General features: G+C 74.6%; 44 protein-coding genes (1 of these 44 running past the window's edge). 19 read left to right on the top strand and 25 right to left on the bottom strand.

Annotation, left to right across the window (positions count from 1 at the left end):
- Both AB0Q96_RS36255 and AB0Q96_RS36250 read left to right on the top strand, forming a co-directional pair.
- Positions 1-232, top strand: partial view of a GNAT family protein gene (locus AB0Q96_RS36255; protein ID WP_365333103.1) — the 3' portion only. The gene continues 359 nt to the left of window position 1, outside the view; 232 of the gene's 591 nt are visible here — the last part of the coding sequence; its start codon lies off the left edge, out of view; its stop codon occupies positions 230-232.
- Between the two features lie 806 nt (positions 233-1038).
- A complete protein-coding gene (locus tag AB0Q96_RS36250; protein WP_365333101.1) occupies positions 1039-2439 on the top strand; it encodes an MFS transporter in 1401 nt (466 codons plus the stop codon).
- 135 nt (positions 2440-2574) lie between these two features.
- On the opposite strand, the gene AB0Q96_RS36245 is transcribed toward AB0Q96_RS36250, so the two are convergent.
- Positions 2575-4323 (bottom strand): VanW family protein, encoded by a 1749-nt coding sequence (locus AB0Q96_RS36245; RefSeq protein ID WP_365333099.1) that lies wholly within the window; start codon positions 4321-4323, stop codon positions 2575-2577.
- Positions 4324-4469: 146 nt separating this feature from the next.
- Here AB0Q96_RS36245 and AB0Q96_RS36240 point away from each other — a divergent pair, with 146 nt between their 5' ends.
- The 4 genes from AB0Q96_RS36240 to AB0Q96_RS36225 all read left to right on the top strand — a co-directional run bounded on the left by AB0Q96_RS36240 (position 4470) and on the right by AB0Q96_RS36225 (position 11230).
- A complete protein-coding gene (locus AB0Q96_RS36240; protein WP_365333097.1) occupies positions 4470-5261 on the top strand; it encodes an IclR family transcriptional regulator C-terminal domain-containing protein in 792 nt (263 codons plus the stop codon).
- Positions 5262-5486: 225 nt separating this feature from the next.
- Positions 5487-5807 (top strand): putative quinol monooxygenase, encoded by a 321-nt coding sequence (locus tag AB0Q96_RS36235; RefSeq protein ID WP_365333095.1) that lies wholly within the window; start codon positions 5487-5489, stop codon positions 5805-5807.
- 105 nt (positions 5808-5912) lie between these two features.
- Positions 5913-10460 (top strand): aminotransferase class I/II-fold pyridoxal phosphate-dependent enzyme, encoded by a 4548-nt coding sequence (locus AB0Q96_RS36230; protein WP_365333093.1) that lies wholly within the window; start codon positions 5913-5915, stop codon positions 10458-10460.
- Positions 10460-11230: a class I SAM-dependent methyltransferase gene (locus AB0Q96_RS36225; RefSeq protein WP_365333091.1), complete on the top strand. Its 771-nt coding sequence runs from the start codon at positions 10460-10462 to the stop codon at positions 11228-11230. The genes AB0Q96_RS36230 and AB0Q96_RS36225 overlap by 1 nt, the downstream gene beginning before the upstream one ends.
- Positions 11231-11282: 52 nt before the next feature.
- Here AB0Q96_RS36225 and AB0Q96_RS36220 read toward each other — a convergent pair whose 3' ends face one another.
- The 9 genes from AB0Q96_RS36220 to AB0Q96_RS36180 all read right to left on the bottom strand — a co-directional run bounded on the left by AB0Q96_RS36220 (position 11283) and on the right by AB0Q96_RS36180 (position 24151).
- A complete protein-coding gene (locus AB0Q96_RS36220) occupies positions 11283-12587 on the bottom strand; it encodes a beta-galactosidase (RefSeq protein WP_365333089.1) in 1305 nt (434 codons plus the stop codon).
- On the bottom strand, positions 12584-13687 hold the full coding sequence (locus AB0Q96_RS36215; protein WP_365333087.1) for a glycosyltransferase family 4 protein: 1104 nt from the start codon (positions 13685-13687) through the stop codon (positions 12584-12586). Before AB0Q96_RS36215 ends, AB0Q96_RS36220 begins: the two co-directional genes overlap by 4 nt.
- Entirely contained in the window at positions 13684-15252 is a 1569-nt protein-coding gene (locus AB0Q96_RS36210) for a phospholipid carrier-dependent glycosyltransferase (protein ID WP_365333085.1), read from the bottom strand. The genes AB0Q96_RS36215 and AB0Q96_RS36210 overlap by 4 nt, the downstream gene beginning before the upstream one ends.
- Positions 15249-16073, bottom strand: a complete 825-nt coding sequence (locus tag AB0Q96_RS36205) for a PIG-L family deacetylase (protein WP_365333083.1) — start codon at positions 16071-16073, stop codon at positions 15249-15251. Before AB0Q96_RS36205 ends, AB0Q96_RS36210 begins: the two co-directional genes overlap by 4 nt.
- Entirely contained in the window at positions 16055-17938 is a 1884-nt protein-coding gene (locus AB0Q96_RS36200; protein WP_365333081.1) for a glycosyltransferase, read from the bottom strand. The genes AB0Q96_RS36205 and AB0Q96_RS36200 overlap by 19 nt, the downstream gene beginning before the upstream one ends.
- The gene (locus tag AB0Q96_RS36195; RefSeq protein WP_365333079.1) at positions 17935-20349 is read right to left on the bottom strand and encodes a lipopolysaccharide biosynthesis protein; all 2415 of its coding nucleotides are present in this window, start codon (positions 20347-20349) and stop codon (positions 17935-17937) included. Before AB0Q96_RS36195 ends, AB0Q96_RS36200 begins: the two co-directional genes overlap by 4 nt.
- Positions 20346-21914 (bottom strand): glycosyltransferase family 4 protein, encoded by a 1569-nt coding sequence (locus AB0Q96_RS36190; RefSeq protein ID WP_365333077.1) that lies wholly within the window; start codon positions 21912-21914, stop codon positions 20346-20348. Before AB0Q96_RS36190 ends, AB0Q96_RS36195 begins: the two co-directional genes overlap by 4 nt.
- 5 nt (positions 21915-21919) lie before the next feature.
- Positions 21920-22696 carry a glycosyltransferase gene (locus AB0Q96_RS36185; RefSeq protein WP_365333075.1) on the bottom strand — a complete coding sequence of 259 codons (777 nt, stop codon included), beginning with the start codon at positions 22694-22696 and terminating at the stop codon, positions 21920-21922.
- Between the two features lie 672 nt (positions 22697-23368).
- Positions 23369-24151: a glycosyltransferase family 2 protein gene (locus tag AB0Q96_RS36180; RefSeq protein WP_365333073.1), complete on the bottom strand. Its 783-nt coding sequence runs from the start codon at positions 24149-24151 to the stop codon at positions 23369-23371.
- A 289-nt stretch (positions 24152-24440) separates the two neighbouring features.
- On the opposite strand from AB0Q96_RS36180, the gene AB0Q96_RS36175 reads away from it, so the two are divergent.
- The 6 genes from AB0Q96_RS36175 to AB0Q96_RS36150 all read left to right on the top strand — a co-directional run bounded on the left by AB0Q96_RS36175 (position 24441) and on the right by AB0Q96_RS36150 (position 32137).
- Positions 24441-26267 (top strand): glycoside hydrolase family 15 protein, encoded by a 1827-nt coding sequence (locus AB0Q96_RS36175; protein WP_365333071.1) that lies wholly within the window; start codon positions 24441-24443, stop codon positions 26265-26267.
- Between the two features lie 46 nt (positions 26268-26313).
- Complete coding sequence (locus AB0Q96_RS36170) at positions 26314-26601, top strand: hypothetical protein (RefSeq protein ID WP_365333069.1); 288 nt, start codon at positions 26314-26316, stop codon at positions 26599-26601.
- Positions 26602-26678: 77 nt separating this feature from the next.
- Positions 26679-27716 (top strand): phosphoesterase, encoded by a 1038-nt coding sequence (locus AB0Q96_RS36165; RefSeq protein WP_365333067.1) that lies wholly within the window; start codon positions 26679-26681, stop codon positions 27714-27716.
- 45 nt (positions 27717-27761) lie between these two features.
- Positions 27762-29987, top strand: a complete 2226-nt coding sequence (locus tag AB0Q96_RS36160; protein WP_365333065.1) for an NADP-dependent isocitrate dehydrogenase — start codon at positions 27762-27764, stop codon at positions 29985-29987.
- Between the two features lie 107 nt (positions 29988-30094).
- Positions 30095-30385 (top strand): hypothetical protein, encoded by a 291-nt coding sequence (locus AB0Q96_RS36155; RefSeq protein WP_351670719.1) that lies wholly within the window; start codon positions 30095-30097, stop codon positions 30383-30385.
- Positions 30386-30511: 126 nt separating this feature from the next.
- A complete protein-coding gene (locus AB0Q96_RS36150; RefSeq protein WP_365333063.1) occupies positions 30512-32137 on the top strand; it encodes a sigma-70 family RNA polymerase sigma factor in 1626 nt (541 codons plus the stop codon).
- Between the two features lie 19 nt (positions 32138-32156).
- Here AB0Q96_RS36150 and AB0Q96_RS36145 read toward each other — a convergent pair whose 3' ends face one another.
- The 4 genes from AB0Q96_RS36145 to AB0Q96_RS36130 form a co-directional block, all read right to left on the bottom strand.
- The gene (locus tag AB0Q96_RS36145; RefSeq protein ID WP_365333061.1) at positions 32157-32972 is read right to left on the bottom strand and encodes a CAP domain-containing protein; all 816 of its coding nucleotides are present in this window, start codon (positions 32970-32972) and stop codon (positions 32157-32159) included.
- A gap of 105 nt (positions 32973-33077) precedes the next feature.
- Complete coding sequence (locus tag AB0Q96_RS36140) at positions 33078-33965, bottom strand: universal stress protein (protein ID WP_365333059.1); 888 nt, start codon at positions 33963-33965, stop codon at positions 33078-33080.
- 163 nt (positions 33966-34128) lie between these two features.
- Positions 34129-35553 (bottom strand): acyl-CoA dehydrogenase, encoded by a 1425-nt coding sequence (locus AB0Q96_RS36135; RefSeq protein WP_365333057.1) that lies wholly within the window; start codon positions 35551-35553, stop codon positions 34129-34131.
- Between the two features lie 156 nt (positions 35554-35709).
- Positions 35710-36168 carry an Rrf2 family transcriptional regulator gene (locus tag AB0Q96_RS36130; RefSeq protein WP_361179181.1) on the bottom strand — a complete coding sequence of 153 codons (459 nt, stop codon included), beginning with the start codon at positions 36166-36168 and terminating at the stop codon, positions 35710-35712.
- Positions 36169-36556: 388 nt separating this feature from the next.
- On the opposite strand from AB0Q96_RS36130, the gene AB0Q96_RS36125 reads away from it, so the two are divergent.
- A complete protein-coding gene (locus AB0Q96_RS36125) occupies positions 36557-37447 on the top strand; it encodes a glutathione S-transferase C-terminal domain-containing protein (RefSeq protein WP_365333054.1) in 891 nt (296 codons plus the stop codon).
- Between the two features lie 21 nt (positions 37448-37468).
- Here AB0Q96_RS36125 and AB0Q96_RS36120 read toward each other — a convergent pair whose 3' ends face one another.
- Positions 37469-38506 carry an NAD-dependent epimerase/dehydratase family protein gene (locus AB0Q96_RS36120; protein ID WP_365333051.1) on the bottom strand — a complete coding sequence of 346 codons (1038 nt, stop codon included), beginning with the start codon at positions 38504-38506 and terminating at the stop codon, positions 37469-37471.
- Positions 38507-38699: 193 nt separating this feature from the next.
- On the opposite strand from AB0Q96_RS36120, the gene AB0Q96_RS36115 reads away from it, so the two are divergent.
- Together AB0Q96_RS36115 and AB0Q96_RS36110 are read left to right on the top strand one after the other, a co-directional pair.
- A complete protein-coding gene (locus AB0Q96_RS36115; RefSeq protein ID WP_365333049.1) occupies positions 38700-38954 on the top strand; it encodes a DUF5133 domain-containing protein in 255 nt (84 codons plus the stop codon).
- A gap of 91 nt (positions 38955-39045) precedes the next feature.
- Positions 39046-39378: a DUF3040 domain-containing protein gene (locus AB0Q96_RS36110; RefSeq protein WP_365333047.1), complete on the top strand. Its 333-nt coding sequence runs from the start codon at positions 39046-39048 to the stop codon at positions 39376-39378.
- A gap of 16 nt (positions 39379-39394) precedes the next feature.
- On the opposite strand, the gene AB0Q96_RS36105 is transcribed toward AB0Q96_RS36110, so the two are convergent.
- Positions 39395-40726: a serine hydrolase gene (locus AB0Q96_RS36105; protein WP_365333045.1), complete on the bottom strand. Its 1332-nt coding sequence runs from the start codon at positions 40724-40726 to the stop codon at positions 39395-39397.
- Between the two features lie 220 nt (positions 40727-40946).
- Here AB0Q96_RS36105 and AB0Q96_RS36100 point away from each other — a divergent pair, with 220 nt between their 5' ends.
- Complete coding sequence (locus AB0Q96_RS36100; RefSeq protein ID WP_365333132.1) at positions 40947-42887, top strand: NAD-binding protein; 1941 nt, start codon at positions 40947-40949, stop codon at positions 42885-42887.
- 25 nt (positions 42888-42912) lie between these two features.
- Here AB0Q96_RS36100 and AB0Q96_RS36095 read toward each other — a convergent pair whose 3' ends face one another.
- From AB0Q96_RS36095 to AB0Q96_RS36075, 5 genes are all read right to left on the bottom strand, one after another.
- On the bottom strand, positions 42913-43158 hold the full coding sequence (locus tag AB0Q96_RS36095) for a hypothetical protein (RefSeq protein ID WP_361179164.1): 246 nt from the start codon (positions 43156-43158) through the stop codon (positions 42913-42915).
- 62 nt (positions 43159-43220) lie between these two features.
- A complete protein-coding gene (locus AB0Q96_RS36090; protein ID WP_365333043.1) occupies positions 43221-43700 on the bottom strand; it encodes an NUDIX domain-containing protein in 480 nt (159 codons plus the stop codon).
- Positions 43701-43747: 47 nt separating this feature from the next.
- Entirely contained in the window at positions 43748-44950 is a 1203-nt protein-coding gene (locus AB0Q96_RS36085; RefSeq protein ID WP_365333041.1) for an FAD-dependent oxidoreductase, read from the bottom strand.
- Positions 44947-46368: an FAD-dependent oxidoreductase gene (locus AB0Q96_RS36080; RefSeq protein WP_365333039.1), complete on the bottom strand. Its 1422-nt coding sequence runs from the start codon at positions 46366-46368 to the stop codon at positions 44947-44949. The genes AB0Q96_RS36085 and AB0Q96_RS36080 overlap by 4 nt, the downstream gene beginning before the upstream one ends.
- Positions 46365-47831, bottom strand: a complete 1467-nt coding sequence (locus AB0Q96_RS36075) for an FGGY family carbohydrate kinase (RefSeq protein WP_365333037.1) — start codon at positions 47829-47831, stop codon at positions 46365-46367. The genes AB0Q96_RS36080 and AB0Q96_RS36075 overlap by 4 nt, the downstream gene beginning before the upstream one ends.
- Before the next feature lie 307 nt (positions 47832-48138).
- Here AB0Q96_RS36075 and AB0Q96_RS36070 point away from each other — a divergent pair, with 307 nt between their 5' ends.
- Positions 48139-49134: a hypothetical protein gene (locus AB0Q96_RS36070; RefSeq protein WP_365333035.1), complete on the top strand. Its 996-nt coding sequence runs from the start codon at positions 48139-48141 to the stop codon at positions 49132-49134.
- Between the two features lie 61 nt (positions 49135-49195).
- Positions 49196-50728, top strand: a complete 1533-nt coding sequence (locus AB0Q96_RS36065; RefSeq protein ID WP_365333033.1) for an amino acid permease — start codon at positions 49196-49198, stop codon at positions 50726-50728.
- Between the two features lie 154 nt (positions 50729-50882).
- Here the strand turns inward: AB0Q96_RS36065 and AB0Q96_RS36060 are convergent, their stop codons facing one another.
- On the bottom strand, positions 50883-51650 hold the full coding sequence (locus AB0Q96_RS36060; RefSeq protein ID WP_365333031.1) for a GntR family transcriptional regulator: 768 nt from the start codon (positions 51648-51650) through the stop codon (positions 50883-50885).
- A 202-nt stretch (positions 51651-51852) separates the two neighbouring features.
- Between AB0Q96_RS36060 and AB0Q96_RS36055 the strand changes: the two genes are divergently transcribed.
- Positions 51853-53190, top strand: coding sequence for a DUF2252 domain-containing protein (locus tag AB0Q96_RS36055; protein ID WP_365333029.1), 1338 nt, complete (start codon positions 51853-51855; stop codon positions 53188-53190).
- Positions 53191-53315: 125 nt separating this feature from the next.
- Here the strand turns inward: AB0Q96_RS36055 and AB0Q96_RS36050 are convergent, their stop codons facing one another.
- From AB0Q96_RS36050 to AB0Q96_RS36040, 3 genes are all read right to left on the bottom strand, one after another.
- A complete protein-coding gene (locus AB0Q96_RS36050; RefSeq protein ID WP_365333027.1) occupies positions 53316-54719 on the bottom strand; it encodes an FAD-dependent monooxygenase in 1404 nt (467 codons plus the stop codon).
- 103 nt (positions 54720-54822) lie between these two features.
- Complete coding sequence (locus tag AB0Q96_RS36045) at positions 54823-55377, bottom strand: PadR family transcriptional regulator (protein ID WP_365333025.1); 555 nt, start codon at positions 55375-55377, stop codon at positions 54823-54825.
- Positions 55378-55409: 32 nt separating this feature from the next.
- A complete protein-coding gene (locus AB0Q96_RS36040; RefSeq protein ID WP_365333023.1) occupies positions 55410-57446 on the bottom strand; it encodes an NADPH-dependent 2,4-dienoyl-CoA reductase in 2037 nt (678 codons plus the stop codon).
- Positions 57447-57671: the final 225 nt, after the last annotated feature.

Raw genomic sequence — 57671 nt, 5'->3', positions numbered from 1 at the left:
CTGGGCTCTGCGGGTCCGTGGAATGCACCGGGTGGAATGGCGGGTGACTCCGGCGAATGAGCGGAGCATCGCCGTCGCGAAGCGCCTCGGCATGCGGTACGAGGGCACGCTGCGTGAGGTGTTCGCCTTCAACGGCGCGCGACAGGATCTGGAGATCTGGGCACTGCTCGCCGGCGACGCCCCGGGGTCCGGCAGCGGGTCGGCCCGGCACGGGGACCTGGCCGAACGGTGACGTGACATCGCGGACTCGTCGACCTCCCCGAGCGCGGTCACGACGGCTCGCGCGAGGCGGCTGTCGTCCCCCGGCGTGGAAGGCGCGAAGCCACCGGGGCCCTTCGACGGGGTCACGGCGCCAGGCGGCGACCTGTTCGGTGAAGCCGAGGACCGCGCGGTCCCGGCGCAGGTCGGCGGCGGCCTGGTCGGCCGCGGCGGCGAGGCGCGCGTAGCGGCGGCGCACGGCGCGGTCGGCGGCGGGGAACGGGAAGGCGACGTCACCGTCCTCGTTGAGCGGCCCGTTCTCCATCACGACGAGGATGCGCATCGGTGCGGTTCCTGTGACCGGGCGGTGCGGCGTGTCGGGCGTGAACTGTACGGCGGTTCCCGGGCCGAGAGCCCTGGAGTTCGACGCGCTCGTCACGGCCGCGTGAGACTTCGAGTCGAGGCGCGCCTGACTGGCTTCGGACCCCATCCGATCCCTGCCTGAATGTCCCGGTTCAACGCTCCGTAGTCAGCGCCGAACCAGCACGGGACAGGTTCCCAGGGGTGCTGACGTGGGCTTTCGGGTCAGCACCGAACCAGCACGGGATCCAGAACCCCACCCCCAAACAGGGGCGCAGCACGCAAACCTGACAGGCATCTCCGGGCCCCGTCGAGCGCCGTCCGGCGGAGCTCGACGCGGCCCGGCGGAGCGGGCATGGTGGCTGCGCGCACCTCGGGCGGTGGAACTGTGGTGTCCCACCACATACGCCCCTGACCTGCCCATTCCTACGGTGTGGCGACACGACAACGTCCCCGTCACCCCGCTCGGAAGTGGTGCACATGGCCGCCGCAACACACGCCCCCACGCCCCCCGGTTCCCTCAAGCGCATCGTCGCCGCGTCCCTCATCGGGACCACCATCGAGTGGTACGACTTCTTCCTTTACGGGTCGGCCGCGGCGTTGGTGTTCAACAAGTTGTTCTTCCCGGAGTCCGATCCGCTGGTCGGGACCCTGTTGTCCTTCCTCACCTATGCCGTCGGGTTCGCGGCACGGCCCTTGGGCGCGCTCGTGTTCGGGCATTACGGGGACCGGCTCGGGCGGAAGAAGCTGCTCGTGCTGAGTCTGCTGCTGATGGGTGGGGCGACGTTCGCGATCGGGCTGTTGCCGACGCATGCCACCGTCGGGTCGGCCGCGCCGGTGCTGCTCACCGTGCTGCGGCTGGTGCAGGGGTTCGCGCTCGGTGGCGAGTGGGGCGGGGCCGTGCTGCTCGTGTCCGAGCACGGGGACGCGCGGCGGCGTGGGTTCTGGGCCTCGTGGCCGCAGACCGGGGCGCCGGCCGGGCAGTTGCTCGCCACCGGCGTGCTCTCCGCGCTGACCGCGCTCCTGTCCGACTCCGCGTTCCTGGCGTGGGGCTGGCGGATCCCGTTCCTGCTCTCCGGCGTGCTCGTCATCGTCGGGCTCTGGATCCGCTTGTCGGTCGACGAGTCGCCCGTCTTCAAGGCCGCCCTCGCCGCCGCCGAGCAGCGCAAGGCGGACGCCGCGGGCCAGGCCGAGAAGATGCCGCTCGTCGCCGTCCTCAGGCACCACTGGCGTGACGTGCTCATCGCCATGGGCGCCCGTATGGCGGAGAACATCAGCTACTACGTCATCACCGCCTTCATCCTCGTCTACGCCACCACCCAGGTCGGGCTCTCCAAGCAGACCGCCCTCAACGCCGTCCTCATCGGATCCGCCGTCCACTTCGCCGTCATCCCGCTCTGGGGCGCCCTGTCCGACCGTGTCGGCCGACGGCCCGTGTACCTGGTCGGTGCCGTGGGCGTCGGGCTGTGGATGTTCCCCTTCTTCGCCCTGATCGACCAGGGGTCCTTCGGCAGCCTCCTGCTCGCCGTGACCGTGGGTCTCGTCCTGCACGGCGCCATGTACGCCCCCCAGGCCGCCTTCTTCTCCGAGATGTTCGCGACCCGCATGCGCTACTCCGGGGCCTCCATCGGCGCCCAGTTCTCCTCCGTCGCCGCCGGTGCCCCCGCCCCGCTCATCGCCACCGCGCTGCTCGCCGACTACGACAGCTCCACCCCGATCGCCCTCTACGTCATCGCCGCCGCCCTGCTCACGATCGTCGCCATCGGCTGCGCCCGTGAGACCCGGCACCGGGACCTCGCCGAGATCGCCGGTGACGGCGATGGCGGGGAGGGGGCGGGGGTCTCCTCTGTAGGGTCCGTCCGTGGTGGTGCCGAGGTCTGAGGCTTCGGCGGGTGGGGCGTCGGTGGGTCTTCGGGGCCCGGGGCCCCCGGCCGGTGTCCTTGAACGGCCGATGGGCCCCTCTCCACGGAGAGGGGCCCCTCGGCCGTTCGGCTCGTGCCGGAGTTCAGGCTCGCGTCACTCCTTGCCCACGCACGTCACCTTGTCCCGCGGCGTGTAGTGCGTCGAGAACGTCTCGCGCTTCACCTCGGTCCCGCCGTTCTTGAAGACCCGGTCGACCTTGATGTCGAAGCCCTCCAGCGGTTCCTGGACCTCGCACTTCGGGCTCGGGTCCTTGCGCTCGGCCGGCGGCTTGATGTTGGTGCGCGGGCCCGCGACCGCCTCCACCGAGTCGTACTTCTTCGTGCCGAGGAAGCTGACCGTCACCGACGAGTCCGTCGAACTCGCCTTGATGTAGATCGGGTTGCCCGAGTCGTTGCGGAACTTCAGGTCCAGCGTCCCCCACGCGACCGTCGCCTCGCGGCCGGCCGGGTAGCGCTCGATGTAGAAGGAGTGCGCGCCGTGCTCGACCGGCTGCACACCGGCGAAGAACAGGGCGTTGTACATCGTGGTGGCCACCGCGGAGACGCCGCCGCCCGGCGCCTTCTGGTACTGGCCGTCCATGATCATCGTGCCGTCCACGAAGCCGTTGGCCTTCGTGCGCTCGCCGACCGTGCGGTTGAAGCTCCACACCTCGCCCGGCTTCACCACCGAGCCGTTGATCAGCTCGACGGCCCTGCCGATGTTGGTCGTCCGGTACGGAGCGCTCGGGAAGTTCACCGTGAACGTCGACATCTGCTCCTTGATGCCCAGCGCGGCCAGCGACTTCGACGACAGCTCGGGCTCGGTCACCTTCGTCGGCACCGCCGCCGTGCGTGCCGTCGTGCCCGCCTTCGTGAGCAGCGGTTCCACCGTCTGCCCGAAGGCCGCCGGCGACACCTCGCGGCCGGGCCGGCCCTCCTGCTCGACGACCACCTTGCCGTCCCGTACGCCGAGTTGGGCCTCGACCGGCGCACCGGTGAAGGCGTCCAGCGGGCGCGCGACATCGGGGTCGCGCAGCAGGGACGCGGTGTCGAGGGACGAGTTCAGGCGCCCGTCGGCCGACGTCACCTTCAGGTGGTCGCCGAGCGTCGCCGCGGAGATCGCGAGCCGCTTGTCGCCCGACGTCAGCGTCACCGGGCCGGACATGGCGGGGGAGGCGAACTCCTTCATGAAGCGGGAGACCTCCGCCGCCCGCACCTTCGGCTGCGTCACGGAGACCGGCAGCGTCACCGGGGCCGAGCCGCCGGCCGCGGGGTAGGCGCCGCGCAGGGCGTCCACCGCCGCCGTCGTGTCCAGCGCGCGTCCGTCACGCGGCTGGGTGGCGACCGCCTTGCCGTCCTTGAACGCCACGGCGCCCTCGCGGACCGTCCGGTCGTGCTCCTTGGCCGCGGCGTCGACGGCCGCGCGTGCCTTGGCGCCGTCGAAGGCGACGACCGGCTCGATGTCCCGTTCGGCCGAGGAGAAGAGGCGGCCGACCACGGTGACGGGGTCGCGCGAGGGGTCCGCCGCCTTGTCGGCGGTGGCCGCCACGTCGACGGTGAGTCCGGCGGCCTCCGGGTCGACGGTCGCGTCCGTGTCGCCGATACGGACCTTCAGCGGGTCCTTCCAGGCGGCGGGGGCGGCGGACGTCAGCCGGGCGGCGGCCTCGGCGCGGCTCAGCCCGCCTATGTCCACCCCGTCGACACGGGTGCCCGCGGATATGTCGTCCCCGGCGGCGACGAGGCCCGCCACGTACAGTCCGCCGGCGACGGCCGCGACCACGCCGGTCGCGAGCGCCGCCTTACGTATATGACCGCGGCGCCCACTGGGGGCCGCGGTGGCGTGGTCGGTCGTGGAGCGGCGCACACACCCTCCCGGTGCGTAAGGAGTCAGGGGTATCAGTACACCGTACGCTGAATCGGGCTTATCGGACTATGAGGATCATCTCACCCGGATCTGGTGGGCCGGTTGACTCGTTGAGTCGCCCTCCCGCCAGGCCCTAGGCTGGATCCGTGCCCTCGTCCCCGTCCGCTTCCTCGTCCCCGCCCGGACCCCAGTCCGTCGACCGTGCCCTCGCGCTGCTCGACGCCGTCGCCGACGCCGACCGGCCCGTCAGCGCCAAGGCGCTCGCCCGTACCCTCGGCTGCGCCCTGTCGACCGTCTATCACCTGGCCGGTCCGCTGATCACCCGGGGCCATCTCGTCCGCACCCCCGAGGGGTACGCGCCCGGGCCGCGCGTCCCGGCGCTCCACCGTGCCTACCAGCGCCATCACGGGCTCGGCGGCGGTGAGGCCGGTATCGGCGAGCTGCTCGGGCTGCTGCGGCGGACCTCCGGGGCCGAGGCGTACTTCACGGCCTACCGGGACGGGCGGATCACCGTCGTCGACACCACCGCCCCGGTCACCGACACCGCGCATCCCTTCGTGCCGGGCGCCGAGGCCCGCGCCCACGCCACCGCCCACGGCAAGGCCCTGCTCGCCGAGCTGCCCGCCGCGCAGCGCCGGCGGTATCTGGCCGTCCACGGCATGGCCCGGTTCACCGAGCGCACCATCACCAGCCCCGAGCGCTTCGAGGCGGAACTCGCCCGGGTGCGCGAGCGCGGCTTCGCCGTCTCCGTGGGGGAGGCGGACCCCGCGTACACCTGTCTCGCCACCGTGCTGCCGGCCGCCCGTCGGGACGGGGTCGTGCACGCCGTCTCGGTCTCCCTGCCCACCGACGGGTTCCGGCAGCGACACGGTGCCGTGCGCGCGGCCCTCGCCCGGGCCGTCCCGCTCTTCACCGCGGCCCTGCCCGGCGCCCCGTAGCCCCAGCCCCGTGTGACGGACTCCCCGTAGCCCCCGCACCATGTAACAACCTCCCCATAGCCCCACCCCGTGTGATGGCCTTCGCGTAGCCTCCGCCCCGTGTGACGGTCTCCGCGTAGCCTCCGCCCCATGTGACGGCCTCCCCGCACCCCCCCGATTCCGACCCTGCCGGAATCCCGGCCGCCCCGGCTGGCCGCGCGCCCGGTGGCGGCGCACCGTGGAGGCATGATCTTCATCGCCGTACGGTTCACCGCCCGCCCCGAGCACGCCGACACCTGGCTCGACCTGGTCGCCGACTTCACCCGCGCCACCCGCGAGGAGCCGGGCAACCTGTTCTTCGACTGGTCGCGCAGCGTCGACAACCCGCACCAGTACGTCCTCCTGGAGGCCTTCGCCGACGCCGAGGCGGGAGCCGCCCACGTCGCGTCCGCCCACTTCAAGGCCGGTCTGGAGACGATGGCCGGAGCCATCGCCTCCACCCCCGAGATCATCAACGTCGAGGTGCCGCAGCAGGGCTGGGGCGCCATGGCCGAGCTCGCCCGCTGACGCTCCCCGGTCTCCCGGGCGCCGCGAGATGCACGGCCCCGCCGTACCCGGGAGACTGGACGTACTCGGGGTCCCAAGGGCCACCTGGCAAGGGGGCGGTCGTCGATGCCGCTGCAGCAGCCGACCGGCGCACTGCGCCGGTGGACCCTCGTGTACGTGCTGTTCGTGGCCGCTCTGACCGTCGCCTACCTCCAGGTGCCGTCCCGGCACACCGTGCTCTGGGCGCTCATCGGCCTCAGCGGTGTCGCGGCCATCCTCACCGGCGTCCGGCTGCACCGGCCGGCCCGCCGCTGGCCCTGGCTCGTGCTCGCCGCCGCCAACTTCACCTTCGTCGCCGGCGACACCGCGTACAACGCGCTGGAAGCCTTCTTCCACCAGAGCCGGCCCTTCCCCTCGGTCGCGGACGCCTTCTACCTCGTCACCTATCCGCTGTTCGCCGTCGGTCTGTACGGCTTCATCCGCCACCGGGCCGCCGGACGGGACCTCGCGGTGGCGCTCGACGCGCTCATCCTCACCTCCGGGCTCGCCCTGCTCTCCTGGGTCAACCTGATCACCCCGCTCGCCACGTCCCCCGACATGACCTGGGTCGAGCGCGCGATCTCCATCGCCTACCCCCTCGGCGACGTCCTGATGCTCGCCATGCTCGCCCGCCTCCTCGTCCCCGGCGGGCTGCGCTCCCGCGCCGTCCAGCTCCTCACCCTCGGCACCTGCGGCATCCTCTTCTCCGACGTCGTGTACGGCATGCAGCAGATGGAGGGCACCTGGCAGGTCGGCACCCCCTGGGACCTCGGCTGGGTGGTCTTCTTCACCGCCTGGGGCCTCGCCGCCCTCCACCCCTCGATGACCGGCCTGACCGAGCCCGCGCCCGCACCGGCCCCCGGGATCGCCGAACGGCGGCTCCTCCTGCTGGCCGCCGCGTCCCTCATCGCGCCCGCCCTGCTGCTCTTCCAGTCCCTGCGCCGGGACCCCGACCGCGATGTCGGCGTCATCGCGATCTTCTCCGCGATCATGTTCCTGCTCGTGCTGGCCCGGCTCTGGGGCATGATGGCCGACCACCGCAAGGCCGAGGCCCGCGAACGCAGCCTGCGCGTCGCCGCGGCCTCCCTGGTCGCCGCCCTGAGCCCCCGCGAGGTCGCCGCGGCCGTCGAGACCGCGACCGCCACCCTCTTCGGCGCCGGCACCCCGCACCACACGATCCTCCTCGCCCGCGACCGGCGCGGCCGGCTCACCGCCGTGCCCACCGCCGGCCACCCCTGGAACATCCAGATCGCCGAGATCACCGGACCCGAACGCCGGGGGATCCCCTGGACCGAACTCCTCGGCGACGGGCGCCGCCTGCTCCCCGTCGACCGCCTCGACCCGGCCCTCGCCGCCGCGGCCGAGCCCGAGAGCCACGTCCTGGTCTGCCCGCTCGCCCTCCAGGCCCCCGCCGCCGGCGAACCGCTCCTCGGCGCGGTCCTCTTCGCCGGCACGGACAAGAAACTGTCCGAGATCGCCGGCCCCGCCCAGTCCCTCGCCTCCCAGGCGGCACTCGCCCTGGAGCGTTTCGGACTCAGCGAGGAGGTCAGCCGCCGCACCAGCGAGGCATACTTCCGCACCCTCGTGCACAACACCTCGGACGTCATCCTCATCGTCGACGACGACGACACCGTCCGGTACGCCAGCCCCTCCGCCGAGTCGATGTTCGGCCACTCCCTGCTGCCCGGCACCCCCCTCACCGAACTCCTCGCCCCCGGCGACGCGCAGAGCGCCCTGCGGATCCTCGCCGACGTCCGCGCCCGCGGCGACATCGACGCCCGCGACGACTGGAAGCTGCTCCACGGCGGCGCCGCCGACCTGGAGGTCGAGGTCCGCTGCAGCAACCTGCGCAACGAGGTCACCGTCCACGGCCTGGTCCTGACCCTCCGGGACGTCACCGAACAGCGCAAACTGGAGCGCGAACTCACCCACCGCGCCTTCCACGACTCGCTCACCGGCCTGCCCAACCGGGTGCTGCTCCTGGAACGCATCGAGCGGGCCCTGCTGCGCGGCCGTCGCGAAGCCACCCTGACCTGCATGCTCTTCGTCGACCTCGACGACTTCAAGGTCGTCAACGACACCATGGGCCACTCCGTCGGCGACGAACTCCTCGTCGCCGTCGCCCGCCGCCTCACCTCCGTGCTCCGGCTCACCGACACCGCCGCCCGGCTCGGCGGCGACGAGTTCGGCGTCCTCATCGAGGGCGCCCGCGAACCCGGCGACGCCGAGGCCCTCGCCGCCGAGATCGTGCACACCCTCAGCCAGCCCTTCCGCCTCACCGACGGCGCCGTCTCCGTCTCCACCAGCGTCGGCGTCGCCACCGTCCTCGACAGCGCCCACGCCGAGGAACTCCTCGGCCACGCCGACCTCGCCCTGTACGCGGCCAAGGCCGCCGGCAAGAAGCGCTGGCGCCGCTTCCGGCCCGAGCTGCACTCCCGGCTGGTCGCCCGTCACGAACTCCAGGCCGGCATGGACACCGCCATCGCCGACCACGCCTTCGCCCTGCGCTACCAGCCCATCGTCCAGGTCGACGACGGCGCCCTGGCCGGCTTCGAGGCCCTGATCCGCTGGCCGCACGCCCGCCGCGGGATGGTCCCGCCGGACCAGTTCATCACCCTCGCCGAGGAGAGCGGGCACATCATGCCGCTCGGCGCCTGGGTCCTCGACCACGCGGCCCGGGACATCTCCCGCTGGCAGCGCACCCGGCCCCGCACCCCGCCGCTCCGCGTCAACGTCAACGTCTCCGCCCGCCAGTTCCGCGACCCCGGGCTGCTCGACATCGTGCGGCGCACCCTGCGCTCCACCGGGCTCGCCGCCGACTCCCTCGTCCTGGAACTCACCGAGAGCGTCCTGATGCGCAGGGACGAGCAGATCGGCGCGACCATGCGGTCCCTGAAGGACCTCGGGGTCTCCATCGCCATCGACGACTTCGGCACCGGCTTCTCCTCGCTCAGCTATCTGCGCGAGTTCCCCATCGACGTCCTCAAGGTCGACAAGTCGTTCATCGACGACATCACCACCGACCGGCAACAGGTCGCCCTCGTCGAGGGCATCGTCCGCATCGCCGACGTCCTCGGACTCCAGGTCGTCGCCGAGGGCATCGAGAACGAGGAACAGCGGGCCCTCCTCGCCGACATGGGCTGCCGCTTCGGACAGGGCTTCCTCTTCGCCCGGCCGATGACCGCCCACCAGGCCGAGACCTTCCTGCACCGCGCCCCCGAACCGGCCGCGCACGCCGCCCGGGCCCGGGCCGCCGCCCCGCCCCCACCGCCCGAAGCCGCCGACACGACCCACACGACCCACACGCCTACACCCACTGCCTCCCCGTCCGTCGCCCGGACCCGCTCCTCCTTCTCCTCTTCCTCTTCCTCCCGCCCCGACGCCCGCTGGCACGACCTGGAACGGCTCAAGCGCACCAGCCCCATGTGCGACGCCGTCATCGACGAGATCGACGGGCGCAGGCTCCGCGTCGGCGACCACTGGCTGATCGACTTCGCGTCCTGCAACTACCTCGGCTTCGACCTCGACCCCGAGATCATGGCCGCCATCGACCCCCAGGTCCGCACCTGGGGCACCCACCCCAGCTGGTCCCGGCTCATCGGCAGCCCCCGCCTCTACCCCCGGATCGAGGAACGGCTCACCGACCTCCTCGGAGCCCCGGACACCCTGCTGCTGCCCACCATCACCCTCATCCACCAGTCGGTCATCCCGCTGCTCGCCGCCGGCGGCCGGATCTACGTCGAGGCCCAGGCGCACCGCACGATCTACGACGCCTGCGTCATCGCCCGCGGCCAGGGCGCCGAGGTGCACCGCTTCCACGCCGACCGGCCCTGGGAGCTCGACGCGATGCTGCGCGCGGCGCACGGCGGCGGCCCCCGGCTGGTGTGCATGGACGGCGTCAACAGCATGACCGGCAACTATCCCGACCTGCCGGGACTCGCCCGCGTCTGCCGGGCGCACGGCGCCCTGCTGTACGTCGACGACGCCCACGGCTTCGGCGTCATCGGCGAACGCGGCCCGGGCGAGACCAGCCCCTACGGGTCGCGCGGCAACGGCATCGTCCGGCACCTCGGCGAGAGTTACGACGGCATCGTCCTGGTCGGCGGCTTCTCCAAGGCGTACTCCTCGCTCCTCGCCTTCCTCGCCGTGCCCCGGCGCCTCAAGGAGCACCTCAAGGTGGCCGCCGCCCCGTACCTGTACTCCGGCCCCTCGCCGACCGCCTCGCTCGCCACCGCCCTCGCCGGACTCCACGTCAACGACGAACGCGGCGACGCGCTCCGCGCCGACCTGCACCGCAGGACCGCCCGCGTCCTCCACCACGTACGCGGTCTGGGCATCGACACCCCCAACACCGACGGACTGCCCATCGTCGAGATCCCCCTCGCCCGAGCGGACGACCTCGCGGCCGTCGCCGCCTTCCTGTGGGAGCGCGGCATCTACGTCACCCTGGCCAGCTACCCGCTGGTGCCGCGCGACCGGGTCGGCTTCCGGGTCCAGATCACCGCCGCCAACACCGACGAGGAGATCGACCAGCTGGACGACGCGCTCACCGCCCTCGCCCGGCACTTCCCGCTCCAGCACAGCGCGCCCGGCCCGCCTCGCGCGGTGCCGGCCGGACGGTCCACGGAGCCGTGATGTCCGAGGCCCGCCGCCCCGCCCTCCGACCGGCCACGCCCCGCCGCAACCGCGACGCGGACTGGGACGCCTGGCCCGTCGACGCCTACCTGGCCGAGAACTACCGCCGGCTGCACCCCTGCGACATCGGCGTCATCCACCACCACTCCACCTTCTACCGCGGGTTCGCCCCCCGGGGCACGGCCCGCTCCCTGGAACTCGGCGCGGGCCCCAACCTCTACCCGCTGATGCTCGCCGCCGGGGCCGTCCGCCGCGTCGACGCCCTCGAACCCTCCGCCGCCTGCCGCGCCTACCTCCGCGAGCAGCTCACCCACGGCCCCGACGCCTCCTGGGTGACCTTCTACGACCTGTGCCGGACCCTGAACCCCACGCTCCCCGCCACCCTGCCCGAGGCGCTCGCCCGGGTCCGGGTCGTCGCCGGCGACGCGGGCGACCTCGCCGACGGCGTCTACGACAGCGCCTCCATGAACTTCGTCGCCGAGAGCGTCACCGAGGACTTCGCCGAGTTCACCGTCCTCTGCGAGGCGTTCGTCCGCGCGGTCCGCCCCGGCGGACGGCTCGTCGCCGCCTTCATGGAATGCATGCCCAGCTACCGCGTCGGGGACGGGCCGGTGTGGCCCGCCTGCCCGGTCGACGAGACCGCGCTGCGCACCGTGTTCGCCCCGCGCACCACCGCGCTGCGCATCGCCCGGCTGGCCAAGGACCGCACCCTGCCCGAGTACGGGGACACCGGCGTCCTCCTCCTCACCGCCGAGCGGCCCGCGTCCTGAGCCCGCCCCTGAGCCCGCCCCTGAGCCCGCCCCCTGAGCCCGGCCCGGTCCCTCACCTCCCCTCCGTGCGCGCCCGGACCATCGCCGTGTACGCCTCCAGCGAGGAACCCGGCGTCCCGTCGTACAGGTTGTGGTCGAAGGCCCACATCAGCCCTTCGAGACGGCACGAGTCGAACTGGCGGAAGGCCGCCGCCATGACACCGGGCCCGTACGGGGCCACCTGCTGGCCCGCGCTCTCCCCGTCCAGGTGGGCGAAGCCCTCGGAGCGGGCCACCGCCGCCACCCAGCGCGGCGAGGACCAGGAGCGGACCGCGTCGTCGGCGGCGGGCGCACCGCCCGCGACGGCGGCGGCGACCGTCCTCGGGTCGCCCGGGGCGCAGCCGTTGTCGACGGGGACGCCGGTGCCGTCCACCAGGGCGGTGGTGACGAGGTGCACGTCGGCCCGGTGGTCGAGCAGCCCCAGGGTGACGAAGAAGCCGACGCCCCGGCCGATCAGCCGCGCCGAGCGGGTCCCGTCCAGGTACCCGGAGACGGCGGCCCTGTAGTCGGACGGATGGAAACCCGCGCCCGGTACGAGCACCTTCAGCGGCCCGTGGTGACCGAGCCCGCCGTACAGGCCGATCTCCCAGTTCACCGCGTCGGCGAGGGACGCGAGGTACCAGTCGTACCAGCGCCGCACCTGGCGCTCGGTGAACGGCGCCCCCTGGTACGTGCGCTCCCCGGGCCGCCAGCCGGGGTACGGGCTCGCCGCCTGGGCGTGCCGGTCGTAGGCCCAGAACTCGGCGTCGGCGTGCCCCTCGGACACGGGCGCCGGATAGCCGAACTCTCCGTTCTCGTCGACGCCGAGCCGGATCGCCCACACCTCGTCGAGCCCGATCCGGTCCTTCACCTGCCGGACGTACGAGGCGACCTCGGCCCGGACGGGGGCGCTGAACACGATGTTCGGCGTGGTCGACGACGTCTCCCCGTACTGGTTGCGCCACACCGACTCGGGGTAGGCGTCGACCAGCCAGTCCGGCGGATGGTTGAGCCCGAGCCCCGCCTCCACCCGCAGCCCCGCGTCCCGGAAGGCCCGCAGCCGCTCCTTCACCTGCCGCGCGTACCCCGCGTCGTACACGCCCTTCTCGGGCTCGAACCGGCTCCAGTCGATCTGGAGATGGGCGACCCGCAGCCCGTGCGCGTACTCGGTGGCCGCCCGCTCCGGATCGGTCTGGAGCGTGCCGAAGGCGTACGGGGAGGCCGCCGGTTCCGGCGTGCTCCGGTGCAGGGCGCCGAGGGCCGCGGCGACCAGCGCGAGCGCCGCGAGGAGCGCGAGGAGACCGAGCGACAGGTGCCCGGCCGGCCGGGGGAGCCTCATGTCAGCAGCTCCCGGTAGAGCGCGGCGTACTGCGCGGCGAACCGCTCGGGCCCGAAGTGCTCCTCCACCGCGGCCCGCCCGCGCTCCGCCAGCACGTCCCAGGAGCGCGGCTGGTCGAGCAGCCACACCAGCTGCTGCCCGGTGCGGCGCGCGTCGCCCGCCGGGGCCCGCAGCACCGCGTTGCCGAAGTCCGCGAACTGCGGCAGGTCGCTGAGGATCACCGGCCGGCCGGTGGCCAGCGCCTGGAGCACGGTCAGCGGGATGTCCGCCTTGCCGCCGATCACCGGCGGCGGGAACAGCAGCACGTGCGCGGAGGCGATCAGCTCCCGCATGTCGTCGACGTAGCCGCGGACCTCCACGTCCACCAGCCCCTCGGCCCCCGCCTTCTCGCGCAGCGCCTCCTCCAGGGCGCGGGCGTCCTGCCCCGGGCGCCCGCGCATCGCGAGCACCAGCCGGAACGCGGCCCCCGAACGGGCGGCCTCCGCCGCCGCCTCCACGGCGATCTCCGCCCCGCCCTGCGGGTCGTGGTGACCCGCGTACAGGACCAGCGGCACCCCGCGGGGACGGGGCCGCGGCGGCCAGTCCTCCAGTGGGATCATCGGCGGGATCACCCGTACGTCATCGAAGCGCGCGGCCCGCAGCCGGCGCGCCATCGACTCGGACAGCGCCACCGTCGTCCCCAGCGGCCGGACCCGGGGCAGCAGCCGCGGGTCCATCACCCCGGGGACGGTGTGCACCACCGGCCGGGCGCCGAGGAGCAGCGGGCGCAGCCGGGAGAACGCCGGAAGCGTGCGGCCGACGGTCAGGAAGGCGTGCACCAGGTCGCAGCGGCGCGCGAACACCGCCCCGGCCAGCGCCGACTGCACCCGCTCGGGCACGTGCGGCACCCCGTCCCGGGACAGGATCCGCACCGTGTGCGCCCCGTGCGGGTGCGATGGCGGGCGCCCGCGCCGGTGCGGCCACTGCGAGAACCACACGAACTCGACGTCGGGCAGCGCCCCCAGCACGTCCGAGGCGAGCCGCACGTCGGCGCCGTCCGCCCCGTCCAGCGGGCTGCTGGTCAGGAGCAGGACGCGCGGGCGGCGCGGCAGGGTGCTCATCGCGGCCCCGCCGGACGGTCGGGCAGCGGCGGGAGCTCGTACAGCGCGAGCGATCCGTAGGTGGGACCGTGGAAGTCGAACAGCAGCCGGGCCCCGCGGGTCAGTTCGCGGACCTCGGGCAGCGGGGTGCGCCCGTACCCCTGCTCGACGACCTTCCAGGGCACGATCGCGTACTGGGCGCGGTTCGCGCTCCGCTCCCCGGGGGTGACCCAGTTGCCGAGGCGGTAGCGGTCCTCGAAGGTCCAGTAGCTGACGCCACGGGTCCGCTGCCCGTCGACCGTCACGATGCCGCTGCCGGCCGGGACGTGCGTCCGCAGGTACGCCTGGAGCTTCGCGAAGCCGTCGTCGGGCTGCCAGCGGTCCGAGGCGTACACCACCGCCGGGGTGACGAGCACGCCGAGGAGGCCGGCTACCGCCAGTAGCCGCAGCGCGGGGCGGTGCCGGGGCACCGGGACGGTGACGGCGAGCGCCACCAGGTTCGGCACGAACAGCAGGTACAGGGCCTGTTCCTCCAGGGTGCCGAGCCCCAGCGCGTACGCCAGGGTGAGGATCGCGCAGGCGTGGAACAGGGCGAGCAGCCGGTACACCGGCTCGCGGCGGCGCAGCAGCAGGTACAGCGCCACCGGCGTGAGCAGGAGCAGCAGGTACGTGGTCGCGTACCCGGGGAGTTCCGCGAACAGGCGTCCCGAGAGGGAGGGGGTGCCGGGCGCGTTGAACCCGGTCTCCTGGACGAAGCCGAGCAGCCGCCGCACACCGTGGGACTTCTCGTCCCAGAACAGCGTCCCGTGGCCGAAGCCCAGCACCAGGCTCACGTACACGGTGTACGGCAGCACCGCGCACAGCGCCGCCAGCGCGGTCAGCCGGCGTGGCGGCCCCCAGCCCAGCGCCAGCGCGAGCAGCAGCGGAAGCACCGTGATCAGCGCCGAGTGGTCCTTCGTCAGGACGGCCGTGCCGAGGAGCAGTCCGGTGGCGGCGGCCCGGAGCCGGGGCCCGCGCGGCAGCGGATCCCGGCACAGCGGCACCAGGACCAGGAAACCGGCGAGCACCCACACCATCGTGTCGGTCTCCAGGAGCACCCGGTTGTTCTGCCGGATGCAGAACTGGTCCAGGGCGAAGACCAGACCGGCGACCAGGCCCGCCGGACGCGACCGGATGCGCGCCACCAGGGCCACGAGGAGCGCGGCCGTCACCCCGGCGAGCAGCGCGTTGAGCACCCGCAGCGAGTGCACCTGGGCGACGACGTCCTGGTGCTCCCCGAACAGCTTCATCCAGCCGGCCTCCAGGTAGAAGAACCCGGGCGGATGGAGGAAGAACAGGCCCTCCTCGGTGCCGGGAAAGCCGCCGTGCAGCGCGCCCCGCCCCAGTTCCTGGTAGATCGTCTCGTCCACGAACAGGTCACCGGCCCGGCCCACCTGCACCAGCCGCAGCGTCACCGTCAGGGCCGCCGCGAACAGCGCGTACACGAACGTGGGGACCGGCCGCCGCGGGGCCCGGGCGCGCACGGGTCCGGGCGGCTCGGCGGCCCGCTCCGACGCCTGTGCGGTGAAGGGGCGGGGGAGGGTCATGACGGGCCTCCGGCGGTACGGGCCGCCGCGTCCGGCACCCCGGCGGGCAGCAGGTACACCTCGGGGACGCGGGGGATGCGCCCGCCGGGGAACAGGGCGTCCACCTGGGTCCGGTAGCCCCGGATCAGCTCCGCCTTGGCGTCGAGCCCCCGGTCCCAGGTCGCCTCGGTGGCGCCGAGCCCGGCGGTGAACGCCGGGTCGGCGGCGGCCCGCAGGCAGTACGGGAAGTCGCTGTAGTAGACGGCCGGCAGCCCGCTCAGCGCCGCCGCCGTGCGCACCAGCACGTGATCGGCGTGCCCGCCCACGCCGAGCGGCGCGAGCAGCAGACCCCGCCCGCGCGGCAGCAGCTCCCGGATGGTCTCGGTCACCCGGTGCAGCGTCTCGCCGTCCCGGGAGGAGAGCCGGCCGCGGGACAGGTGCAGCCGGTACGTCGGGTAGACGTGCCCCAGTTCGGGCACCAGCCGCGCGGCCCGGACGCGCCACCGCCCCGGATCGGGACGGGGCCGGAACAGGCCGTCGACGAAGCCCGCGTGGAAGCGGACCACGCCGAGGCGGGCCAGCACCGCCCGGTCCTCGGCGCGCCGCTCCGCGTACAGCTCGTCGGCGTGCGCGGCGCCCGTCTGCCGCAGGTACTGCCGGGCGGACAGGGTGTGCGGCGGCGGCGCGGCTTCGGTGAACACCGTCAGGACGGTCACCGCCGCCGGTCTGCGCACCGCGGCGAGCAGGGCGCCGCAGGACAGCACGGCGTCGTCCGGGTGCGGTGAGAGGACGAGGAGCGGGGCCGTACGGGCGGTGAGCACCGTCAGCGGGTCGTCTGCCATGGCACACCCCTGTCCTTCCTCGGCCGCCGCGGCACGGCGGGCGCCTCCACGAGTCGCCGGACCAGGGCCAGGTAGCGGCCCGTCATCTCGTCCCACGTGTAGTGCTGGGCGGCCAGACCGGCCTGCCGGCCGAGCCGCCTGCGCAGCGCCGGATCGGTCGCCAGCGCCCGCATGCGCGCGCCGTACGCCGCCGTGTCGAAGGGCGGTACGGCGATGTCGCCGCCGCCGCGCATCCAGCGCAGCGCCGGCAGGTCGAAGTGCAGCACCGGCTTGCCGTACGTCATGCCCTCCAGGGCCACCAGGCCGAAGGTCTCGTGACGCGAGGGCAGCACCACGAAGGCGCTGTCCCGCAGCAGGCGCCGCTTGTGCTCCTCGTCCGCGTACCCCACCCAGCGGACCCCCGGGCCCTGCCCGGCGAGGAGCTGGCGCAGCCGCCGCTCCTCGGCGGGGGTGCCGCCGCCGGCCAGGACGAGGTCCATCGGCGGACGGGCCCGCCGGTAGGCGTCCAGGAGCAGGTCGAGGCCCTTGACCCAGGTGTCGACGCGGCCCAGGAAGAGGATGGTGTCGCCGCTGCCGAGGCGCGCGTCGTCGAGCTGCCGCTGTTCCACCCCGTTGGCGATGACATGGACGTCGGCGCGCGGGCTCAGCAGCCGTTCGGCGGAGGCGTCGGCCTCGTTCAGGGTCACGATGTGCCGGTAGCAGCGCAGCCCCAGCCGCTCCACCAGCGTGAACGGCAGGTGGTAGCGGCGGGACAGCGCCTCGGCGGCCCGGCCCTGGTCGATGCCGACGACGGGGGAGCGGGTGACCAGCGGCAGGAAGCTGGTCGAGAAGGGCGGGGTGAAGCTCTCCAGCCACACGTCGTGCGGGATCCGGCGCGCCACCACCGGCAGCAGCATCAGGAACAGCAGCTGCCCGGCCCGGGGACCGGCCCGGCACACCGGCAGCCGGACGTAGCGGACGCCGTCGCGCTGCCGGGTCCCGCCCCGGCGCCCGGCGGTCACCACCGTCACCCGGTACTGCTCGGCGAGCCGCCGGGCCAGCTTCTCCACCACCAGCGCCCCGCCGCCCCGGTAGTCGCTGTTGTCCGCGTCGTCGTAGATGGACACCACGACCCGCTTGCGCCCGCCGGACCGCGGATCCGGCGGACGTTCCTCGGGTCGTACGGAGTCCAGGACGTGCTCCAGGGCGGCGTCCGCCACCAGCCGGGCCGGGCGCTCGGCGTCGACCCGCGCCACCCGGTCCAGCCGGGCCGCCCACGCGCGGTACCGCGCCCACCAGGCGGCGGCGGAGCCCGCGGCGGCCTCCCAGCCGCGCTCGTTCAGGGTGTCGGGGCAGGCCTCCAGGAGCAGGGTCAGGTCATAGCCCTCGGCCGCCCGGGCGAAGGTCCGGGCCGCGCCACGGCCGGGCGGCAGGTCGAACTTCACCAGGCCGTCCAGCGGGCCGCGGTCGGTGACGACGACGGCCGGACGGCCCCGGGAGACCAGGCCGACGCGCAGCCGGGCCACCCGGATCCGCAGGGTCAGCTCGCCCGCGTCGAGGAACGCGTGGGCACGCCGGAACCACGATCCCCGGCGCTCGGGATGCGCGGACCGCCGTGCCCACTCGTCCTCCCCCGTTCTCCCCGACCTCCCCGTCCCGCCCGGTCCCTCTTCGTCCCTCACCCGTGGGGGGACCGGGAAGCCCCGGCAGAGGAAGCATCCGTAGCAGTGCGTCGTGGCCACCGCGAAGCCGCGCTCCCGCAGCAGGCCCGCGAGGGCGTGCACCAGCGAGGACTTGCCGGTGTTGTCCGGCCCGGACACGGCCACCCGCAGGGGCCCGCGCGGGCCGCGGCCGGGCGGCGCCCCCGGGTTCGTGATCCTGGTCATGGCACCCGCCTCCGCACCCGTTTGGTCACCACGAGCGGCACCCGCAGCGAGGCCTCGCGGGCCGCCGTGCGCACCCGACCCGCGCCGAGGAGATGGCCCGAGTGCTCGGCCCCGGCCCGCAGCGAGGTCGCCACGGGCAGCGGCACCGGCAGCGGCACCGGCTCCCCGCGGTCGAGCCGTTCCATCGCCGCGAGGGCCGTGGCGAGGGCGCGCGCGCCACCCGCCGACCAGCCCTCGCGGGCCGCCTCCCGGCGGGCCTCGGCGACCACCGGGGGGCTCAGCAGCTCGCGCAGGGCGAGCAGTTCGGACAGGTCGAGGGTGAGGTTCTGGAACAGGGCGTGGGCGAGCCAGATCCGCAGCCGGTCGGCGGGACAGGGCACCAGCCAGCCGACGCCGTCACCATGCCCGTTGCCGCCGTTGCCGCCGTTGCCGCCGTCGCCGTCGGCGCCTTGGCCGGGAACGGCGCGCGCGAACAGGCGGTCGGTCGGCACCACCGGGACCCCGAACCACGAGACCGCGATGTGCAGATGGGCCGAGGGACCCGTCGGCGGCTCCAGGAGCACCTTGCTGGAACGCTCCAGCCAGTACCGCTCCCGGTGCACGTACCAGCCCGCGAGCGCCTCCTGTGCCTGCTCCCAGCGGCCGGTCGGGACCACCAGGTCGAAGTTGCCATACACGTAGTCGCCCGACAGGTCGGCCTTGATGAGGACGGTGGGGATGCCGGCGGACCGCAGCAGCGCGGTCGACTCCGTCAGATTGCGCCGGAACAGACCGGTGGCGGCGTCCACTTCGGCCCGGACGGCGGCCAGCCGGTCCGGGTACGCGCGCGCCAGCAGGCCCTCGACCTGGTTGCGCCGCGCCACGGCCAGCGCCCCGAGCAGCTCCGTGTCCCCGGCGGGTCCCGGGCGCCCCCGCCACACCGCGTCCACCAGCAGCCGCACGGACCGCTCCTCGTCCGACGGGGACGCGGGCCCGGGCCTCGCCGGCTCCGGCGCCCCGTCCCCGGTCGGCTCGCTGCGCCGCCCGAAGAACCACCACAGCGCCAGGGCCGTGACGGTGAGGGCGGCGAGCAGCCACGCCACGGTGTGCGGGCGCAGCAGGGCCAGCGCCGCCACGAGCACCGGCGGCCACAGCAGCGACACCCCGAACAGGCCCTTCGGCGGGCCGAACCCGTACCGGCGCGCGTGCCGGACCGCGAACAGCGCCAGCGCCGTCACGGTGCCGCACATGCCGCCGACCGCCATGCCGAACACGCCGTTCGCCGACCAGCCCACGGCGAGCCCCGTCACGTACAGCAGGAGCCCCGCGAGCAGCGGCAGCACGCACGCGTAGTCGTTGACGGCCTGGCAGAACGTCACCAGCAGGGCGAGTGCCCCGAGCGCGAGACCGGTGACGGCGGTGAGCGCGAGGAGCGTGCTGACCCGGGCGTAGCCGGAGGGGAAGAGGAGGTCCAGGAGGGCGGCGGGTGTGGTGGCGGCGACCGCCGTCAGCGGCAGCGCCACCATCAGGTACATCCGCAGCGCGTCGCCCGCGAGGGCGGTGCCGGCCCGGCGCCGCGACAGGGCGGGCAGGAAGGCGATCGACACCGCGCCCGCGAGGAACAGCGGCACCCGGCCCAGCATCACCGCGGCCTGGTAGCTCGCCGCGGCGGAGCGGTCGGTGGGGAGGATCGCCACGAGGATCACGTCCACCGCCGCCATCAGCGCGACCACGCCCTGGAGGGAGGCGACCCCGACGGCCCGCCGCCACAGTTCACGGTTGCCGGCCGCCGTCAGCCACGGGCGGCCCCGGCCGCCGCGCGGACGGCGGGGGCGCCAGAAGAAGTACGGCACGACGGCGACGGCGAAGGCCGCGAGGGCGCCCGTCTCGCCCAGGCCCAGGACCGAGACGAACAGCAGCCCCACGGCCAGCTTCAGCACCGCCTCGGCGGCGGTCAGGACCGCGAGGGTGCGCAGCCGCTCGGTGCCCTGGAGCCACCCCGCGCTGACCCGGGTCACGTAGATGAGGAAGGTCGCGGCCGAGATCACGGCGACCGTCGCCGCGCCCGCGAACTGCGCGGACACCGTGCCGACCACGAGCGCCGCGACCAGCCCGCCGGCCACCCCGGTCACCACCGCGAACCGCACCGCCTCGGCCCGCTCGTCCTCCGACCGGGCCCGCGCCAGCGCCTGCGCCAGCATCCACGGCACGGTCACCACGGCGACCGCCGCCGTGCACACGACGAGGCCCTGCCCCGCCGCGAACGTGGCGTACGCGGAGACGTCGAGGAGTCGGGTCAGGGCCAGCGCGTACACGTAGTTGAGCACCCCGGCGGCGACCGCGGCCGTCGCGATCCAGCGGGCGCCCCGTACCGCGGTGACCGCGTCCGGGAGCGCTTCGGAGCGGGCGGCGACGGGCTGGGCGGAGGTCATGACGCGGCCTCCCGCCCGGAGCCGGGGGCCTCCCGCCCGGAGCCGGGGCGAGGCGGCCGAGGGGTGCGCCGTGCCGTGCCGGGGAGGTGCCGGGACGCCCCGCCCACCAGGACGTCCCGGCCGCCGGCCAGTGCCACGGACGCGTCGCGCACGCCGAGCCGGGCGAGCGCGGCCAGTGCCTGCACCTCGTCGCAGCCGTGCAGCAGCACCTGGAAGGAGTCGCCCTCGCGGCGCCACACGTCGGTCTGGCGCAGCGCGTCGCGGGCGGCCCGCTCGACGGCCTCCGCGTCCGGGGCGGTGAACCGGCCGAGCACGGCGAGGTCGTTGGGGCCGCGCCGGGAGCGCCGGTGCCGGTGGATGCGCCGCAGCTCCTCCAGGAGGACCTGCGCGAGCCGTTCTGCGCTGGCGTCCCAGGAGAAGGCGGCGGCCCAGGCGCGGCAGCGCGCGGCGGCGAGTCGCCGGGCGTCCGGGGCGGCGAGTTCGGCGAGGGCCGCCGCGACGCCGTCGGCGAGGTCGGCCGAGGGATCGAGCAGGCGCCCGTTGACACCCGGCTGGATGGCGTCGCGCAGGCCCGGCACGTCGTAGGCGAGGGCGGGGGTGCCGACGGCGTTCGCCTCGATCACGGTGAGGCCCCAGCCCTCGGCGACGGACGGCACGACGGTCAGCCACGCGTGGTGGAAGAGCTCGGCCCGGCGCGCGTCGCTGACGCGCCCGTGGAAGACGACGGCGGAGGCCACTCCGAGGCGGCTCGCGAGCTCCTTCAGCGCGGCCAGCTCGGGCCCGTCGCCGCACACGTCCACGCGCAGCGCGGGGATCCGGCGCAGCAGCGCGGGCATGGCCCGCACCAGCAGGTCGACCCGCTTCTGCGGCATCAGGCGGCTGACCACGGTCAGCGCGGGCGTCTCGCTACGGGCGCCGGAGGGCGCGTCCGGCGCCCCGGCGGGGCGCCCGTTGGGCACGATGTGCAGGGTGTTGCCGAAGCCGAGCTCGCGCCGGGCGCCCTCGCGGGTGGAGGGGGAGACCACGACGACCGGCCGGCCCCGGTAGACGGTCCGGCTGACCTGCTTCTCCAGGAGCCTGCCCACCGCGTTCATCGGCCAGTGGAACCGCACGTCGAACTGGTGCTGGTGGACGTGGTGGATGACGCACAGGTCGGCGGTCCAGCGCGGGGTGAACAGCGGCGAGAAGAACGGGATGCCGTTCTGGAAGTCGACGACGGCGTCGTACGCGTGCCGGTTGCGCAGCAGGTGGGCCGCGGCCGCCGCGTACACGCCGAAGGTGCCGCCGCCCCGGACGATCCGCAGCCCGTCGCGGTACTCCCGGGCGCGCGAGCCGGGGTACCGCGACGAGACGAAGGTGACGTGCGCCCCGGCCGCCGAGAAGCGCCGGGCGATCTCGTGGGCGTACGCCTCGGCGCCGCCGGCGTCCGGATGCCAGGGGTCGCGCCAGTTCAGGAACGCGATGTCCATGCGGGCGAGCCGGGCGAGCGCGGTGGCGCTCCGCGCGGCGGCCTCGGGGCCGGAGCCCGCGACGGGGCCGGGAACGGGGTGCGAGGACGTGGTCATGGCACTCACCTGGCCAGCGAGATCCGCAGCAGATCGGCCATCGACCGCAGGCCGTCCCGGCGCGCCGAGAACGTCGAGCCGTCCTTGTCGGTCCACTCCACCGGCACCTCGACGACGTCCCGCCCGGCCTTCACCACGTGAGCGAGCAGTTCGACGTCGAAGGCGAAGCCGTCGATGCGGCAGTCGCGGACGATCTCGCGGGCGAGCGGCCCGGGGAAGAACTTGAAGCCGCACTGGGTGTCGGCGATCTCCGGCAGCGTGAGGTGGGCGAGCGTCCGGAAGAGCGCGCCGCCGCCGCGCCGCAGCGTGCCCTGCTCGACCTCCAGGTGGGCACCGGGGGCGTGCCGGGAGGCGATGACCGCGCCGTGGCCCGCGCGCAGCAGCTCCACGACCCGGTCGAGGGTGTCGATGGGGGTGGCGTTGTCGGCGTCGGCGAAGCCGATGAAGCGGGCGGAGGAGGTCTCGATGCCGCGCCGCACGGCGGCGCCCTTGCCCTGCTCGCCGCAGCCGATCACATGGAACCCCACGTCGAGCCCGGTCGCCGGAAGACCGGTCGGGGTGCCGGTGAACCGGTCGAGCGCGTCCAGGGTGCCGTCGACGCTGTTGTTGTCGACCACCACGACGGAGGAGGACCACGGGCGCCCGGCGAGGTAGCGCAGGGTCGCGGTGATCGTCGAGGGCAGGCGCCGCTGTTCGTTGAAGGCGGGGATGATCAGCTCGAGTTCGACCGGGGGCCGGGTGAGCGAGCGGGGGAGCGGGGGGTGCGCGCGGACCGCGGTCATCGCGCCTCGCCTCCTCGGGGGAAGGCCCGGCGCGCGGGTCGCGCGGGGGTACGGGCGCGGATGCGGGGGGCCACGGCGGGGACGAGCGCGGGCACCGGGATCAGGCGGCGCGCGGGAGTGGCGGGAGTGGCCGGGGCGGCTGGGGCGGTGGGCGTGGGCGTACGGGCCCGGGGGCCGTGGTGCGGGGGACGGGCGTGCCGGACCGGGTCATCGCATGCCGGGTCATGGCGTGCCGGGTCGGCCTGGGTCCCGTGGTGCGGGTGCCCGTCGGCGGTGGCTGGGCCGGAGGGGCTGTCCGACCGTCGCCGGCCACCCGTGGCACGGGTGCGGACGGCGCGGGAGCGCCGGCGACGGGGGGTCGGGCGGGTCCTGCGCGCGTCGGTGGCGCGGCGGCAGAGCCGGGCCGCGTCACGGACGCGGTCGGACGCGCGGCGCGCGGGGTGCGCGGTCGGCGTGGCCGGTCGGGTGCGCGCGCGGGGGGAACGGCGGCGCGCGTCGGCAGTGGGCCAGTCGGTCACCCGCCGCAGAGGATGCGGTGCGGGCGCCACCGGCACTCGGCTGATGGGGAGGGAGGTCATGACGCGCCTCTTCCGACAACCGACCCTGCCGAGGGTCAGGTGTGCATCCGGTCGATGCACTGTCCTCCACGCTTAGCATCCGCGGTGAGCTTCGTCAACCGCTGGCCGTCCGACCTGGGCCTCCGCCGCGCCGGTTCGCCGGGGCGAGCCGGAGCAGCGCGTTGTGCGGTCGCTCGGCGAGCAGGGTGCCGAGGATGCGGGTGCCGTCGCGGAGGGTGCGGGGGTGCGACGGGCCGTGGCGGCGCGGGAGTTCGAGGCTGGGGACCTCGGCGACGCGCAGCCCGTAATGCAGGGCGTGGGCGACGAGTTCGGCGCCGAGTTCCACGCCGTCCTCGCGCAGGGCGAGGAGGTCGACGAATCCGCGCCGGAAGGCGCAGAATCCGTACCAGAGATCGGTCAGGTGCTGGCCGTACAAGCGGCGGGCGACGCTCAGCAGCGCGCTGTGGCCGAGCCGCCGGTGCAGCGGATAGGCGGTGAAATCGCCGCCCGCGATGAAACGCGATCCCTTGACGAAGTCGAACCCGCTCTCCAGGTAGTGCAGGTAATGCGGGATCTCCCGCGGGGACATGCTGCCGTCGGCGCCCATGAGGACCACGTGGTCCCCGGTCGCGGCCCGCAGACCGGCGTGCGGCACGTCGCCGGACGCCCAGTCCCACGCGCCGAGCCGGCGCACCGACACCCCGCGCGGGGCGGGCTCCGGGTCCGTCCGTACGTCTCCGACCAGCACGACCTCCCGTACGGCGGGCGGGATCTGGGCGAGCAGCCAGTCCGTCGCGCGGTCGTCCGGCCGGACCGCGACCACCAGGCTCACCGTGGGGGTGGCGGTGGCGGGCAGGCGGTCGGTCGAGCGGCGCAGGGGGTGCGGTTCACTGCTCATGGTTCGGCCTTCGGGGTCTCCGCTGTGCGCGGCTGCCTTTCAGCATCGTGCGCGTGCGGCCCCGGGTCAAGGAACGCGCGATATCGGCCCCGTGGCGTACGCGTGGCGTGCGCGATATCCGTCTGGTCGACGTTCGCGAAATGCGCATCGATACGTACTCCTCGCATTCATTTTATGCGTCGGGCCGTGAATCTATGAGCAGCTGCCGGACCGTCGAGGAAGGAATCTCCTTTGCTCCCGCGGCCCGTGCGCTCCTGCGCTTCGCTTGCGCCGGGATTAGAATCCCGACATGGCTGGGCGCATCGAGGACTACGCCCTCATCGGCGATCTGGAGACCGCCGCTCTCGTCGGCAGGGACGGCTCGGTCGACTGGTGGTGCGCGCCGCGCTTCGACTCGCCGGCCTGCTTCGCCGCCCTCCTCGGGGACGAGCGGCACGGCCGTTGGCGCCTCGCCCCGGCCGGCGGTCTCCCGTGCAGCCGCCGGAGTTACCGCGGCGACACCCTCGTCCTGGAGACGGTCTGGGAATCCGTCACCGGCACCGTCCGGGTCACCGACTTCATGCCGCCGCGCCAGCGCACCCCGCGCATCGTCCGGGTCGTCGACGGGATCGCCGGACGGGTCGACATGCGGGGCGAGTTGAGGGTCCGTTTCAACCACGGCAGCGTGGCGCCCTGGACCCGCGCCGTGGACCGGCGCACCCTCGCCTCGGTCGCCGGGCCCGACGCGACCCGGCTGCACTGCGGCCCCGGCGCGGGCGACCCCGTCGTCACCGCGGACCGGGCCACCTTCGCGTTCCCCGTCACCGCGGGCCGGCGCGTCACCTTCGTCCTCGGCTGGCACCCCTCGCACACCCCGCCGCCCGCCGCCCCCGACGTGGCCGTGGCCCTGGAGAGGACCCTCGCCTTCTGGGACGAATGGGCCGCCCGACTCCGGTACGAGGGGCCCGCCCGTGACGCCGTGATCCGCTCGCTGGTCACCCTGAAGGCGCTCACGTACGAGCCGACCGGCGGCGTCATTGCCGCCCCCACCGCCTCCCTGCCGGAGTGCATCGGCGGCCTGCGCAACTGGGACTACCGCTTCTGCTGGCTGCGCGACTCCACCTTCACCCTCTCCTGCCTGCTGCGCAGCGGCTACCGCGGGGAGGCCCTCGCCTGGAAGGACTGGCTGGTCCGCGCCGTCGCCGGCGACCCGGCCGACCTCCAGCCGCTGTACGGCGTCGCGGGACAGCGCCGGCTGCCCGAGTCCCAGGCCGACTGGCTGCCCGGCTACGAGAACTCACGGCCCGTCAGATTCGGCAACGCGGCCGTCGACCAGTTCCAGCTCGACATCTACGGCGAGGTGCTGAGCACCATCTACTCCGCCGTACGGGCCGGGGTCACCCTCGACGCGCACGTGTGGAGCTTGGTGGCGGCGCTCCTGGAGTACCTCGGCGAACGCTGGCGGGAGCCCGACGAGGGCATCTGGGAAGTCCGGGGCCCCCGACGGCACTTCGTCCACTCCAAGGTGATGGCCTGGGTCGCCGCCGACCGCGCCGTGCGCCTCGCCCGGGTCGCCGGCCTGCGCGGCTCCGTGCACCGCTGGCAGGCGCTGCGCGCCGAACTGCGCACGGAGGTCTGCGCGCGGGGCTGGAGCGAATCCCAGCAGTCCTTCGTCCAGTACTACGGCGCGAGCCGGCTCGACGCCACCGCCCTGCTGATCCCGCGGCTCGGCTTCCTGCCTCCCGACGACCCGCGCGTCCTCGGCACCGTACGGGCCATGGGCCGCCTCGACGACCACGGCTTCCTGCGCCGCTACGCCGACACCGGGAACGGGCACGTCCACGACGTCGACGGCCTCGGCGGCGGCGAAGGGGCCTTCCTGGCCTGCACGTTCTGGTACGCCGACGCCCTCGCCCTGACCGGCCGCCCGGCCGACGCCCGCACCGTCTTCGAGCGGGTCCTGGACGTCCGCAACGACGTCGGCCTCCTCTCCGAGGAATGGGACCCCGCCGCCGGCCGCCAACTCGGCAACACTCCGCAGGCGTTGAGCCACGTCGCCCTGGTCAACACCGCCTTCACCCTGGACGGGACGAGACGCCGGGCGCGCAACGGGGGGCGGCACGTGGCTGTGGCATGATCGCGAGGACAGTGTGAACGCGGGACCTGGGGGGTTATCCGTGCATATGTCTATAGCCATCGCCACGATCGTGTTGGGGATCGCCTTCCTCGCCGGCGGCATCGCCGCGATCCGCACCGGCTGGCTGCTGCCCCTGCAGCGCCGGCACGTGCGGCGTCCCGAGCTGTTCGGCTGGGCGCAGATCGTGATGGCCACGGCCTTCTTCGTCCAGGGCGGCAGTCTGCTGCTCGGCGACGCGGGCGTCCGCATGGGCGGCTCCACCATCGGGATGGGCCTCCTCTTCATCGGCCTGCTCGCCTCCGTCGTCGCCCAGATGTCGCGGCGCACGCCCTGACCCGTGCCACGCTCGGGCGCGTGTCGTTCGGGTGAGTCCAGCGGGCGCGCGCGCCCCCGCCGGGGTCGAATCGTGGCATGGCACCCTTCGACAGGTCCCGCCCCGGCGGCTCCCAGCGGAGCGTCGCGACGGCCGGTGACACCTGGTGGTACGCCGCCGTCGCCGCCGAGGCCGCCGGATCGTTCAGCGCCCGTATCCGCATACGCATGCGGCGCGCCTGCCTCGCCGCCGTGCTCCTGCTCACCGTCGCCTACGCCGGGCTCGTCCTCACGGCGACCGGCAGACGCTGGGGGGACGCCGCGCTCGCCGGCCGGCTCGCCGACCCCGCCGTCGCCCAGTTCCTCCGCGAGCACCCCTCGCTGCGCGGCCTCGGCACCCTCTCCCTGGTCCTCGCCGTCGTGCTGCTCGCCGCCGTCGGCGCGCTGCGCAAGCGGTACGGACTCACCGGCCTGGCCCTCGGCACGGTGGCCGCCGCCCTCCTCGCTGCCGCGCTCCTCCAGCGGTACGCGCCGGGGCCGCACCTCGTCGACGCCTCGGGCGCGACCGTACGGAGCGGCTTCCCCAGCGGCACCTCGGTGCTCGCCACCGGCACCGCCCTCGGCCTCCTCCTCGTCGTCCCGCACCGGCTGCGGACCGGCGTCGTGGGCCTCGCCGCCCTGTGGGCCGTCGCCCTCGGCGCGTACGACATCGCCTCCGGCCGGCACCACCCCGGCGACGTGATCGCCGCCGATCTCCTCGTGCTCGCCGCCTTCTCCGCGGTCGTCGCCCTTCTCGCCCGCAAGGGCAAGATCCGCCCCGCCACCCGGCGCCGGCTGCCCCCGCAGCGCCTGCTCGTGGCCGTCCCGCTCGTCCTGGTCGCCGCCGCCGGGCTCGCCGTCGGGGCCTATCTGCTGCCCGGCTGCCTGCCGGGCGCCGGGCCCGTACCCGCCGACCTGCCCCGCATCGCCCACCGCTGCGGCCAGGCCCTCGCCGCGGGCACCGGAGCGGCCGTCGCCGCCGTCCTGCTCGGCCTGGTGCGCCGGGTCGACCTCGACCCGGGACCCGCGCCGTACCGGCTCGCGAGTCCGGTTCCCGAGGACCCCTTTCCCGAGGAGCCCGATCACGAGATATCTTGATGTCGAGCAATCTCGCAGACGCAGACGTGGAGCGGAGCACACCCGGTGACTGACTCGACCATCATTTACACGCACACTGACGAGGCGCCCGCCCTGGCGACGTACTCGTTCCTGCCCGTGATCAAGGCCTACGCCTCGACGGCCGGGATCAACGTCGAGACGCGTGACATCTCCCTGGCCGGGCGCATCATCGCCAGCTTCCCCGAGTGGCTCGAAGAGGGCCAGCGCATCGCGGACGCCCTCGCCGAGCTCGGCGAGCTCGCCAAGACGCCCGAGGCGAACATCATCAAGCTGCCGAACGTCTCGGCCTCGATCCCGCAGCTCAAGGCCGCGGTCGCCGAGCTCCAGGCGCAGGGCTACGCCCTCCCGGACTACCCGGACGACCCGCAGAGCGACCAGGACAAGGACGTCCGCGCGCGCTACGACAAGATCAAGGGCAGCGCCGTCAACCCGGTCCTGCGCGAGGGCAACTCCGACCGCCGCGCGCCCGGCTCGGTCAAGAACTACGCCAAGACCCACCCGCACCGCATGGGCGCCTGGAGCTCCGAGTCCCGGACCAACGTGGCGACGATGGGCGAGAACGACTTCCGCTCCACCGAGAAGTCCGCGGTCGTCGCCGAGGCCGGTGCCCTGCGCATCGAGCACGTCGCCGCCGACGGCGCCGTCACCGTGCTGCGCGAGTCCGTCCCGGTCCTCGCCGGCGAGGTCGTCGACGCCTCCGTCATGCGCGTCGAGGCCCTGCGCACCTTCCTCTCCGAGCAGGTCGCCCGCGCCAAGGCCGAGGGCGTGCTCTTCTCCGTGCACCTCAAGGCCACGATGATGAAGGTCTCCGACCCGATCGTCTTCGGCCACGTCGTGCGCGCCTTCTTCCCGCAGACCTTCGCCAAGTACGGCGAGGTCCTCGCGGGCGCCGGTCTGTCCCCCAACGACGGCCTCGGCACCGTGCTCAAGGGCCTGGAGTCCCTCCCGCACGGCCTCGGCGAGGAGATCAAGGCCTCCTTCGACGCCGAGCTGGCCGAGGGCCCCGCCCTCGCCATGGTCGACTCCGACAAGGGCATCACCAACCTGCACGTGCCGTCCGACGTCATCGTCGACGCCTCGATGCCGGCCATGATCCGCACCTCCGGCCACATGTGGGGCCCGGACGGCCAGGAGGCCGACACCCTCGCCGTCCTCCCGGACAGCTCCTACTCCGGCGTCTACCAGGCCGTGATCGAGGACTGCCGCGCCCACGGCGCCTTCGACCCGTCGACCATGGGCTCCGTCCCGAACGTCGGCCTCATGGCGCAGAAGGCCGAGGAGTACGGCTCCCACGACAAGACCTTCGAGATCGCCGCGGCCGGCACCGTCCGCCTCGTCGACGCCTCCGGCGCCACCGTGCTGGAGCAGGAGGTCGCCGAGGGCGACATCTTCCGCGCCTGCCAGACCAAGGACCTCCCGATCCAGGACTGGGTCAAGCTGGCCGTCACCCGCGCCCGCGCCACCGGCGACCCGGCCGTCTTCTGGCTCGACGCCGAGCGCGCCCACGACGCGCAGCTGATCGAGAAGGTCAACGCGTACCTGCCGGAGCACGACACCGAGGGCCTGGAGATCAAGGTCCTGTCCCCGGTCGAGGCCACGAAGTTCTCCCTGGAGCGCATCCGCCGCGGCGAGAACACCATCTCGGTCACCGGCAACGTCCTCCGCGACTACCTGACCGACCTCTTCCCGATCCTGGAGCTCGGCACCAGCGCCAAGATGCTCTCCGTGGTCCCGCTGATGGCGGGCGGCGGCCTGTTCGAGACGGGCGCCGGCGGCTCCGCGCCGAAGCACGTCCAGCAGCTCGTCAAGGAGAACTACCTGCGCTGGGACAGCCTCGGCGAGTTCTTCGCCCTGGCCGCGTCCTTCGAGCACCTGTCCACCACCACGGACAACGCCCGCGCCCAGGTCCTCGCCGACACCCTCGACCGCGCCACCGGCACCTTCCTCAACGAGGACAAGTCGCCGACCCGTCGCCTCGGCGGCATCGACAACCGCGGCAGCCACTTCTACCTGGCCCTGTACTGGGCCCAGGAGCTGGCCGGCCAGACCGACGACGCCGAGCTCGCCAAGGCCTTCGGCCCGCTGGCCGAGACGCTCGCCGCCAACGAGCAGAAGATCGTCGACGAGCTGATCGCCGTCCAGGGCTCCCCGGCCGAGATCGGCGGCTACTACCAGCCCGACCCGGCCAAGGCCGAGGCCGTGATGCGCCCGTCCGCGACCTTCAACGAGGCCGTCGCGACCCTCGCCTGATCCGCGAGGGCCCCGACGCGGGACCAGCGCCGCCCCGGCCGGACATCCGTCCGGCCGGGGCGGTCGCGTCGGTGGCGCATCCGCCGTCCGGGTGTGAGTCTGGATGGATGAGCTGGGCATCATGGACGACCGCCGGTGTCTACACCGGGCGTGGCGGGGTCCTGACCGTCGAGGGCGGTGTGGTCACGGGCGATCTGACCGTGCACACCACCTTCGTCGAGCGGGAAGCACGTGTGGCCGTGCAGTACAGCGGCGCCTCCGACTGGTTCACCATGTCGGGCAGTCCGGTTCCCTGCGGATCGGAGGAGGAGAGCCGCGACCTGCACGACGCCGTCGTCGCGGCGGTACGGGAAGGGGGCGGGGCGACCGTGCCGACCCTGCCGCACCTGTCGGGATAGCGGCCCCCTCGGGGGACACAGGACACGTGCCGCCGGGAAAAGTGTTGTCCCGGCCGCTCCCCGCGCTCTCCCGACGACGGCCCGCACCGGGCGGCAGCCGTCACCGGGGACGAGGGAGCACAGCACATGGACAGCGTCGAGCACCGCACCGCCGAGCTGGTCGAGGCGGCGCGGGCCGGTGACGCGCGCGCCGGCGACGATCTCGTACGGGCCTACCTGCCGCTCGTCTACAACATCGTCGGCCGCGCCCTCGACGGTCACGCCGACGTGGACGATCTCGTCCAGGACACGATGGTCCGCGCCCTCGACGGCCTGCCGGGCCTGCGGGATCCCGCACGGTTCCGGTCCTGGCTCGTCGCCATCGCCATGAACCGCATACGGCACCGCTGGCGCGAGCGCCAGCAGGCGCCGCTGCCCGGCCTCGACGGCGCCGCCACCCTCGCCGACCCGGCCGGCGACTTCACCGAGCTCACCATCCTGCGCCTCGGCCTCACCGGCCAGCGCCGCGAGGTCGCCGAGGCGACCCGCTGGCTCGACGACGAGGACCGGGAACTCCTCTCCCTGTGGTGGCTGGAGGCCGCGGGCGAACTCACCCGCGCCGAACTCTCCGCCGCCCTCGACGTGCCGCCCCGGCACGCCGCCGTCCGCGTCCAGCGCATGAAGGCCCGCTTGGAGACCGGCCGCACCGTCGTCCGCGCCCTCGCCGCCGTACCGCCCTGCCCGTGGCTCGCCGAGACCACCGCCGGCTGGGACGGACACCCCTCCCCGCTCTGGCGGAAACGCCTCGCCCGCCACCTCGACACCTGCCCCCACTGCGCCCCCACCCGCAGGGGCCTCGCCCCCGCCGAAGGACTGCTCGTCGGCTTCGGCCTCGTACCCCCGCTGCTGCTGTGGGCGGGCCGGGACGGGGGCGCGGTCGCGGCCGGGGGGATGGAGACGGTGGGGTGGGCGGCGGAGGGGCCGGAGACGGGATCCGATATCCCGGACATCGGATCCCATGTACCCGGGACCGGATCCGGGACCACGGAGAACGGATCCGGGACCACGGAGAACGGATCCGGGACCCAGGAGATCGGATCCAACATCCCCGACCCGGGATCCAACCTCCCGGACCCGGGATCCAACCTCCCGGACATCGGATCCAGTCCAGGGACCCGCCGCCACCTCTGGCCCGTCGGCGTGGCGGCTCTCGCGATCCTCGGTGCCATGCTCCTGCTCGTGCCGGGGGACCCGGAGCGGGGCACGGAGCTGCGGAAGCCCGCGCCCGCGCCGCCCGCCCCGGCGACGCCGGCCGTCACGCGCACCGCCGCCCCGCCTCCCGCGCCGCGCCCGACGCCGTCGCCGAGCCGGAGCCGGGCGCCGCGTCCGAGTGTGGAGGAGCGGGTGAACGCCCTGGTGAACAGGCATCGGGCCGAGGTGGGGTGTGCCCCGCTGCGGCGCGATCCGAAGCTGTCCGCGGCGGCCAAGGCGTACGGGCGGGACATGGCGGCCCGGGGCTACTACGGGCACACGACCCCCGAGGGGACGGACGCGGGGAGCCGGTTCGAGGGCGTCGGCTACTCCTGGAGCGCCTGGGCCGAGAACCTGGCCCGGGGGCAGGGCGATCCGGCGTCGGTCGTGGCCGACTGGATGGCCGACCCCCCGCACCGCCGGAACCTCCTCGACTGCGCGTACCGGGACACCGGCGTCGCCGCGGTACCCGGGCCCGACGGCACGCTCTGGGTGCAGGAGCTGGCCGCGCCCCTCGGCTGAGGAGCCGCGGCGGCGGCCCTCACGGGGAGGCGAAGTCCTGTACCCACCAAGGGCCGTTGGAGGTGAGGTTCACTCCCACGCCCATCTCCTTGAACGCGCAGTTGAGGATGTTCTTGCGGTGCCCCTCGCTGTTCATCCAGCCGTCGACCGCCTCGGCCGGCGTATGCGGGCCGCGGAAGATGTTCTCGCCCCAGGTCGACCACTCGTATCCCGCCGCGGTGATCCGGTCGCCGGGGCTGCGCCCCTCCGGGGTGTCGTGGGCGTAGTAGTCGCGGTCGGACATGTCGTCGGCGTGCCGTTGCGCCGCCGTCCGCAGCTTGGCGTCGGACCGGAGCGGTTCGCAACCGGCCTTCCGGCGCTCGGTGTTGGCGAGGGTGAGGATCTGGTCGATGTACTGGGCGGCGGTCCCGGCCGCGGCGGGCGCCGCCTGCGCCCTCCGCCGCGGCCCCTCGCCCGTCGCGTGCCGTACGGCGACCATGCGCGTGACCGGGGTCGAGGAGGGCTCCACGGCGGGCGCGGACGACGGCGCGGCCGTCGTGGTCCCGGACGGTGCCGGTGCCACGGGCAGCGGGGCCAGGAGGCCGGCCGCCGTCGGGTGGGTCCCGGCGTCGGCGGTGCCGAGGGCCGCCACGTACACGCCGGTCGTGACGGTGAGCGCGGCGGCGACCGCTCCCGCCGTCGTCACCACCGCGCGGAAGGACGGGGCTCCGCGCCGGGTCCTTCGGTGCCGGGGCCGGTGTCCGCCCGTGCCCTTGCGGTGCCGGCCGGGCGCGCCCTCGGGCGGCGTTCCGGGACGGACGTCCGGGACGCCTGCGTCGTACGCGTCGTGCTGCATGGGCTCCGCTCTCTTTTCGAGGCCGCCGGATCATCCGGCCCTGGGGAGAGCCACCGGGGCGACGGCGATAACACTTTCCGGCCCCGGACAGCGCGACACTCCTCGTCAATCCTGTGCGTCAACCTCGTGCGGGACCACTGCGACCGGGCAGGGGGCGAGGTGGAGGGCCGCGTGGGCCACCGACCCGATGCGGCTGCCGAGCGCCCCGCGCCGGACCCGCCGTCCCACCACGAGCAGCTGTGCGGCGCCCGAACCCGACACCAGCACCTGCCCGGCGCTGCCCAGCTCCACGTGCTCGGTCACCGGGACCTCGGGGTACCGCTCCCGCCACGGGGCGAGCGCCTCGCGCAGCGCCTTCTCCTCGTACGGGACGAGCCCGCCGGCCTCGTCGGCCAGCGCCAGCGAGCCCGGGCTGTACGCGAACAGCGGCGGCAGGCTCCAGGCGCGCACCGCCCGGAGGGCCGCCCCGCGGGCCGCGGCCGCCTCGAAGGCGAACCGCAGCACGGGTGCGCTGTCCTCGGGGCTGCCCTGCTGGCCGACCAGGACCTCCCCGGCGGGCGGCTCGGCGGCGGCGCCGTCGCGGGAGCGGACCGCGACGACGGGGCATCGCGCGGCGGCGATGATCTGCTGCCCGTACGAGCCGAGGAGGTACCCCGTGACGGCGCCGTGCCCGCGCGAGCCGAGGACGAGCAGCGCGGCCTCGCGCGAGGTGTCGAGCAGCGCGGCGACCGGGGTGTCGCCGATGACCTGCGCGGTCGGCGTGAGGCCGGGGTGGCGTGCGGTGACCGCGGCCTCGGCCTCGCGGAGCACGGCCTGGGCGGCCTGCTGCTGCGTCGTCGGGTCCTGGAGGAGGGGCAGGTCGAGCGGCTCCCAGCGCCAGGCGTGCACCAGGCGCAGCGGGAGCTCCCGGAGCAGTGCCTCGCGCGCGGCCCAGTCCGCCGCGGCCAGGCTCTCGGGGGAACCGTCCACTCCCGCGACGATCTCACGACTCATCAGGCTGCCTCCGTCGGCTCGTTGCCGGGCCCGCCGGGGGCGGCCGGCCCGTTGCTCCCAGCTTGGGCCCATCGGCCGTCCGCCGAGAGGGCCGGAGGTCCCGTACCGGCGTGCCGTCCGGCCCCTTTCGACGCGAGGGCGTCCGCATTTCCGTGGGTACGGGTTACGCCAGCAGGGTGAGGCGGGCGTGGGTCCCGTTGAGGTAGTGGTCGCCGATGTCGCGCAGCCGGTGGTCGGGGGAGACCGGGGCGGTCAGGGCCCGGACATTGCGCCAGAAGCGGTCGAAGCCCTGGCCGCCGGAGTGCGCGCGGACGGCGGTCGCCGGGTCGACCAGTTCGAGGATGCGGGTGGTGATGTCCACGGCCGCCCGGTTGGTGACGGTCTCGGCCGCGGCGACCAGGACGGCGATGTCCGCGAGGTCCTCGACGTCGAGTCCCCGTTCGTCGACGAGACCGCGGGCGAGGGCGTCCGTGGCCCGCTCGACCACCGCGGCGGCGGCGTGCGCGGCCGTCGCCAACTCCCCGTAGGCGAGCAGGAGATAGGGGTCGTCCCCCGGTCCGCCGCCGGCGAAGCCCTCGATGCGCTGGGGCCGGAAGCCGGTGCCCGGCAGTCCCGGGAGCCCGGTGAGGCCCGGGCGCCCCCGGCGGGCGCCGGGGCCGGTGGCGGCGTAGTCCGCCGCGAAGCCGTCCGCGAAGTCCGCCGCGAACGCGGCCCGCCCCCGTGCCCCTTCGCCGGGCGGTGCCGCCGCCTGGGTGGCCCGGCTGATGTCCCGGGCCTCGGCGAGCGCGCCCTCGGCGATGCCGAGCCCGACGTGGACCAGGAGCAGCCGCAGCGCGAGCGGTGCCAGGGTCGAGTACGGGGCGACGGCGTGCTCGTCCTGGGGGAGCGCGCCGAGCACCTGCTCCGCCCCGACCGGCACCTGGTCGAAGGTGACCGTCCCGGCGCCCGCGAGGCGCTGGCCGACCCGCTCGGCGCCCGCGTCGGTGAACACGGCCGGGTGGGCCGGGTCGACGAGGACGACGAGCAGGTCCCCCGTCTCCGTACAGCGGGCGCCGACGACGAGCCGGTCGGCGACGGTGACGCCGGAGGCGAAGGCGCGCCGCCCGTCGAGGACGTAGGCGCCGCCCCCGGCCGGGGTCAGGGCGAGTCCGGCCGGTGCCGAGTCCAGGCGCGGCGGCTCGACCGCCCCGGCGAGCAGCCAGTGCTCCTCGGCGGTGCGGGTGTCGAGGTCGAGCGGCCCGGCGGCGGGGCCGAGGAACCGCGAGGTCCAGGACAGGACGCAGTGGTGGGCGAGGAGTTCGCCGATCGAACCGTCGGCGGCGGCGATCTCGCGGATCACCCCGCACGCCGTCCGCCAGTCGGCGCCGCGGCCGCTGGGCCCGGGCGCGGTGAGCAGGGCCGGCAGTCCCGCCTCCTGGAGCCGCGCCACCTCGTCGAAGGGTGCCTTGCCCGCGCGGTCCCTGGTCAGGGCGTCGACGGCGAGGTCGTCGGCGAGTTCTCTGGTGACGCGGGGCCAGATCTCGTCGTCGGCCGGGCGGTCGGCCTGCGCGGAGGTGGACCGTATCGCTGACTTCTTCGGCGTTCTCACGTCACCTCACATGATCCCTAGTATTCCCACTGGAATAGTAGGGATCCTGGCAGAGGGGTGGCCCGCGCCCCAAGGGGCGTCCGCATCACGGACAATGGGATCTCGAAAGCTGGAATGGAAGGCCGTCGACCAGCGGTTCCGTGGGCGGCCGGACGGTTACGGATTGGTCCAGGCGTCCGGGTCCTCGGCCAGCGCCACGACCTCGGGCGGCAGCTTCGCCGAGGCCAGCTCCGCCAGCGAGACCCCGTCGAGCACATGGCGCACATTGGCCCGCAGTGCCACCCACAGGGTGAGCAGCGACTCGGCCGGACCGGTGTACGACAGCTCGGGCGGGCGCACCCCGCGCACCGAGACCAGCGGCCCCTCCACGCAGCGGATCACGTCCGCGACCGAGATCTCCGCGGCCGGCTTCGCCAGCCAGTAGCCGCCGTTGCCGCCGCGCTGGCTCTGCACCAGGCCGCCCTTGCGCATGTCGCCGAGGATGCCTTCCAGGAACTTGTGCGAGATCCCCTGGCAGTCGGCGATCGCCTCGGCCTTCAACGGCCCCGCGTCCTGGGCCGCCGCGAGCTGGAGGGCGGCCCGCACGGCGTAATCGGCCCTGGCTGAAATGCGCATAGGAGCATTATTCCGCAGTCTTGACGGAGGACGCGGACGATCCCACACTCGTGGACGGGAAACCGAGCGAACAGGTAGGGAACCATGGGAGCCACGGACGCGGCGGAGACGGCACACGCCCCCCGCCTGCCCCGCTCCCTGCCGCTGACCTCCCGCCGCCACATCGACCTGCTGCGGGTGTGCAGCGCGGCGTAGCGCCCGTACGGCGGGCCGGTGGCGGACCCGCCGGCCGATCACCGGCGGACCGCTCCGCCTCTTCACCTCTCCGCCCCAGCACTTTTCCGCCTCTCCGCGCGATTCCTCCTTCCCGTACTTCTGCTGCCTCCGGGCGCGCGCCGACGCCGTCGTGCGCCACCGCGACCCAGCACCGAGCACCCCTGGGAGAAGCATGTCCGTCGTCCCGCCCGCCGCCCCCTGCGCCTTCCCCGGCGCCCCCTCCGTCGTCCCGTCGATCGTCCCCGCCACCGCCACCCCGGCCTTCCGCGGCCGGATCGGCCGCGCCGTGGGCAGCGGCCACTACGCCGCACCGCACCGCTACCGGCTCCATCTGGCACCCGCCGACCCCAGTTGTCTGGGCATCGCCGTGACCCACAGCCTCCTGGGCCTCGACGCGACGCTGCCGCTGACCGTCCTGCCCGCCACCCCCGACACGCCCGACGGCGGATACGCCGTCCTGCGCCCGCTGTACGAGGCCAGCGCCCACCAGTACGCGGGACCCGCCACCGCTCCCGTCCTCAGCGACGGCTGGACCGGCCGCATCGTCTCCACGCACGTGCCGGACATCCTGCGCGACCTCGCCCTGCGCTTCCGCGGCGACGGACCCGAACTCCTCCCCGAGGCGCACCAGGAGGAGATCCGGGCCGTCGCCGACCTGTGCGCGCGCAGCGTGCACGCCGCCGCCCAGCGCGCGGGCGAGCTCGGCCTCGACGACCAGGCCGCCCACCACGACCCGCTCACCGTGCTCTTCGCCGCCCTCGGCTCACTCGAACGGCGGCTCGCCCGCCACCCCTACGTCCTCGGCGACGCGCCCACCGCCGCCGACGTCACCGTCTGGGTCACCCTCGTCCAGCTCGACACCGTCCACCGCTGGCACCTCGACGCCGCCGCCATGGAGCGGGTCGCCGGACACCCCGCGCTCTGGGCCTACGCCCAACGGCTCGCCGCGCTGCCCGCGTTCGGCCGCCACCTCGACATCGACGGCGTCCTCGCCCACCACCGCGCCCACTGCCGTGGCCGGGAGGCGGCCGGCGCCGCCATGCGGATCGTCGACTGGGGCTGACGGGCCCCCGGGCCCGGCGGATCAGCCGGCCCGCCGACCGGCGAGCGGCTCCGTCGCGTCGCCCGCACCCGTGCGCACCCCGCGCAGGAACGCCTCCAGGGCCTCGACCGAGGTCCTGGAGGGCGCCCACTCCAGCTCCCGCCGCGCCCGCTCCGTGGCCAGCAGCGGCAGGCGCAGCACCGCGTCGAAGAGGCCGGGCGACGACGGCACGACCCGCAGCCGCCACGCCGTCGCCAGTGCGCCCCGCACGGCGGCGTTCGGCACCTTCACCGGACGGGCGTCGAGCAGCGCGCCGAGCGCCGGAGCGTCGATCACCGGATCCGCCGCCAGGTTGAACGCGCCCCGCACGTCCCGCAGCAGCGCCCGCCGGTACGCGTCGGCGGCGTCGTCGGTGTGCAGGGCCTGGAAGCGCAGACCGGAGAGCTCCGGTACGAGCGGCAACAGGTCCGGCCGGAACAGCCGGCCCGGGAAGAAACGCCCCGCGAACAGGCGCCGCTGCTCGCTCGCCGACTCCTCCTTGAACAGGAAGGCGGGCCGCATCCGGACCACCCGCGTCTGCGGATGGTCGCGCTCGAACGTGTCCAGGACCCGCTCCAGATACGCCTTCTCCCGGGTGTACGCGGACCCCGGCCAGCCGTGCGTCGGCCAGGACTCCGAGACCGGCGCGCCGCCTTCGGGCCCGGGGGAGTAGGCGCCGACCGACGAGGCGTGCACCAGGACCGGGACGTGCGCGGCGGCCACCGCGTCGAACACCCGGACCGCGCCCAGGACGTTGGTCTCCCAGGTCGCCACCGGATCGTGCGTCGGCTGGAAGCGCCAGGCCAGGTGGACGACGACGTCCGCGTCCTCCAGGTGCTGGGCGAGCCGGGGCCCGGCGTCCTCCCGCGACAGGTCCACCTCCGCCCACTCCGTCTTCGCCACGGCCAGGGCCGGCCGGCGCCGGGCCAGACCCAGCACGGACGCGACCCTCGGCTCGCGCTCCAGGGCCCGGACCAGACTCGTCCCGACGTTCCCCGTGGCGCCGGTGACGACGACACGCAGCCGATCGCTCGGGTTCATGACCTCGGCCTCCGACCTCCCCCCGCCCCGCCCTTCCTCTTCCTTTCGACCTTCCGCCCTCGGCGGCGCCCGCGCACGTGGGGACACCCCGGACGTCCCGGGCGTCACGGAGCGTGGCGCTGCGGGTCGCGTCGGTGAGAATCCGGCCCCACGATGGTGGGGCCGGGGGGATGGCGTGTACCAGGAGGAACGGATGCTGCACCCTGACCGCAACACGATCGACCGGCTGCTGCGGAGCTACCGCACCCAGGAACGCCAGTCCCTGGCCCTGCCGTGCGACCCCTCGCTCCTGCGCCGGTTCGAGGACACCGCGTACACGCTCTGCGTCCTCATGGGAGTCCGCACCGCCCGCGAGGCGGTGCGCGCCGCCGAGCGCTACCTGGCCGAGCCCCGCCCGGTCGTCGCGATCATGGCCCCGGGGGTGGTTGGCCGGGAGTGTGCGGGGTAGGCGCAGGGTAGGGAGCGCGGGCGCCCACGGCCCGCCGAGCGCCCGGGCCGCGCGGCGGCCCCGGGCGCACGCCCGCATGGAGGTGTCGGCGATGGACGAGGCACGGCTCTCGCCGCGGGAGCGGCGCATCCTGGAGGAGATCGAGCAGGGCCTGGGCACGGACCGGTCCTTCGCCCGGGGCCTGCGCGCCGGGCACCCCGGCCCCCGGCTCCGCCGCCCCGGCGGGCGCGCCACCGCCCTCCTCGGCGCCGTCGCGCTCACCCTCTTCGTGACCGCCGTCGCCACCGAGTCGCCCCCGCTGATCTGGGCCTTCGCCGCGGTATGGGTGGTGACCCTGGTGTGTCTGCTCCGGCTGCTCCTGGACTGGTCGCGCCGGCACCTCACGGGGGCGGAGCGGCCCCGCCCGGACGAGCCGGACCGCTGACTCGGGGGCGTCGGGCTCAGTTCGCGCGCGCCCCGAAGCGCCGCCAGAGCCACAGGGAGAGCGCCGCGCCGAGCGCCGAGCCGACCAGGGCCAGCGGGAGCCCGGCCGCCTTGCCCGACGGGGTGGCCTGCCGGTGCGGGTCGCGGTCCGCCGTCGCGGCCGTGGCGGCCGGCGAGGCGGCCTCGGCGGCCTCCGCCCCCGCCCCGGTCACGTTCCGCGCGGCGGCGCGTACAGGGAGCGGCGCTTCCCGCCGCGGGGCCCTCGCCGGCGTGAGCGACCCCACCGGCTGGACCCGGCCCGCCGCGTCGAAGCCCCAGTCGAGCAGCTCGCGGGCCTCCTCGTACACCGCCATCCCGCCGCCGCCCTGCGGGTTCATCACCGACACGACCAGCGTGCGGGCCCCCCGCCGCGCCCCCACGACCAGGGTGTTCCCGGCGTTGCTGGTGTAGCCGTTCTTGATGCCGATGAGCCCGGGATAGCGGGCCACCCCGTCCGCGCCGGTGAGCAGCCGGTTCGTGTTCGCGATGCCGAACGACCAGGACCCGGCCGGGAAGTCCGCGTACCGCGTGGAGCAGTAGCGGGTGAACCGCGGGTCCTGGAGCCCCGCCCGCCCGAAGACCGCCAGATCGTACGCGGAGGACACCTGGCCCGGTGCGTCGTAGCCGTCCGGCGAGACCACGTGCGTGTCACGGGCGCCCAGGGCGCGGGCCTTCTCCTGCATCTGCCGGGTCATCGACTCCCAGCCGCCGTTCATGGCCGCGAGGACGTGCACGGCGTCGTTGCCGGAGCTGAGGAAGACGCCGTTCCACAGGTCCGACACCTTGTACGTGTAGCCCTCCTTCACGCCGACGAGGCTGCTCCCCTCGCCGATGCCGGTGAGCTCCTCGTCGCTGACGGTGTGCCGCTCGGTCCCGTCGTGGTGCGGCAGCGCGGTCAGCGCGAACAGCGTCTTCAGGGTGCTCGCGGGCGGCAGCGGCCGGTGCGCGTCGCGCGCCGCGAGGACCTCGCCCGTGGCCGCGTCGGCCACCACCCAGGACAGCGCCGACACGGACGGCAGCCGGGGCGCGCCGCTCAGCGGCTGCACCTGGGTGCCGGAACGGTCGAGCCGGGCGCGGTCGACGAAGGACCGCACGGGCGGGGTGGGCTCGCCGACCGAGGAGGCCGAGGAGGTCGAGGAGGTCGAGGAGGCCAAGGAGGCTGACGGGGCCAAGGAGGCTGTTGAGGCGACAGCGGCGGCAGTGGTGGCGGCGGAGGCCGGAACCGAGGCCGCGGCCGTGGGGACCGGCAGGACGAACAGCAGCACCGCGGCACCGGCGGTGGCATGACGGACAGCTGGCGTGACGATCATTCGGCCACGGTAGGAACGCGACGGGGCGCGCGCAGACCGGAGTGCGCCGACCGGCGTAGCGGCTGTGCCGGAGGGTGGGCGCGTCGCCACGCGGACGGCCGGACCGGGCGCCGTCCGGAGTGTCGGTGGCGCAGGGCATCCTGGTGACGTGTCCTCATTCCCGAACCAGAGCAGGCCCGTTGTCCCGGCGGGCGCCGACGTCCCCGACCTCGTCGAACACATGATCGTCTGCGGTGACGACGTGCTGGCCCACCGGCTCGCGGCGGAGCTCCACGAGATGTACGGGGAGCGCGTCACCCTGCTCGTCCCCGCACCCGTCGGCACGCCCAGCCGGCCCGTGTCCCGCACGGGACGCGCCGCTGCGCTGTTCGGCCGGGTCACCGCGGCCGTCAGCCGCACCGCCGGAGCCGGAGCCGGAGCGGGCGCCGGAGCAGCGGGCCCGACCGGCGCGGGCGACGCGCGCGGCGCCGCCCAGGCCCGCGCGATCCGCGTCATGGAGACCGGTGAGGCCGACGACCAGGCGCTGCTCGACGCGGGGGTGGAGCGCGCCGCCGCGCTCGCGCTGGTCCACGAGGACGACGAGCGCAACATCCGGGCCGCGCTGGCCGCCCGCCGGCTCAACCCCAGGCTGCGCCTGGTCATCCGGCTCTACAACCGCAAGCTGGGACAGCACCTGGCCACCCTCCTCGACCAGGCGGCGGCCGTCTCCGAACCCGGTCTCGACCCCGAGAAGCTGGACGCGGCGACCACCGTCCTCTCCGACGCCGACACCGCCGCGCCCGCCCTGGCCGCCACCGCCATCGCCGGGAGCAAGAAGGTCATCCAGGCCGGCGGGCTGCTGCTGCACGCCGTCGACCGGCTCCCGCCCGCCCGGGGCGAGGTCGCCGACCCCGGCCTGTGCACCCTGGCGCTGCTCTCCGCGACGGCCAGCGACCCGGCCGGCAGCGAGGGCTCCGAACGCAGCGGCGACCAGGGCCCGCAGCTGCTCCCCGACGACGCGGCCGTCGCCGCCGCCACCGGGCGCGGCATCGTCGCCCTGGAGGCCGTGAGCTACGAGGGCCCCGCCCAGGCCACCGGCTGGCTCGGAGCCTCCGTGCTGCCCGTCGGCTCGCTGTTCTCCCGGCGGCTGCGCTGGTCCCTCGCCGGAGTGGCGGCGGCCGTCCTCGGGCTCGCCCTGGCGTCGACGTTCGCCACCGGCGACAACCCGCTGCACGCCGCCTACCTGACGCTGCTCGACGTCTTCGCCATCGGCGACCCCGCCGTGGGCGAGCCCACCAGCCGTCAGGTGCTCCAGATCCTCGCCGGGTTCGTGGGACTGCTCCTGCTTCCCGTCCTCGTCGCCGCGCTCCTCGAAGCCCTCGGCACCTTCCGCTCGGCGACCACCCTGCGCCGCCCGCCGCGCGGCCTGTCCGGGCACGTCGTGCTGCTCGGCCTCGGCAAGGTCGGCACCCGGGTGCTGGCCCGGCTCCGCAGGATGGACATCCCGGTGGTCTGCGTGGAGGCCGACCCGGAGGCCCGCGGCCTCGCGCTCGCCCGCCGGCTGCGGGTGCCCACCGTCATCGGCGACGTCACCGAGGAAGGCGTCCTGGAGGCCGCCCGTATCCACCGGGCCCGCGCCCTCCTCGCCCTGACCAGCGTCGACATCACCAACCTGGAGGCGGCGCTGCACGCCCGGTCGATCAGCCCCGACCTGCGGGTGGCGCTGCGTCTGTACGACGACGACTTCGCCACCGCCGTCTACCGCACCCTGCGCGCCGCGCACCCCGGCGCCCTCACCCGCAGCCGCAGCGTGTCCCACCTGGCCGCGCCCGCGTTCGCCGGGGCGATGATGGGCCGCCAGGTCCTGGGCGCCATCCCGGTGGAGCGCCGGGTGCTGCTCTTCGCCGCGCTCGACGTCAAGGACCACCCGCTCCTGGAGGGGCGGACCGTCGCCCAGGCCTTCCGGCCCGGCGCCTGGCGGGTCATCGCGCGCGGCGCCGCCGGTGCGCCCGCGAACCGCTCGGGCTACGGCCTCGCCTGGCAGCTGCCGCCCGGCGACCTCCTCGGCCCCGGCGACCGGGTCGTGGTCGCCGCCACCCGCCGCGGCCTCGCCGAACTCCTCGGCCGGCGCCCCCGGCACGAGGACCCGGCGGACCGGCGCGAGGACGGGCGGGTGGGCTGACGGCGGCGGGGGGGCCGCCCCCGCCTCACACGGGCCTGCCCCGTTCCACGGCGGGGGAGGCCCGCAGGGCCGCCACGAGGTGCAGCAGATGCGCCTCGTTCCCCGAGAAGCCCGCCTCGCGCAGCGCCTCGTCGGCCTCGGCCATCGGATGCGTCAGCATCGCCGCCGCGTACGGCTCCAGGCGCGGATCGGCGAGCACCGCCTGGGTGGATTCGAGCAGGCGCAGGTATGCCTGGGCGGCGGCGCGCTCACGGCCGGTGATCGTCGTCATGTCGAGCTCCCTGTCGAGTGTGCGGCGGTCGTCCCCACCACCCTCTCGTACGGGTCTGACAATCAGGCCCCTGGCCCGCCGAGGTGGGTCGCGAGGCGCTCCAGGAACGTCTGCTGACCCGCCACCAGCAGGGGCGCGGCGGCCTCGAAGGAGAACCAGCCCACCCGGTCGAGCTCCGGGAACTCCCGTACGGTGCCGGAGCCGCGCGGCCACTCCATGGTGAAGGTGCCCGGCACCACGTCCGCCGGGTCGAGATCGGCCTCGATCGCCCACACGGTGACGGTCTTTCCGTTGGCCTGCCGGATCTCGCCGAGGGGGACGGTCTCCCCGTCCGGCGGCCGGAGCCCGAGCTCCTCCTCGAACTCGCGCCGCGCGGCGGCCTCGGGCGGCTCGTCCGGCCCGTACTCGCCCTTCGGGACCGACCAGGCGGCCGTGGACCGACCGGCCCAGAAGGGCCCTCCCATATGGCCGATGAGCACCTCCGTACCGCCGTCGGCGGTCCTGCGGTACAGGAGGAGACCGGCACTGCGCTTGTCGGACATACCGCCCAGTGTGGAGGAATCCGCGCGCCAAGGGAACAGGGCGCGGGCTACGGCTCGTCGAGCCGCATCACCACGGGTCCGCCCGCCGGGTCCACGTCCGCCGCCCAGCCGGTGGGCGGGCGGACCGAGCGGTGCGCGTCCACGCGGCCCGAGAGCCGCGCCTCGTACAGCACGCGCCCGTCCTGGAGCACCGTCAGGACCGGGCGGAGCAGTCGGCCGGCCGGGCGGAGCAGCAGGGTCGGGGCCGGCCCGGTGAGACGGTGGGGGGAGACCCAGCGCACGGCGCCCCCGGCGGCGACCGGAACGCCCGGGCCGGGCCAGGGCGCACCCGCGAGCAGGTCGAGGACGGCGGCGGCGACCGCCCGGCCCTCCGCCGCGGCCACCACCGCGGGCTCCACCCCCCGCAGCAGGTTCCCGACGGCGAAGACCCCCGGCACGGCGGTGCGGAACGCCGGGTCGACGGCCGGGCCACGGGTGGCGCGGTCGAGGGGGACACCACCGGTGCGGGCGAGTTCGTGGTCGGGGATCCAGTCGCCGGTGAAGACGACCGTGTCGCAGCGCAGCAGCCCGGTCCGGCCGTCCGCCCCGCGCACCAGGACCCCCGACAGGCGCCCCCGCCCCACGAGTTCGAGGACCGTCGCGCCGCGCAGCACGGGTCCCGGCAGCCGCGCCCCGCGCGCCCGCTCCGACACGACGGCCACCACCGGGACCCCGGCCCGGCGCAGGGTGCGCACCGCGTGCCGGGCGACCGGCTCCGACCCGACGACGACCGCCCGGCGCCCGATCCCCTCCCGGCGCAGCCCGAACAGCACGACGGACTGCTGGAGTTCACCGGTGCTGAACACCCCGGCGGGGCGGCTGCCCGGCACCAGGCGGGCACTGCGGGACCGTTCGCGGGCCCCGGTGGCGAGGACCACGGCCCGTGCGGTGATCCGTTCGGGGCCGGTGGGCGCGGTGACCTCCAGCGTCAGCGGCCCGGCCCAGCCGGTCGCGCCGACCCCGGTGCGGACCACCGCCCCGGCCCGTACGGCGGCGCGCACCGCCCGCCGCGCGTAGCCGGGCCCGGTGTACGCCCCGAAGCCGGGGCGCGCGCAGTGCCGCGGCACCCCGCCCGCGGTCCGCTCCCGCTCCAGGACCTCGACCCGGCCCGCGCCCGCCGCCGCGAGCCGGGCGGCGGCGGCCAGACCGGCCGGTCCCGCGCCGACGACCAGCACGTCGACGGCCCGCTCCACCACACCGTCGCCGGTCACCGCGCCCCCTCCTCGAACAGCGCCCGCACGGTCGCCCCGCAGGAGAAGCCCTGGCAGCGCCCGGCCCGGGCGCGGGTCCGGCGGCGCAGGCCGTCCAGGGAGGCGGGCGGCACCGTGGAGGCGAGCGCGTCGCGGATCTCGCCCCGGGTGACCCGCTCGCAGTGGCAGACGATGTCGCCGTACGCGGGATCGCGGGCGATGCGGGCGGCGTCCCGGTACGGGCGGGGGAAGGCCTCGCCGAGGTTCGGCATCGACACCGGGGCGAGCGGGCGTTCGGGCCCGAGCTCCAGGCCCGCGTCGGCGAGCAGGTCCACGGTGTGCCGGCCGAGGGCGAGGGAGGCGGTGAGCCCGGTGGACCGGATCCCGCCGACCGTGACGTACCGCAGCTCCGGGTGGGCGGCGATCCGGTAGTCCTCCGAGCCCGTCGCGGCCCGCAGCCCGGCGTAGACGGCCGTGACCTCCTCGTCCAGGAGCGCGGGCAGGATCCGGCGCCCCTGGGCGCGCAGCCCGGCGAGCCCTTCGGCGGTGGAGCCGGTGGCGGTCTTGTCGTCGAGGTCCTCGGCGGTCGGGCCGAGCATCACGTTGCCGTAGACGGTCGGCGCGATGAGCACGCCCTTGCCGAGGGCACCGGGCACGGGCAGCAGGATGTGCCGGACGAGCCCGCGCGCGAACTTGTCGAAGACGAGGAGCTGCCCGCGCCGCGGGGTGACGGTGAAGTCGTACCGCCCGACCAGCGCGTCGAACGCGTCCGCGTACAGGCCGCAGGCGTTGACCAGATAGCGGGTGCGCAGGACGCCGCGCCGGGTGATCAGCCGGTGCGGGGTCCCGGGGCCGCCGGTCCGCACCTTCTCCACGGGGCAGTCGAGGTGCAGGTCGACCCCGGACCGTACGGCCTGGGTGGCGTAGGCGAGCGGGGTGGTCCAGGGGCAGACGATCGACTCGTCGGGCACGGCCAGCGCGCCGAGCGCCCCCGGCCCCAGGTGCGGTTCGAGGGCGCGCAGTTCGGCGGCGTCGACGAGACGGGTGCCGTGGTGTCCGTTGCGGGCGGCCTTCGCGGCGAGCCGGGGGAGCGCGGCGAGCTGCTCCGCGTCCCAGGCGACCAGGAGCGCGCCGACGGGCTCGACGGGGATGCCGGTCTCCCGGGCGTACGCGGCGAGCAGCCGGCCGCCCTCGCGGACGAGCCGGGCCTCCAGGGAGCCGGGGACGGCGTCGAAGCCGGTGTGCAGGATCGCCGTGTTGGCCTTGGAGCTGCCCTCGCCGATGTCGCCGGACGCCTCGACGAGCGCGACCCGCAGCGAACGGCGGGCCAGCTCGCGGGCGATGGCGCAGCCCACCACGCCCGCGCCGACCACGGTGACGTCGTACGCGCCGCCCGGGTCCGAGGTGTCGGGCAGCGCCCCGCGCCGGGTGACGCTCACGCGGCGGACCCGCCCGGGGCGGCCCCGGGCGCCTCGTCGGCCAGCAGCCGCGCCACCGCCGTACGGAAGCGGTCCAGGCGCTCCGCGGCCTCGGCGGGGGTGATCCGCGGCTCGTACACGGCGGACGGCTTCCATTCCGGCACGGCCTCGTGGACGGCGAGCCCGGGGGAGTGGCCGAGCCGGGCGACCGCCGCCACGCCGAGCGCGGTGGCGTCGGGGAGCGCGGAGACCTCGACGGGCCGCTGGAGGAGGTCGGCCTGCGTCTGCATGAGCAGCGCGGACCGGGTCAGGCCGCCGTCCACCCGCAGCGTGGTGAGCGGCGCGCCCAGGTCGGTCGCCGCCGCCCCGGCGAGCTCCACCACCTGCGCGGCGATCCCCTCGCACAGGGCCCGGACCAGCTGGCCGGGGCCGGTGTCCAGGCCGAGCCCGGTGAGCGAGCCGCGCACCTCGCCGCGCCACCAGGGGGCGGCGAGCCCGGCCAGCGCCGGGACGAAGGTGACGCCGCCGGCGTCCGGGACGGCGCCGCCGACGGTGTCGAGGTCGGCCGCGCCCGTGATCACGCCGAGGCCGGTCAGCCACTGGACGGCGGAGGCGGCCGTGAACACCTGTCCGTCGAGGCAGTAGCTGGTGCGGTCGCGCAGCCGCCAGGCGACGCAGGACACCAGGCCGGAGTCGCCGCGGCGCGGCACGGGCCCGGTCTGGGCGAGCAGGAACGCCCCCGTGCCGTACGTGCACTTCGCCGCGCCCGGCTCGGTCACGTCCTGGGCGAGCAGCGCCGCCTGCTGGTCGACGAGGAGCCCGGTCAGCGGGAGCGGCGGGCCGAAGGCGGTGGTGGTGCCGACGGGGGTGTCGCAGTCCACGACGCGCGGCAGCCGCTCCCCGCCGAGGCCGAAGACGTCGAGCGCGGGCTCGGACCAGGCGGCGGTGTCGAGGTCGAGCAGTCCGGTGCGGCCCGCGGTGGCGGCGTCGGTGACGAAGGCGCCCGTGAGCCGGTGCACGAGCCAGGCGTCGCTCGTGGTGACGACCCCGGCGCCGGTGAGGCTGCGGCGGATCCAGGCCATCTTGGGAGCGGCGAAGTACGGATCGAGCGGCAGACCGGTGATACGTTTCAACTCGGCTTTGTGCGTGGCGAGTTGGGCGCACAGGCCGGCGGCTCTGCGGTCCTGCCAGACGAGGGCGTCGGTGAGGGGCGCCCCGGTCGACGGGTCCCAGGCGAGCACCGTCTCGCCCTGGTTGGCGAGGCCCACCGCCACGACGGGTTCTCCGGCCGCGGCGAGCGCCGCGCGTCCGGCCGTGACCACGGAGTCGTACAGCTCACGGGGGTCGACCTCGACCAGACCGCCGGGGAGGGCGCGCGGGTGCACCGGGGCGGATCCGCTCCCGATCACCCCGCGTTCGGGGCAGACGACGAGGGCCTTGGTGCCCGACGTGCCCTGGTCGACGGCGAGTACCGGGCCCGTCATGCGCGCGACTCCCTGCTGCTGTGCGGTGGGTGGAGGTCCTTGATCGTGGAACCGGTCAGCCTGATGCAGCGGGAGCGCGGCGTCAAGGCTTGGGCGGTGAACCCGTCAGTTTCCGAAACATCGCTGACATCAAGTCAAATTCAGTCTCTGGCTGGATAGTTACGGTCACAGATGAAAGTGGACCGGTCACGTCCAGCGACCTCTATAGTGATCGCCGATCACCGGCCGGGATGGCCACGGGGACTGACCACCCCCTCCGCTCACCTCACCGAGGAACCATGTCGCCCACCCCCCGCACGGCCGCCTGATGGCCGCGCAAGGCTTCCGGCCCGTCTACCACCCGGCGGGTCACGACCATGCCCTGCGGGGCGCCGTCCAGGACCTGCGCACCGGCCGCTGGGTGGCCATGGCCCGGCTCCTCGACGAGACGACCGGCTGGCCCGCGTGGACCCGGCGCACCCAGGTCCTCGCCGCCGTCGCGGCCGGCACCGACGTGGTCGCCAGCTGGCGGACGGAGCAGCCCGACTCCATCGCCGCCACCGTCATGCACTCCCGCGTCGCCGTCGAGCGCGCCGTCCGCGCCCACCGCGCCGGCCACCCCCGTACCCGCGAACTGTGGCAGGAGGCGTGGACCGCCTGCCGGGAGGCCGTCGAGCGCGCCCCGGCCGACCCCGTGCCCTGGGTGTGCCGGCTCGCCCTGTCCTTACTCGACGCGCGGCAGAGCATGGAGGAGCACCGGCTCCAGCCGCCCGCCCCCATGCTGCCGCCGGGGCCCTGGGGACTGCTCAACGAGGCCGAGAAGCGCGACCCGCACAACCGCGAGGCGCACCACCGGATGCTCCAGTTCCTCTACGCCCGCAGGACGGGACCGCTCTCCGAGGCGGTCAACTACGCCCAGTGGGCCTCCTCCTCCGCCCCCGTCGGCTCCGCGCTGCACGCCCTGCCGCTGTACGTGCGCGTCGAGCGCTACCGGCGGGACAAGGGCCACGAGCGCGCGCTCGACCTGCACTGGGTCGCCGAGGACGCCGTCCGCGACGCCCGCCGGGCCATGGAGACCTGGTTCCTCTTCTGCGCCACCGAGGAAGCCAGCCTGCTCGACCTCAACTACTTGGCCCACGCCCTGTACGGCGCCCTCAAGTTCGCCGACGCGACCCGCGTGTTCGAGGCCCTCGGCCCGTACTGGACCCCGCAGCCCTGGGCGTACCGCACCGCCGTCCCCGACGAACGCGGCCCCGCCGAGGAGGTCTTCCTGCGGGCGAGGGCCCGCTGCCTCGGCGCCCCGGAGTCCCGGCCGGGTCCCTGAGGCCGCCCCGCATCTCCCCCCCCACACACACACCCGAACACCCCCGTCCCCGGAGGAACGCATGTCCCGCACCGCCCCCACCGACGCGATACGCAAGCCACCTCCGGTCAAGGACGACGAGGAGGCGCGGCTCAGAGAGCTCGGCTACCAGCCGGTCCTGGCCCGTCGGATGGGCGGCTTCGGCAACTTCGCCATCAGCTTCTCGGTCATCTCCGTCCTCTCCGGCTGCATGACCCTCTACGGCTTCGGCCTGGGCACCGGCGGCCCCGCCGTCATGCTCTGGGGCTGGGCCGGCGTCGGGCTCTTCGTGCTGTGCGTCGGCCTCGCCCTCGCCGAGGTCACCAGCGCCTACCCGACCTCGGGCGCGCTCTACTACATGGCCGACCGGCTCGGCGGGCGCCGCTGGGGCTGGTACACGGGCTGGCTCAACCTCCTCGGTCTGCTCGGCGCCATCGCGGGCATCGACTACGGCGCCGCCCTGTTCACCGGCGCCTTCCTCAACCTCCAGTGGGGCATCGTCCCCACCGCCGGGTCGACCTTCCTGATCTTCCTGGCGATCCTGCTGCTGCACGCCGTGCTCAACCTCTACGGCGTCCGGCTGGTCAGCGTGCTCAACTCGATCAGCGTCTGGTGGCACCTCGGCGGCGTCGCCGTCATCGTGGGCGCGCTCGCCCTCGTCCCCGACCACCACCAGTCCGCCTCGTTCGTCTTCACCCAGTTCGTGAACGACACCGGCTGGAGCAACCCGCTCTACGTCGCCGCGATCGGTCTGCTCCTCGCCCAATACACCTTCTCCGGGTACGACGCCTCCGCCCACCTCTCGGAGGAGACCGCGAACGCCTCGGTGACCGCCGCCAAGGGCATCGTCCGCTCCATCTGGGCCTCCTGGATCGCCGGCTTCGCGCTCCTCGCCGGGCTCACCTTCGCCATCCAGGACTACGCGGGCACGCAGAACAGCGCCACCGGCGTGCCGCCCGCCCAGATCCTCCTGGACGCGCTGGGCGCCGGTGGCGCCAAGGCCCTGCTGCTCGTCGTGATCGTGGCCCAGCTTTTCTGCGGCAACGCCGAGGTCGCCGCCGCCAGCCGCATGGTCTTCGCCTTCAGCCGCGACAACGCCCTGCCGGGCTCCGCGCTCTGGCGCCGGGTCAGCAGCCGCACCCAGACCCCCGTGCCGGCCGTCTGGCTCTCCGTCGCGGTGGCCGCGCTGCTCGCCCTGCCGTCGCTGTACTCCGCCACCGCCTACGGCGCGGTGACCGCCATCAACGTCATCGGCATCACCCCCGCCTACGCCATCCCGATCTACCTGCGGCTGCGGGCCGGCCGGAACTTCGTCCCCGGCCCCTGGAGCCTGGGCCGCTGGAGCCGGCCGGTCGGCTGGATCGCGGTGATCTGGGTGGCCTGCGTGACCGTCCTGTTCTGCCTGCCGCAGAAGTCCCCGGTGACGGTGGACAGCATGAACTACGCCGTGATCGCCCTGGCCGTCGTGCTCGTCCTCGCCAGCGTCTGGTGGTACGTCGCCCGCCGCTCGTACGGGACGCCGTCGGCGTACGGCAACGCGCGCGAGGAGGCGGAGATCGCGGAGGGCATCGTCTGAGCCGGCCCCCGAAGCGGGTGGTCGGCGGTCGGGTACCGGCGGGCGGGTCCCGGCGGGCGGCGCGCGGGCGGGCGGCGCGCGGTGCGCGGGTGCCGGGCCCGCCGCCCGGTCGGGTTCGGGCCGTCCCCGCCCGGGTGCGGCCCGCACCCGGGCGTCAGCCGCTGAACTCGTAGGTCCAGGAGCCCGTCCGGGCCGCGACATCGATGTCCGTGACCTCCAGGGCGTGCCCGTGCTGGTCGCTCACCACCCGGTGGACGCTCAGCCGGGTCGCGCCGCCGGCCGCCCGGTCCGCCGGACGGCCCGCCGGGTCCTGCGGCACCCCGACGGACTCCCGGTGGGTGGTGCGCAGCCCCGCGTGGTGCATCCAGTGGTAGAGCAGCCGCAGGTCGGGCTGCTGCTGGTAGCGCTCGGCGCCGCGCCGGTAGCGGCCCAGCTGCGGGATCTCCGCCAGGGCGGGCCGGGAGAACCAGGACACCGACCGCTGGAGCGAGACCCCGGAGGGCGCGAGCACCGCGTGCCGGTGCACCAGCGTCGGCTCCCCGGGCGCGAGTGAGAGCCGCGCGGCGAGCGCGACCGGCGGGGCCTCCCAGGCGAGCGCGGCCCGCACCAGGGCGTCGGCCGCCCGGGGGCCGCCCGGGAAGGAGCGCCGGAGCGCCGCCGGCGACCCGCCGCGCTGGTCCTGCTCGGCGGCGAAGGTGCCCCGCCGGTCGGTGACCACGAGCCGCTCGTCCCGCAGCAGCTGGAGCGCGCCGCGGACGGTCTGGCGGTTGACGTGGAAGCGGTGGGCGAGGTGGCGCTCGGACGGCAGTCGGCTGCCGGGGGAGATGCGCCGCTGGATGAGGTCGTCCCGCAGTACCGCGGCGACCCGGAGGTAGAGCGGAAGCGCCGCCCTCGGTCCGGGCTCGGAAACTGGCTCGGCCATGTCACGGACCCTCTCTGTGATGCATGGTTCAACCATTGCTCGGTGTGACCACCTGAACCGTGTGGGTGAGCAATTCCTATCATTGGTCTAAACCATTCGGGAAGTCCGGTCGCCGGAAGTGGCCGAATCGGGCAGCCCGTTTTGTAATGGATCGCAACGGATCAGTCGAGGCCGCGGCGCTGGAAGAAGTGGGTGAGGCCGGATGACGACACCGTCAGAACGGGCCGAGAGGGGCCGCGCGGCACGCAAGCGCGTCCCCCGCTCCTCGCACGGGCGCTGGATACCCTCCTCGCAGCGCCCGGACCCCCTGGGCGTCCTGGAACGCCAGTCCGTCGACCGGGTCCCCGAACTCGTCCCGATCCGCTACGGCCGCATGGCCGTGTCCCCCTTCGCCTTCCTGCGCGGCGCGGCCGCCGTCATGGCCGCCGACCTCGCCGCCCAGCGTCACACCGGACTGACCGTCCAGCTCTGCGGAGACGCCCATCTGCTCAACTTCGGGGTGTACGCCTCACCCGAACGGACGCTCCTGTTCGACGTGAACGACTTCGACGAGACACTGCCCGGCCCCTTCGAATGGGACGTCAAACGCCTCGCCGCGTCCATCGCCGTCGCCTCCCTCCAGAACGGCACCTCCAAGGCCAAGGCCCACCGCGCCGCCCAGCTCTCCGCCGAGGGCTACCGCACCCACATGCGCCGCCTCGCCGGACTCGCCGAACTGGAGGTCTGGTACGAGCGGATCTCCGCCGAGGACGTCGCCGGAGTCATCCGCGGCGCCGACCGCAAACGCCTGGAGAACAGGCTCGCCCGCGCCCGGCGCCGCACCAGCCTCCAGGCCTTCGGCAAACTCACCGAGGACGACGGCAACGGCCGGCGCATCGTCGAGGACCCGCCGCTCCTCGAACGGGTCACCGACGTCGACCGGGTCACCATCGGAAAGATCTTCAGCGACTACCGCAGCTCCCTCTCCGAGGAACGCCGACTGCTCCTCGACCGGTTCCACTTCGTCGACGCGGCCCGCAAGGTCGTCGGCGTCGGCAGCGTCGGCACCCGCTGCTTCATCCTGCTCCTCGAAGGCCGCGACGAGACCGACCCGCTCTTCCTCCAGATCAAGGAAGCCGTCCCCTCCGTCCTGGAGCAGTACCTCAGCCCCAGCGCCTTCACCCACCAGGGCCGCCGGGTCGTCTCCGGCCAGCGGCTCACCCAGGCCGCCAGCGACATCTTCCTCGGCTGGATGACCGGACCCGAACAACGCCACTTCTACTGGCGCCAGTTGCGCGACATGAAAGGCTCGGCCGAGGTCGAGACCATGTCCCCGGCCATCCTCCGCGAGTACGCGCGGCTGTGCGGCTGGGCCCTCGCCCGCGCCCACGCCCGCTCCGGCGACCGCATCGCCATCGCCGCCTACCTCGGCTCCTCCGACGTCTTCGACCGGGGCATCGCCGACTTCGCCCTGCGCTACGCGGCGCAGAACGCCGACGACTACGCGGCGCTGAGCGCGGGCATCGCGGCGGGCGTGGTGACGGCGGCGCCGGGGGTCTGAACGGGCATTCCGTTTTCCGGCTCCGGCTCCGGCTCCGGTTCCGGTCCCGATCCTGATCCCGAGCCGCCGTCGGCCCCCCCCCGAGGCCCTCGCATCGGGGCCTCGGGGGACCTTCGCCCGTAGGGCTAGCGGCCCTCGTCCCCGCGGCGGAGCAGCGGCGGCGCGTCCGGCGTGTGCGGCACCGGGCCGAACAGCACCTCACGGGCCACCGCCGGCGCGAACAGGCCCGTCAACGGAGCCGTCAGCGTCAGCGCCGCCCGGAACGGGGTGCCCACCACCGGGTTGCCCGAAGCCCGGTCCTGTACCCGCCGCAGGTACCAGCCCGTCACCTTGTCGGCGGCGCCCGACCTGGCCGCGTCACCCGTCGCGCCCGGCATCTTCTTGTCGGCACCCGCCGAGATGTCCCACGCCTGCTTCGACGCGTCCAACAGGGCCCGCTGCACCCGCCGCGTGGTCGGCGTACGCCGGGAACCGGCCAGCGCCTCGCGCAGCGCGACCGCGGTGAGCGCCGCTACCGCCATGCCCTGCCCGTAGATCGGATTGAACGCGCACAACGCGTCACCCGTCGCCAGGAAACCCGCCGGACGCCGGCCCGGACGGTCGTACCGGCGGCGGATGTTGGACGTCTTCCGGAAGCCGTACACCGGCGACAGCGGCTCCGCCTTCGCGATCCAGTCGCTCACCACCGGGTGCGGCAGCTTCCGCGCGTACTCCTCGAACAGGTTCTCGTCCGTCGGCGGTTCGTCCCCGCGCAGACCCGACAACGTGACCAGATGCCGCCCGTCACCGAGCGGCAGCACCACACCGCCGTACACCTGGCCCGGGTTGGGCACCACGTAATAGCCGAGCGCGTCCGTCGACGCGTCCTCCGCCGGCCCCCGGTACACCCGCGTGCCGTACGCCAGACCCGTGTCCAGGGTCTCCTCGTGCGGAGCCTCCGCGCCGATCGCCACCAGCCAGTCCGGCGCCCGGGTCGAACGGCCCGACGCGTCCACCACCAGATCCGCCTCCAGCGCGCGCGGCTCCTTGTCCGCGCCCGCCCCGCGCTCCCGCACCAGCACACCGCGCACCCGCGCCGCGTCCCCGAGCAGCCCCACCGTCTCGGTGCCGTCGACCAGCTCGATCCGCGGATCCGCCAGCACCCGCTGCCGCACCAGCCACTCCAACTGCGGCCGGGGGCCGGTGTAGAAATGCGCCGTCGCCTCCGTGCGCACGTACCACTGGCCGTTCTGCCACTGGATCATGTCCCGCGGCACGCCCACCTTCGGCGCGCCCAGCCCCCGCAGCTCGTCCATGAAGCCCGGCAGCAGCTCGTCCAGCGCCCGCTGCCCGCCCTCGATCAGCACATGCAGATGCCGGCCCTGAGGCACACCGGGCCGCGCGTCCGGCCCCTCCGGGTAGCGGTCGCGCTCGACGACCGTGACCCGCTCGGCGTGCTCGCTCAGCACCCGCGCGGCCAGCAACCCCGCGAGGCTTCCCCCGATGACCACCGCATGACGTGTCCTGCGGTGACCCAACTCGTCGGCCATGCTCGCCCTTTCACCCGACTGGTCGTGACTGGTCTGGACTGACCAGTATCCACCGTGGGCCAGAGCCGGGAGCCAGTGCCGGGCACGATGGCTCAGTACCGCTTCACCGCTCGTCCTCCCGTGCGGCGGCCGCCAGTTCCGCCAGCGCGTGCGTCAGCCACTCCACCCAGAAGCGCTCCAGGTCGATACCGCCCCGCAGGACCAGGTGTCGCAGCCGGTCCGGCTCCGTGCGGCGGCGCTCCGCCGGGAAGTCCCTCGTCTCGATCGCCAGGTACTCCTCCAACTGGGCCCGGTGCAGACCCAGATGCCGCTCCAGCTCCTCCCGCAGCCCTGTACCGCCCACCACGGCCGCCGCCCGCATCCGCAGCAGCAGCGCCGCGCGCAACGGCTTCGGGTCCTCCGGCGTGTCCACCCAGCCGGCGAGCTCCTCACGGCCCGCCGGCAACACCTCGTACTCCTTCCGCTGCCCCCGCGCCGGTACGGCGGCGGGCAGGGCGCGGATGTACCCCGCCTGCTCCAGCTTCCCCAGCTCCCGGTAGATCTGCTGGTGGGTGGACGACCAGAAATAGCCGATCGACCGGTCGAAGCGGCGCGTCAGTTCGAGACCCGACGAGGGCTTCTCGAGCAGCGCCGTCAGGATCGCGTGCGGGAGGGACATGCAGGCATCCTAGGTTCGGCCGGCCGAGGCCCTCACAGCGTGGCCGCGAGCCGCGTGCCCTGGTCGATCGCCCGCTTCGCGTCCAGCTCCGCGGCGACGTCCGCCCCGCCGATCAGGTGCGCCGCACGGCCCGCCGCGACCAGCTCCTCGTACAGCCCGCGCCGCGGATCCTGGCCCGTGCACAGCACCACCGTGTCCACCGGCAGGACCTGCGCCTCGCCGTCGATCGTCAGGTGCAGACCCTCGTCGTCGATGCGCGTGTACGAGGCTCCCGCCACCATCGTCACGCCCCGGTGCTTCAGCTCCGTGCGGTGGATCCAGCCCGTCGTCTTGCCCAGGCCCGCGCCGACCTTCGTGGTCTTCCGCTGGAGCAGGTGCACCTGGCGCGGCGGCCGGGGCCGCTCCGGGGTGCGCAGACCGCCCCGCGACGCGTACGAGGTGTCGACGCCCCACTGCCGGAAGTACGTCTCCGGGTCCTGGCTCGCGCCCTCGCCGCCGTCCGTCAGGAACTCGGCCACATCGAAGCCGATGCCGCCCGCGCCCAGGATCGCCACCCGCTCGCCGACCGGCGCGCCGTGACGCAGCACGTCCAGGTAGCCCACCACGCTCGGGTGGTCCACGCCCTCGATCTCCGGCGTCCGGGGCGTGACGCCCGTCGCGACCACCACCTCGTCGTACCCCTCCAGGTCCGACGCCCCGACGAACGTGTTCAGCCGGACCTCGACACCCCGCTCCGCGAGCTGCACCCGGAAGTAGCGCAGGGTCTCGTCGAACTCCTCCTTGCCCGGCACCCGCTTCGCGACGTTCAGCTGGCCGCCGATCTCGTCGGCGCCGTCGAACAGCGTCACCGCGTGGCCGCGCTCCGCCGCCGACACCGCGCAGGCCAGGCCCGCCGGGCCCGCGCCGACCACGGCGACCCGCTTGGCGAGGCGGGTCGGGGACAGGACCAGCTCCGTCTCGTGGCAGGCCCGCGGGTTCACCAGACAGGACGTGATCTTCAGGCTGAACGTGTGGTCCAGGCACGCCTGGTTGCAGCCGATGCAGGTGTTGATGGTCTCCGCGCGGTCCGCCGCCGCCTTCGCCACGAAGTCCGGGTCCGCCAGGAACGGGCGGGCCATCGACACCATGTCGGCGCGGCCCCCGGCCAGGATCTCCTCCGCCACCTCGGGCGTGTTGATGCGGTTGCTCGTCACCAGCGGCACCGACACCGCGCCCATCAGGCGCTTCGTCACCCACGTGTACGCCCCGCGCGGGACCGAGGTCGCGATGGTGGGGATGCGGGCCTCGTGCCAGCCGATGCCCGTGTTGATGATCGTGGCGCCGGCCGCCTCGATCTCCTTCGCCAGCGCGACCACCTCGTCCAGGGTCGAGCCGCCCGGGATCAGGTCCAGCATCGAGAGGCGGTACACCAGGATGAACTCCGCGCCGACGCGCTCGCGGATGCGGCGCACGATCTCCAGCGGGAAGCGGACCCGGTTCTCGTACGAGCCGCCCCAGCGGTCGGTACGCTGGTTGGTGGCCGCCGCGATGAACTCGTTGATCAGGTAGCCCTCGGAGCCCATCACCTCGACGCCGTCGTACCCCGCCTCCTTCGCGAGCTCCGCGCAGCGCACGTAGTCCTCGACGGTCTGCTCGACCTCGGCGTCCGTCAGCTCGTTCGGCGCGAACGGGCTGATCGGGGCCTTCAGCGGGCTCGGGGCCACCAGACCCGGGTGGTATGCGTAGCGGCCGAAGTGCAGGATCTGCATCGCGATCCTGCCGCCCGCCCCGTGCACGGCGTCCGTGATCAGACGGTGCTCGGCGACCTCCTCGGCGGTGGTCAGCTTGGCGCCGCCGTCCCAGGGGCGGCCGGCCTCGTTCGGGGCGATGCCGCCCGTGACGATCAGGCCGACGCCGCCGCGGGCCCGCTCGGCGTAGAACGCGGCCATCCGCTCGAATCCGTGCTCGGCCTCCTCCAGACCGACGTGCATCGATCCCATGAGCACCCGGTTGGGCAGGGTGGTGAACCCGAGGTCCAGCGGGCTCAGCAGGTGCGGGTACGGGGTGGTCTGGGGCTGGGGCTGGGCCATGGGGCGTCTCCTCGCGCGGGTCGTCACCGACTGTTGTAGACGACCGGCCGAGGCTTGTGCAACAAGTTGCATAAGGGTGGGGGTGGGATGTGCGCCATGCCACAGCTGGTGTGGGTGGGGGGAGAGACCCGTGGGTTCGCGGGGGCCGGTGCCTCCGCGGGGGTAGGGGGTGTCCGGACTGCGACCTTCACTTCGCTGCGCTCGTTACGGGCGCCGCCACGTCCG

It is taken from the genome of Streptomyces sp. NPDC093111, assembly GCF_040683955.1.
Lineage (GTDB): Bacteria > Actinomycetota > Actinomycetes > Streptomycetales > Streptomycetaceae > Streptomyces.
This window is presented reverse-complemented; position numbering and strand designations above follow the sequence as displayed.

Bases quoted from the DNA above. Each gene is read 5' to 3' on its own strand.
- AB0Q96_RS36045 (WP_365333025.1), bottom strand. From the start codon at position 55,377: ATGTCCCTCCCGCACGCGATCCTGACGGCGCTGCTCGAGAAGCCCTCG.
- AB0Q96_RS36040 (WP_365333023.1), bottom strand. From the start codon at position 57,446: ATGGCCCAGCCCCAGCCCCAGACCACCCCGTACCCGCACCTGCTGAGC.
- AB0Q96_RS36115 (WP_365333049.1), top strand. From the start codon at position 38,700: ATGCTGCACCCTGACCGCAACACGATCGACCGGCTGCTGCGGAGCTAC.
- AB0Q96_RS36235 (WP_365333095.1), top strand. From the start codon at position 5,487: ATGATCTTCATCGCCGTACGGTTCACCGCCCGCCCCGAGCACGCCGAC.
- AB0Q96_RS36185 (WP_365333075.1), bottom strand. From the start codon at position 22,696: ATGACCGCGGTCCGCGCGCACCCCCCGCTCCCCCGCTCGCTCACCCGG.
- AB0Q96_RS36125 (WP_365333054.1), top strand. From the start codon at position 36,557: ATGTCCGTCGTCCCGCCCGCCGCCCCCTGCGCCTTCCCCGGCGCCCCC.
- AB0Q96_RS36050 (WP_365333027.1), bottom strand. From the start codon at position 54,719: ATGGCCGACGAGTTGGGTCACCGCAGGACACGTCATGCGGTGGTCATC.
- AB0Q96_RS36055 (WP_365333029.1), top strand. From the start codon at position 51,853: ATGACGACACCGTCAGAACGGGCCGAGAGGGGCCGCGCGGCACGCAAG.
- AB0Q96_RS36105 (WP_365333045.1), bottom strand. From the start codon at position 40,726: ATGATCGTCACGCCAGCTGTCCGTCATGCCACCGCCGGTGCCGCGGTG.
- AB0Q96_RS36195 (WP_365333079.1), bottom strand. From the start codon at position 20,349: ATGACCTCCGCCCAGCCCGTCGCCGCCCGCTCCGAAGCGCTCCCGGAC.
- AB0Q96_RS36215 (WP_365333087.1), bottom strand. From the start codon at position 13,687: ATGAGCACCCTGCCGCGCCGCCCGCGCGTCCTGCTCCTGACCAGCAGC.
- AB0Q96_RS36150 (WP_365333063.1), top strand. From the start codon at position 30,512: ATGGACAGCGTCGAGCACCGCACCGCCGAGCTGGTCGAGGCGGCGCGG.
- AB0Q96_RS36100 (WP_365333132.1), top strand. From the start codon at position 40,947: ATGATCGTCTGCGGTGACGACGTGCTGGCCCACCGGCTCGCGGCGGAG.
- AB0Q96_RS36060 (WP_365333031.1), bottom strand. From the start codon at position 51,650: ATGGCCGAGCCAGTTTCCGAGCCCGGACCGAGGGCGGCGCTTCCGCTC.
- AB0Q96_RS36090 (WP_365333043.1), bottom strand. From the start codon at position 43,700: ATGTCCGACAAGCGCAGTGCCGGTCTCCTCCTGTACCGCAGGACCGCC.
- AB0Q96_RS36205 (WP_365333083.1), bottom strand. From the start codon at position 16,073: ATGGCAGACGACCCGCTGACGGTGCTCACCGCCCGTACGGCCCCGCTC.
- AB0Q96_RS36095 (WP_361179164.1), bottom strand. From the start codon at position 43,158: ATGACGACGATCACCGGCCGTGAGCGCGCCGCCGCCCAGGCATACCTG.
- AB0Q96_RS36155 (WP_351670719.1), top strand. From the start codon at position 30,095: ATGAGCTGGGCATCATGGACGACCGCCGGTGTCTACACCGGGCGTGGC.
- AB0Q96_RS36145 (WP_365333061.1), bottom strand. From the start codon at position 32,972: ATGCAGCACGACGCGTACGACGCAGGCGTCCCGGACGTCCGTCCCGGA.
- AB0Q96_RS36110 (WP_365333047.1), top strand. From the start codon at position 39,046: ATGGACGAGGCACGGCTCTCGCCGCGGGAGCGGCGCATCCTGGAGGAG.
- AB0Q96_RS36075 (WP_365333037.1), bottom strand. From the start codon at position 47,831: ATGACGGGCCCGGTACTCGCCGTCGACCAGGGCACGTCGGGCACCAAG.
- AB0Q96_RS36120 (WP_365333051.1), bottom strand. From the start codon at position 38,506: ATGAACCCGAGCGATCGGCTGCGTGTCGTCGTCACCGGCGCCACGGGG.
- AB0Q96_RS36140 (WP_365333059.1), bottom strand. From the start codon at position 33,965: ATGAGTCGTGAGATCGTCGCGGGAGTGGACGGTTCCCCCGAGAGCCTG.
- AB0Q96_RS36175 (WP_365333071.1), top strand. From the start codon at position 24,441: ATGGCTGGGCGCATCGAGGACTACGCCCTCATCGGCGATCTGGAGACC.
- AB0Q96_RS36225 (WP_365333091.1), top strand. From the start codon at position 10,460: ATGTCCGAGGCCCGCCGCCCCGCCCTCCGACCGGCCACGCCCCGCCGC.
- AB0Q96_RS36070 (WP_365333035.1), top strand. From the start codon at position 48,139: ATGGCCGCGCAAGGCTTCCGGCCCGTCTACCACCCGGCGGGTCACGAC.
- AB0Q96_RS36065 (WP_365333033.1), top strand. From the start codon at position 49,196: ATGTCCCGCACCGCCCCCACCGACGCGATACGCAAGCCACCTCCGGTC.
- AB0Q96_RS36170 (WP_365333069.1), top strand. From the start codon at position 26,314: ATGTCTATAGCCATCGCCACGATCGTGTTGGGGATCGCCTTCCTCGCC.
- AB0Q96_RS36180 (WP_365333073.1), bottom strand. From the start codon at position 24,151: ATGAGCAGTGAACCGCACCCCCTGCGCCGCTCGACCGACCGCCTGCCC.
- AB0Q96_RS36220 (WP_365333089.1), bottom strand. From the start codon at position 12,587: ATGAGGCTCCCCCGGCCGGCCGGGCACCTGTCGCTCGGTCTCCTCGCG.
- AB0Q96_RS36190 (WP_365333077.1), bottom strand. From the start codon at position 21,914: ATGACCACGTCCTCGCACCCCGTTCCCGGCCCCGTCGCGGGCTCCGGC.
- AB0Q96_RS36210 (WP_365333085.1), bottom strand. From the start codon at position 15,252: ATGACCCTCCCCCGCCCCTTCACCGCACAGGCGTCGGAGCGGGCCGCC.
- AB0Q96_RS36200 (WP_365333081.1), bottom strand. From the start codon at position 17,938: ATGACCAGGATCACGAACCCGGGGGCGCCGCCCGGCCGCGGCCCGCGC.
- AB0Q96_RS36165 (WP_365333067.1), top strand. From the start codon at position 26,679: ATGGCACCCTTCGACAGGTCCCGCCCCGGCGGCTCCCAGCGGAGCGTC.
- AB0Q96_RS36230 (WP_365333093.1), top strand. From the start codon at position 5,913: ATGCCGCTGCAGCAGCCGACCGGCGCACTGCGCCGGTGGACCCTCGTG.
- AB0Q96_RS36130 (WP_361179181.1), bottom strand. From the start codon at position 36,168: ATGCGCATTTCAGCCAGGGCCGATTACGCCGTGCGGGCCGCCCTCCAG.
- AB0Q96_RS36250 (WP_365333101.1), top strand. From the start codon at position 1,039: ATGGCCGCCGCAACACACGCCCCCACGCCCCCCGGTTCCCTCAAGCGC.